Raw genomic sequence first — 56,685 nt, 5'->3', positions numbered from 1 at the left:
CCGCTCCGTCGGGGTTGGAGGAACCGAGCTCGTCCGGGCCGTTCGGTGAGTCGAGCAACCAGTACCGGGCGGAGATGCTGGAGTGCCCAGCGAACAGCGCCAGCATGCGGCACATCCCTTCACGCCCCCTCGGCCGAGGGCACGCGCCACTCGGGGCGGCGGTAGCGGTCGAGCACGAGCGGGAGGCCGGTGAACAGCAGGGTGCCGACCGCGACCAGCGCGACGTAGCCGCCGGCGCTGCCGATGGGAAGCTGGTCCGGCGGCACGAAGGCCAGGACGAGGGCGAACCCCACGGCGAGGAGGCCAGTCCCCGCGACGAGCCACATCCCCGGGGTCCCTCCAGCGATCCGGTACGCACGCGGGAGGTCGGGCTGGCTGTGCCTCAGCCGGATGGCGGCGGCGAACAGCATCATGTACATGACGATGTAGAGGCTGACGACGAGCGCGGAGATGGGGAAGGACGCCGAGCTGACGTCGTCCATCACGAGGTGGAGCACGGAGATCGCCGTCACCACCGCACCCTGCACCAGCAGGATGTTGCGCTGGGCGCCGTAGCGGTTTGTGCGGTCGAGGAACGGCGGGAGGGCACCGTCCTCCGCTGTGACGAGTAGCGCGCGGCTCGGCCCGCCGATCCACGCGAGGGCGCCGCCGAGGGCTCCTTCCCAGCACACCTGGACCGGACCGCACACGAGGTTGGGCTTGCCCGCATCGAGTCCTGCGGCGCGTCGCCTGCTGCGCCAGCGTGACCTCGCGGCCAGGCCCCCGAGCATGGCGGCCTCGCTCGAGCCGGTCGTCGAGGTGCCGACCGCCCGCTCGGCAGAGGGCGCGCACCACAGGTCGGCGAGCATCTGGACGCACCGGGCTTCCAGCTCCGCCGTATGCGGGTACTCGTCCTTGTCGACGATGTTCTTGTCCAGGGATGCTGCCATCAACTGCGCCACGGCCGGTCCGACCCACGTGGTGCAGAACGTCGCGAGGTTCATCCGCGAGGTCCCGTCCAGCATCAGCTCGTCCTGGACCATGGCATGGACGGCCTCCGGGGCGGACTCGAGGAGCTGAGAGCTGCTTGTGGGCAGGGCCTTCGCGGTGTCGGCAGCGCTACACGTCGTCGTCGAGCAGGTGGCGGGTCGCGTCGAGGGTCACGGCGACCTCCTACGCGACGCTGCCGTCGGCGCGCGCCGGCACGCGGTCGCCGTGCACCACGAGGACCGGGCATGTCGCGTGCTCGGCGCAGGCCGAGCTGACCGAGCCGAGGAGCATTCCCCGGAAGCCGCCGTGGCCACGGCTGCCGAGGACCAGCAGGCGTGCACCACGGCTCTCCGCGAGCAGGACCTCGGCAGCTCCGCCGGCACGGACCATGGCGCTCAGGCGGAGGGGCCGGTGCTCGCCGAACACCTCGTCGACCGTCGCCACCAGGGATTTCTCGGCCTCCAGGGCCGGGTCCCACGACTGGTCGGTGAACATCCCTGCCACGACCATGCCGTTGGAGGGGATGACGTCGAGCCACGCCTGTATCGCGACGACCTCGCAGTCGAGCGCCGCTCCCTCGAAGGCCGCCCAGCGCAGGGCCGCCTGTGACGACGGTGAACCGTCGACACCGACGACGATGGCGTCCTCGAACTGGTCGCGCTGGCTCATGACGGGGGCCGCTCGGTGCCGTTGCTCGCGGGCAGGCGGATCGCAGGGACCGGCGGTGCAGCAGCGCTGACCTCGGCCACCGGCACGGCGGCGTCGGCTGCTGCGGTCTCGCGGGCGAGGAAGGAGCCGAGCTCGGCGATGGTGCTCATGAGCGGGGCGGGGAAGACCACGGTGGTGTTCTTGTCGACCCCGATCTCGACGAGGCTCTGCAAGTTGCGCAGCTGGAGGGCGAGCGGGTGCGCGACCATGATGTCAGACGCCTCGCCCAGCGCCGCCGCGGCGAGGGACTCGCCCTCGGCGTTGATGATCTTCGCGCGCTTCTCCCGCTCCGCCTCGGCCTGGCGGGCCATCGCCCGCTTCATGCTGTCGGGAAGCTGGATGTCCTTGAGCTCCACCAGCGCCACCTCGACGCCCCAGGCCACGGTGGTGACGTCCAGGATCTCGCGGATGTCGAGGTTGATGCGGTCGGTCTCGGACAGCGTCTCGTCGAGGGTGTGCTGGCCGACGACCTTGCGCAGGGTCGTCTGTGCGATCTGGTCGATGGCGGCGCGGATGTTCTCGATCGCCACGACGGACTTCATGGCGTCGACCACGCGGTAGTACGCGACGGCCGAGACGTCGACGCTGACGTTGTCGCGGGTGATGATCCCCTGCGACTGGATCGGCAGCGTGATGATGCGCATTGTCACGCGGTGCAGGACGTCGACGAACGGGATGATGAGCTGGAGCCCTGGTGTGCGGACTCCGCGGACGCGACCCAGGCGGAACAGCAGGCCGAGCTCGTACTGCTTGACCACCTTCGCCGACAGTGCGATGCCGAGCAGGGTGAGCACCGCGAGCACGGCCAGGACGGTGACGGCGACGGTGACGAAGGCGTGCATGGTGGGGCTCCTCGGCGCCGGCGAGCGGCGCCTGTCCTGCCGGCGCAGCGCACCGGCTGGACCATCGTGCGCAGGTGCGCGGCGCTGCCGGCAGAGGCGAACGTCCCACCGGCCGGTGTCGGCGAGGCTGCCCGCGGAGGTGACCTTCTCCTCTGGGAGGGGCGTCCCCAGCGTGCCAGGCTGCGCCCCATGGGCCCTCCGCTCGGCACCACCGCCGCCCGTCCATGCCCACTACTGTTCGAGACGTGGACCTCACGCCCGGATCCGCCGCTCACGGGGGTCCCCGCGCTCCTGCCGACCGGGCGCTCGGGCTCGCCCTCCGCCGCTGCGCATGGGTGCAGGCGTCCCTCGAGGTCACCCGCTCGCTGCTCTCCGACGACGGCGCCGAGCCGACGCGCGTCATCGCCCGCCGGCTGCAGGAGCTCCTCGACGCCGACGCGGTGGAGGCCCTTGGCGCTGGTACGCCGGAGGCCGGGGCGCGTGGCCAGGACGACCGCCCCCTGATGGTCCTCCACCTGAGCCGCGACGGAGCAGAGCTGGCCGTGCTCGTGGCCAGCAGGCTGCCCGCACGGCCTCCCTTCGACAGCGACGACCGCGACCTCGCCGTCGCGTTCGTCGGGGAGGCGGGGGCCGCACTCGAGCTGGCCGACGCCCGCGCCTCCCGGGAGCGCGGCGCCCTGCTGGCCGACCGCGACCGGATCGCCCGCGACCTCCACGACCACGTGATGCAGCGCCTGTTCGGTGCGGGGCTCACGGTCGAGAGCATCGCCGCCGGCCTCGGGACCGACCCGCGCGCGCGCCGTCTCGCTGCCGTCGTGCACGAGATCGACGAGACGATCGCCCAGATCAGGACCTCGATCTTCCAGCTGCGTGGCCCGCTGCTCGCTCCCGTCGGTGGCACGCGCTCCCGGCTGCTCGCCGTCGCCGCCGCGGCCGCCGCGGAGCTCGGCTTCGACCCCGCTCTGCGCTTCGTGGGGCCCATCGACGCCGTCGTGCCAAGCGGGCTGGTGGACGACCTGGCGGCTGTCCTGCGGGAGGCGCTCAGCAACGTCGCGCAGCACGCCGGGGCCACGAGCGCGACCGTGAGCGTGACCGCGACCGGGAGCGAGCTCGTCGTGCTGGTCGACGACGACGGCGCTGGCCTGGGAGCCACCCAGCGTCGCAGCGGGCTGGACAACCTGCGGCGGCGCGCCGAGGCGCACGGCGGACACCTCGCGCTCGACCGACCCGCCACTGCGCCGGGACGAGACCCGGCGCCGGGCACGCGCCTCCGGTGGACGGTGCCGCTGTGACGCCGTGCGTCAGGGTGTTCGTCCTCGACGACTCCGAGATCGTGCGCCGCGGCATCCGCGACGTCCTCGAGGGGCACGAGGACATCGCCGTGGTCGGGGAGGCGCGTACCGCCGACGAGGCGCTCGTCCGCATCTCCGCCCTGCGCCCCGATGTCGCCCTGCTCGACGTGCGGCTCCCCGACGGCAGCGGGATCGAGGTGTGCCGGGAGATCCGCTCCTCGTCCCCCGCGGTGCGCTGCCTGGTGCTGACGTCGTACGACGAGGACGACGCGGTGGTCGCTGCGGTGATGGCCGGGGCCGCGGGCTACCTGCTCAAGGACGTGCGCGGTGCGGCGCTCGTCGACGCCGTCCGCGACGTGGCCGGCGGTCACGTGCTCGCCGGCCCGGGCACCGAGCGGCTGCGCGCCCGGCTGCGCACCGGGGAGGCCGAGGACGCTCGGCTCGCCTCCCTGAGCGAGCGGGAGCGCGAGGTGCTGCTGCTCATCGCGGACGGCCTGACCAACCGGCAGATCAGCGAGCGGCTGCTCCTGCGGGAGAAGACGGTCAAGAACTACGTCTCCGGGTTGTTCGCCAAGCTCGGCATGCAGCGCAGGACGCAGGCGGCCGTCTACGGGGCGCACGTCCAGGGGCTGCAGCCGCCGCGGGGGTGACCCCCCTCGTGCGCCGGGCCGAGCAGGTGCAGGCCGGCGCGGCCGGGGACTTCGACACCGACGGGTAGCGAGGTGCAACCGCCCGCGTTCCGGGAACGGAGGGGGCATGCAGCTCGACCTCATCGGCCACGTCGCCCTCATCACCGGCGCGGGCCGGGGCATCGGCAGGACCATCGCGGAGCGGCTCCTGGAGGAGCGCGCACGGGTCGTCGTCCTCGACGTCGACGAGGCGGGGCTCGCGTGGTTCGAGCCCGCCCGTGCGGCAGCAGGGACCGACGGGCTGGCCCTGGCCTGCGACGTGACGTCGACGGAGTCCGTCCGCGCCGCCGTCGCTGCGGTCCTCGACCGGTTCGGCCGGGTCGACGTCCTCGTCAACAACGCGGGGATCCTCGGCGAGGGGCTCGTCGAGGAGACGGACGATGCGACCTGGAACCGCGTCTTCGACGTCAACGTCACCGGCACGTTCCGCATATGCCAGGCGGTCCTGCCGGCCATGAAGGAGCAGCGCAGCGGGCGGATCATCAACGCGGCGTCGTTCGCGGCGATCGTGCCGAGCGTCGGGAGCGCGGCGTACGCCGCCTCGAAGGCCGCGGTCGTGCAGTTCACCCGGGTGCTGGCCGGCGAGCTCGGCCCCTGGGACGTCACGGTCAACGCGTACGCGCCGGGCATGGTCCCGACGGAGCTCAACGGCTTCACCGAGAAGGAGCAGGCCGTGCAGGACCGCCTGCTCGACACGCTGACGCTGCGCCGGTGGGGTCGGGGCGAGGAGGTCGCGGACCTCGTCTGCTTCCTGGCGAGCGACGCGGCGGGCTACATCACGGGCACGCTGGTCGACGTCAGCGGCGGGAAGCTGGCGACCCAGCTGCCGCAGCGCGCGTACGAGATCGCGGGCGGTCGGTGATGGCGGACCCGCGCGTCCTCTGGGTGACCGGGGCCGGGAGCGGCATGGGCCGGGCGAGCGCCGTCGCGGTCGCGGCCGGCCGGCGGGTCGCGCTGAGCGGGCGGCGCCGCGACCGGCTCGAGGAGGTCGCCGCCCTCGTCGAGCAGACGGGCGGGGAGGCCCTCGTCCTGCCCCTCGACGCGCGCGACCCCGCTGCCCTCGCTGATGCCCACGACGAGATCCGCTCGCGCTGGGGCGCGGTCGGTGACGTCGTGCTCTCGGCGGGCCTCAACGCCCCGCGGCGCACGTGGGCGGACCAGTCGATGACGGACGTGCAGGCGGTCCTCGACACCAACTTCAGCGCTGTCGTCCGCGCGGTCGACGCGGTGCTCCCCGACCTGCGGACGTCGCACGGCCAGGTGGTCGTCGTGTCGTCGTACGCCGCCTGGCGGTTCAGCCCGGGAGCGGGAGTCGCGTACAGCGCCAGCAAGACGGCACTCTCGGCGGTCTGCCAGACGCTCAACGCCCAGGAGGCGGCGCACGGCGTACGCGCCACCCATCTGTGCCCCGGCGACGTCGACACCGAGTTCCTCCGGCTACGACCGGCGGAGCCCGGCGCGGAGGCCCGGGCACGGATGCTGTCGCCCGACGATGTCGCGCGCGCCGTGCGGTTCGTCCTCGAGTCGCCGGCGCACGTCCGCATCGACGAGCTCGTCATCAGCCCCGTCTCGCAGGCCTGAACCGGACCAGGCCGGGTCGGGCGGCTCAGGCGAGGATGACCGAGCGGGACAGCGAGCGCGGGCGGTCGGGGTCGAGGCCGCGCCGCTTGCTCATGGCCACGGCGAAGCGCTGCGCCACGACGAGCGCGGCCTGCGGGTCGAGGTCCGCGTGCTCGACGAAGGTGGCGCCGGTGCTCGCCACCTCGTCGGCGAGACCGGTCGGGGCGCGACCGATGCTCCACACCAGGCGACCGGGCTCCGCGATGGCGATCGGGCCGTGGCGGTAGTCCATCGCGGGGTACGCCTCGGCCCAGAACTGTGCTGCCTCACGGGTCTTCAGGGCTGCCTCGTTGGCGAGGCCGATGGTCCAACCGCGACCGAGGAACGTGCACTGCTCCGCGTCGAGGAGGTCGTCGACCGGCACCTGCAGCGCGCGCTCGCCGTCCGCCGCGAGGGCCGCGACGTCGGCGCCGTCGTGGACGCGCAGGAGCGTCAGCGCGCTCGTCGCGAACCGGGTCTGCACGACGGAGCGCTCCTCGGCGAACGGCAACGCCACGGTCGTGGCAGCACCCGCCGCGGCCGGGGAGTCCGGGACGGCGGTGAGCAGCGTCGTCGGCGTCCCGTGCAGCGCCGCCAGCAGGTCCACGATCTCCGTGGTCGTGCCGGAGCGGGAGATGACGACGACTCGGTCGTACGTCCGGCCCAGCGGGTACTCCGATCCGGAGAACGCGTCCGTCACCCCGTGGCCCGCCGCCTCGCGCAGGGCGGCCCAGCTCATCGCGACGAACCAGCTGGTGCCGCAGCCGACCACGGCCACCCGCTCGCCGGGGTGCGGCAGCGCGGACCGGACGGACCGGCTGAGCTCGGCAGCCTCCCGCCAGACCTCCGGCTGGGTCTCGATCTCGGCGTCGACGAACGTCGTGGTGCTCAAGGCTGTCTCCCGGTGCTCGGTCGTGGCGAGCAGAGGGAAGATCGATCGTGCTCGCTGCACCGCCAATACGAGCAGGAGCAATCAATTTCGTCAACCGCGGTCCCCTATGATGACCATGACGAGGGAGACGGACCGTGACGGCGCAGCAGCGGCTCAACCAGGTGCTCGAGCTGGTGATCCAGCAGGGCAACGTCTCCATCGCGGAGATCTGCGAGTCGCTCGGGGTGTCGACCGCCACCGTGCGCCGGGACCTCAACACGCTGGCCGAGCAGCGCCTGGTCACGCGTACGCACGGGGGCGCGGCCGCCCTCGGCTCGGGCTACGAGCTCCCGCTGCAGTACAAGATCGCCCGGCAGGCCGAGGCGAAGAAGGCGATCGCCGCCGCCGTGGCCGAGCTCGTCTCCCCGGGCGACTCCGTGGGGCTGAACGGCGGAACCACGACCACCGAGGTCGCCCGCGTCCTGGCCCGGGCGGACCGCCTCGCCGGCTCCGGCGACGCCCCCGGCGTCACGATCGTGACCAATGCGCTCAACATCGCCTACGAGCTCTCGGTGCGCGAGCACGTGAAGATCGTCGTCACCGGGGGCGTCCCGCGACGGCAGAGCTACGAGCTGGTCGGACCGCTCGTCGGCTCCTCCCTGCGGGACTTCAGCCTCGAGCTCGCGGTGCTGGGGGTGGACGGCATCACCGCGCGCTTCGGCGCGACCACCGTGCACGAAGGCGAGGCTGAGGCCAGCCGACAGCTGGCCTCGGTCGCGCAGCGCGTCGTCGTCGCGGCGGACTCGAGCAAGCTGGGGCGCACGACGTTCGCCCGCATCTGCCCCCTCGACGCCGTGGACGTCCTCGTCACCGACGTCGATGTCGAGACCTCCGTCGCCCACGACCTCGCCGCCGCGGGCGTCGAGGTCATCGTGGCCACCCCTCGCTGACCGTCCACTGACCCCACGCGCACGGCCGCACCGAGGGCCGGGGCGCCTCCCCGCGCTGCTCACCCGCTCGCCCTCCCCTGCCCGGTGTGCCCCGGCACGGGCGGATGTTGCGGTTCGGTTTCGGGTCTAGGCGCGCAGCCGTTCCGCCGCTACTGTCGCTTCATGCTCGGTTTACCCCCTCGCGCATCAACTTCGCTCACAACTTCTGCGGGGCACTCATGACTGCGCAGACCCACACCGTCAACGACGCCCTCACCGTCGCCGTCATCGGCACGGGGCAGCGGGCCGACATCGCGCACCACGTCGCCCGGGCACGGCCCGGCGCACGCCTCGTCGCCGCGGTGGACACGGACCCCGTGGGCCGGCAGCGCGCCCGCGCGAGCTTCCCCGACGCCGCAGTGCACTCCTCGGTCCAGGAGCTGCTCGCGGCAGGTGCGCCGGACGCCGCCATCATCACGACCCCCGACGACACCCACGCGGACATCGCCGTCCAGCTGCTGCGTGCGGGCGTCGCGGTCTACCTCGAGAAGCCGCTGGCCACGACGCTCGAGGACGCCGACCGCGTCCTGGTCGCGGCCGCCGAGACCGGGGTGCCCCTCTACGTCGGGCACAACTTCCGCCACGCCGCGGTCGTGCGCCTCATGCGGGAGGTCATCGAGCGCGGCGAGATCGGCGAGGTGAAGACGATCTGGGTGCGCCACTTCGTCGGCAGCGGCGGGGACTACTACTTCAAGGACTGGCACGCGGACCGGAGCCGGACGGGCAGCCTGCTGCTGCAGAAGGCCAGCCACGACATCGACGTGGTGCACTACCTCGCCTCGGGCTGGACGAGCCGCGTGGTCGCGATGGGTGACCTCATGGTCTACGGCGCCATCACCGACCGCCGGGAGCGGCCCGGCGAGACCGTGCTCGACTGGTTCTCCGTCGACAACTGGCCGCCCCGCTCGCTGACCGGGCTGAACCCTGTCGTCGACGTCGAGGACGTCTCGATGATGCTGATGGCCCTCGACAACGGCGTGCTCGCGAGCTACCAGCAGTGCCACTTCACCCCGGACTACTGGCGGAACTACACGGTCATCGGCACGGAGGGCCGTCTCGAGAACATCGGGGACACCGCGGGCGGCGTCGTCCGCGTGTGGGACCACCGGCACGAGGCGTGGCAGGCGCAGGGAGACCGCGAGTACCCCATCAGCGGCGTCGCCACCGGCCATGCCGACGCAGACCTGCTGACGATGAGGGAGTTCCTCGACCACCTGGCCGACGGCGCCCCGACCGTCGTCTCTCCCGTGGCCGCACGCCAGGCCGTGGCGGCGGGAGCCCTCGCCGCGCAGTCGCTGCGCTCGGGCTCCGTCCCGCTCGACGTCCCCCCGCTCCCCGCCGCGGTCGCGGCGCACTTCACCCCCCACCCGCCCAGCACCAGCGCACCGCGCTGAACGAAGGGACTGCCCCCATGCACCAGGCACCACGCTCCACCTCGCCGCTGGGCCGGCCGGCCAAGGCCGTCCTCGCCGCGAGCGTCCTCGCCCTCGGTCTCGCGGCCTGCGGCGGCAGCTCGACGAGCCAGAGCACGTCGTCGAGTGCCGCCAGCGGCGCCGCCGGAGCGGCGAGTGCGTCGACGGACCTCAAGGCGACGCTCACCTACGGCCTCTGGGACCAGACGCAGGTCCCCGCGGTCCAGAAGGTGCTCGCCGGCTTCAACGCGAAGTATCCCGGCGTCAAGGTCAACGTCAACGTCACGCCGTACGCCGACTACTGGACCAAGCTGCAGACGCAGGCCTCGAGCAAGACACTGCCCGACGTCTTCTGGATGAACGGCCCGAACTTCCAGCTCTACGCCGCCAACAAGCAGCTGGCGCCCATCACCGACCAGGTGAAGAGCGGGGCGATCGACCCCACCAAGTACCCGAAGGCCCTGGACGACCTCTACACCCTCGACGGCGTGCAGTACGGCGTGCCCAAGGACTTCGACACCATCGCCATCTGGGCGAACACCGCGCTGTTCAAGGAGGCCGGGGTCGCTCTTCCCACCGGTGACTGGACCTGGCAGCAGTTCCAGGACACGGCCAAGCAGATCTCCGACAAGCTGAAGAGCAAGGGGATCTACGGCGCTGCCGCGGGCATGGACGGGCAGACGACGTACTACGACACGATCTTCCAGGCGGGCGGCACGGTCGTGGACGGGAAGAAGTCGGGCTACGACTCGGCCGCCTCCCAGCAGGGCATCCAGTTCTGGACCGACCTCATCAAGAGCGGCGCTTCCCCCAGCGTCAAGCAGCTCACCGACACGACCGCGGACCAGTGGTTCACCTCGGGCAAGCTCGCGATGTACCAGGGCGGCAGCTGGTTCAGGTCCGCCCTCACCAAGGGCCCCGTCTCCTCGAGCGTCAAGGTCCTGCCCCTGCCGATGGGCAAGCAGAAGGCGACCGTCATCCACGGCGTCGCCAACGTCGTCGCCGCCAGCAGCAAGAACAAGGAGGCCGCGCAGGCCCTGCAGGACTACTTCGCCAGCCAGGAGGCCGAGCAGACGCTCGGGAGCGCCGGGTCGGTCATCCCGGCGTACACCGGCACGCAGAGCACGTTCGCCGCGTCGATGCCGGGCGCGGACCTGCAGGTCTTCCTCGATGCGCTCGCCTACGCCAAGCCGCTGCCGGTCAGCGCGAACACCGCGGCCTGGAACGCGCTCGAGACCGACCTGCTGCCCGACGCCTTCTCCGGCGCGCGGCCGGTGGCGGACGTGACGAAGGAGCTGGCCGCCAAGATGGACACGGCGCTCGGGCATGAGTAGCCAGGTCCAGGTGCCGGGGTCGGTGGGCATCGCCCGCCGGCCCCGGCGCCGCGGCGACGGCGTCTGGCCGTGGCTGTTCATCGCGCCCCTGCTGCTGGGGATCGGGGTCTTCTACCTCTGGCCGATCGCGCAGACGGTCTACTACTCGTTCACCACGTTCGGGGTCTTCGGCGGGTCGACCTTCTCCGGCCTGGACAACTACCGCCAGCTCGTGACGGACCCCTCGCTCTACCGGTCGCTGCTGAACACCCTCCTCTACACGCTCATCGTCCTGCTCAACATCCCCATCGCGCTCTACCTCGCCAGCCTGATGAACATGCCGGGGTTGCGCTTCGCCTCGGTCTACCGCGTGATCTACTTCCTGCCGTTCGTCGCGATGCCGACGGCCGTGGCGTTCGTGTGGCGCATCATCTACAACGGCGACTTCGGCGTGCTCAACTACCTGCTGGGCCTGGTCGGCATCAACGGCCCGTACTGGATCAGCACGCCGGGAGCGGCGATCGTCGCCGTGGCCGTGGTCGGCCTGTGGTCGAACCTCGGGTTCTCCATCATCGTCCTCGGCGCGGGCCTGAAGACGATCCCCCAGGAACTGTACGAGGCGGCTCAGCTCGACGGGGCCTCGCGCTGGCGGCAGTTCCGCTCGGTCACGGTGCCCCTCCTGACGCCGACGATCGCCTTCCTCGTCATCATCACGGTGATCACGAGCCTGCAGCTGTTCGACCTGCTCTACGCGATCCTGGGCAGCACCAACCCCACGCTGTCCAAGAGCATGTCCCTCGTCTACTTCTTCTACCGCTCGGGCTTCGTCACCAACGACAAGGGCTACGCCGCGGCCATCGCGGTCGTCATCCTCTTCATCATCGGTGCGACGACGGCGGTGCAGTTCCGCCTGCAGCGGAGGTGGGTCCACGGTGGCTGACAGCGACAGCGGGGTGGCGCTCGAGCCGGCGCCCCGTCCCTCGCGCGCGACGACGGTGACGCCGCCCCCGGTGCCCGTACGCCGTCGGCGCGGCGGCCGGAACGGCTCGCACGTGCTGGCCCACGTGGTCCTCCTGAGCGGGGCGGTCATCATGGCCTTCCCGTTCGTGTGGCAGGTGATCATGTCGCTGTCCACCAACGCGGAGGTGCAGAGCGTCACGCCGCACGTGTGGCCGCACCGCCTGCAGTGGGGCAACTACCACCAGGTGTTCGAGCAGCTGCCGTTCCTGCACCAGCTGCGCACGTCCGTCGTCATCACGGTCATACGCACCGCGGCGCAGCTGCTGCTCTGCACCCTCGCCGGGTACGCGTTCGCCCGCATGCGCTTCCGCGGCCGGGGTGCCCTGCTCGGCATCGTGCTGTCGATCCTCATGGTGCCGGCGCAGGTCTACCTGCTGTCGCAGTACCAGATCGTCAAGGGCCTGGGGCTGCTCGACAGCCTGGGCGGACTGGTGCTGCCGGGGCTGTTCAGCGCGTTCGGCACGTACCTCATGCGGACGGCGTTCCTCGCCCTGCCGCAGGAGCTCGAGGAGGCGGCGCGGCTCGACGGCGCCAACCCCTTCCAGATCTTCTGGCGGGTGATGCTGCCGCTCGTGCGGCCGACGATGAGCGTGCTCGCGATCACGTCCGTGCTCTGGTCCTGGAACGAGCTGCTGTGGCCGCTGGTGGTCACGACCTACAGCGACCACATGCCGCTCTCCGCCGGACTCGCGACGCTGATCAGCGACCGGACGATCAACTACCCGGTCGTCATGGCCGCGAGCCTGCTCGCCATGGCGCCGGTGCTGGTCCTCTTCATCCTGCTCCAGCGCAGGGTGATCGACGGGCTGGCGAGCTCGGGGCTCAAGTAGGGGTTCGCCCCTAGCCGCCGCGGACGACGTGCACGCGCACCCCGAGCGCGCGCAGCCGGGCCAGCTCGCCGGGTGCCGCTGAGTCGTCGGTGACGAGGGCGTCGACCTCTGCGGTGCCGGCGATCCGGGCGCTCGTCACCCGCCCGACCTTGGACCCGTCGGCGACGATGACGATGCGGTCGGCGTGGACGACCATCTCCCGGTTGGTCCGCGCCTCCACCGCGTCATGGGTCGTCGCACCGGCGACCGCGCTGAAGCCGTCGACCCCGATGAGGGCCACCTCGAACGTCAGCCGTGCCAGCGCGCGCTCGGCCATCGGTCCGACGAGCTCGGAGGAGCTGGGGCGCAGCGAACCACCGACGAGCACGACACTCACCTGCGGGTACGCGCTCGCCCGCTGCGCCGCGGTCATCGAGTTCGTCACCACCGTGAGCCCCTCCCGCCCGCCGAGGGCCCCGGCCACCTCCGCCGTCGTGCTCCCGCCGTTGAGCGCCAGCGTGCGGCACCCCGCCGGCACCAGCGTCGCGGCGGTCTGCGCGATGCGCCGCTTCCTCTCCTCGTGGAAGGCGCTCCTCAGCGCCACCGGAACCTCCGGACTCGCCTGGTTGGCCCGCGCCCGACCGTAGGACCGCAGGACCAGCTGCTGCGATGCGAGTTCGGCGAGGTCGCGGCGTACGGTCGCCTCGGACACCCCCAGCCGGGAGGCGAGCAGGCCCGGACTGATGTCCTCGCGCGTCCGGAGCAGGTCGAGCACGGCGAGCAACCGCGTCCGGCGCGCTGCTCCCGGCACCTGCGGACGGCGCTGCGCGGGGGCTCCCACAGGCACATCCTTCCACGTGGTGGACGGCACTTCTAGCCTGCGCGGCATCGAAGAACGCGCATCGCCGCTGCGCGTTTGACGTCCGAGCCTGGTCCTCACGGACCGCTGCTACCTACGCTGCGGCCATGACCAATCCCCCACGAAACGCCCTCCGCGTCGGGGGTGCCGCCCTCGGCGTCGCCCTGCTCGCCGGGCTGTCCACTCCTGCCTACGCCGCAGGGCACGACGACCGCACGCGGGTCCTCTCGACCGTGGCGTACTCCGCCAGCGACGCCGTGATCCCCAACCCGGAGCGGGGCTGGTACCACGCCTTCGACACGCACTCGCGGGCCGACGGCTCGGGCTACGTCCCCCTCGACGAGCAGACCCTGCGCAGCTACCGGGCGTCCGGGGTGACCCAGATCCTGCGTGAGTGGTACCTCGAGAAGTACGCGACGCAGGACACCCTGGATCCGGAGCTCCTCGCGCAGGTGCAGCGCGACTTCGACACGGCCCGCCGCGCGGGAGTCTCGGTCATCGTGCGGTTCGCCTACGTCGAAGGCGGCGCCTGGCCGTACTCCCCGCCGTACGGCGACGCCCCGCTCTCCCGGGTGCTGAGCCACATCGCGCAGCTGAAGCCGCTGCTGCGCGCGAACTCCGACGTCATCGCCACGGTGCAGGAGGGCTTCATCGGGCTGTGGGGCGAGGGCTACTACACGGACTGGTTCGCCTCCGACCCTGCCGACCCCGGCACGCTGACCCAGGAGGACTGGGACAAGCGCGCGACGGTCCTGCACGCCCTGCTCGACGCGCTGCCGCCGAGCCGCACCGTGCAGGTTCGGACGATGCTGATGAAGCAGAAGATCCTCGGTGTCCCCACGGGGACCGCTGGAGCACTGACGCCGGCGCAGGCGTACGACGGCTCCGACCTCTCCCGGGTCGGCCACCACAACGACTGCCTGCTCGCGAGCCCCGACGACTACGGGACGTTCCTCTCCGACCCGCTCTCGCTCGACCAGGACTACCTCGCCGCGGACTCGCGCTACGTCCCCGTGGGCGGCGAGACCTGCAACGTCGACCCGCCGCGGTCCGAGTGGCCCAGTGCCGAGGCCGAGCTCTCGCGCTACCACTACAGCTACCTGCACGCCGACTACAACACCGACGTGCTCGACTCGTGGGGCCCGGCGGCCCTCACCGAGGTCAGCAAGAAGCTGGGCTACCGCTTCGTGCTGACGCAGAGCCAGGTGACCAAGAACCGCGCGCAGGGCGTGAAGTCGCTCTCGGTGCAGATGTCGGTCCGCAACGACGGGTGGGCGGCGCCGTACAACGAGCGGCCTGCGCGGCTGGTCCTCAAGGGCCGCAGCGGGACCTGGAGCGTGCCGTTCACCTCGGCCGACGGCACGGCCGTCGACGCGCGGAGCTGGGCCCCGGGAACGACGTCCACCGCGAGCGCGGACGTGTGCGGCGTGCCCACCGGCACGTACCACGCCTACCTCGACCTGCCCTCAGCCGACGCCTCGCTGGCGAGCAACCCCGACTACGCCGTGCAGACTGCGAACACCGGCACCTGGCAGCCGGCGACGGGGTGGAACGACCTCCAGCAGGACGTGCACGCCTCCGGCCTGCTCGCCTGCTCGGGCGCGGCTCCGGTGAAGCTGGGCTGAACCCGCGGAAGCCCTCCTGGCCGGTCCGCGTGAGCGGCCGGTCAGGAGGCTGCCGACGAGCAGGGCTAGCGCGGCGCGAGGTCCTGCGTCCCGACGACGCCCAGCAGCTCCAGCTGCTCCACGGCCGTCGTCCCCGGCACCGGGGTGAACCACAGCAGTCGCTGGCGACCGTCCTCGCTGAACAGGTTGAGGCAGGTGACGTCGACGACCCCGACCGACGGGTGGACGATCCGCTTGGTGTCCTGCCGCCGGACGGCCACCTCGTGCCGCGCCCAGTGCTCGGCGAACTCGGGACTGCGCTGCAGGAGGTCGCGCACGAGGGCGCCGGCGTCCCCGGGGTCCTGGCCGCGCCGCGCGACAGCCGCCCGGAGGTCCGCGACGAAGGTCCGCGTGTGGTGCTCGTGGTCCTCCGCGGGGTACATCGCGCGCACCGACGGGTCCACGAACCACCGGTGCACCAGGCTGGCCTGGTAGCCCGTTCCCTCGACGGGCGGTCCGAGCAGGGCGCGCGCCAGCGGGTTCTGCACGAGCGTGACGTGCAGGTCGGTGATGACCTGGGCCGGTGTCCCGGCCAGCCGGTCGAGCAGGTCCAGCAGGGCCGGGTGGACGTGCGAGGCGGGAGTGCCGGACACCGGCACCGCCCTGCCGGCCAGGTGGAACGCGTGGTCCCGCTCGTCGATGGTCAGCCGCAGGGCGCGGGCGATGGCGGCGAGCATCTGGTCGGACGGCTGGGCAGTCCCGCGCTCGAGCTCGATGTAGTAGTCGACGGAGGCCCCGGCGAGCGACGCCACCTCGTCGCGACGCAGACCTGGTACGCGGCGGCGCGGCCCCGCCGGGAGACCCACGTCAGCGGGTCGGATGCGGTCGCGCCGGGACTTGAGGAAGGCGCCGAGCTCCGCGAGGTCCATGCCGCCAGTCTCCCGCGTGCGCCCTGCGCTATCCAGGGGGCGGCGACCCCTGCGTGGACGTCCTAGCCCGGCCGGTGGTCCTCCCCCGGCAGTACCTGGTCGGCGACATCGCTGAGCACGGCCGGGACGCCCTCGTCCAGCATCCGGCGCCGGATGCGGCCGAGCAGGCGGGCCATGACGAACCCGCCAGGGCCTGTGAAGCCCGTGTGCTCATAGGTCAACCGCGTGCCGCCGGGGACGGGCTCGAGGCGGTAGACCACCTCGGTGGTCGCTCCACCTCCGCCGTCGGTCCACGTGTAGCGCAGCACCGCGGGAGGATCGACCTCGAGGACCTCGCAGTCCACGATGCCGCTCCAGCCGGGCTTCGGCCCGGCCACGAACTGGAACCGCGTGCCGACGACCGGCTGGAACCCCTCGGGCCGCGCTCCCGCTCCGGTCGCGGTCCAGCGCGGGACGAGGGCAGGGTCGGTCATCACCTGCCACACGGTGGCCACCGGGTACGGGTACTCCCGGACGATCTCGATGCTGCTCATGACGCCTCCCATGTGTTCTTACAGTGACTATAAGTTCTAGTCGCTGTAAGATGCAACCATGACGTCCCGTGGTTCCACCGTCGACTGGACCACCGCGCTCGCCGAGCCTCCCGCGGGAGCGGAGGGGGCCCGCGAGCGCAAGAAGCGCGAGACTCGCCAGCTGCTCTCCAGCACGGCTACGCAGATGTTCCTCGAGCGCGGGTTCGACGCCGTGCGCGTCACTGAGGTGGCCGCCGCCTGCGGTGTCTCGGAGAAGACGGTCTACAACTACTTCCCGACGAAGGAGTCGCTCGTCCTCGACCGCTGGGACAGCACGCGCGCGTCACTGGGGGATGCCCTGGCGGCAGGGACCTCTGTCCTGCAGGCGGTCCTCGACGTGCTGACCGCGGAGCTCGACGCCGTCGCCCGCTGGCTCTCCGAGCAGGAGGACCAGGCCGGTGCCGTCGAGGCCTTCGGCCGCTTCGGGCTCATGCTCCGCAGCACCCCCTCCCTGCGCGCCCACCAGCGCGACGCCGTCGACGGGCTCGGCTCGGTCCTCGCCGCGGCACTGGCGGAGCGCGCCGGACTCGGGCCCGCCGAACCCGAGCCGCAGATCGGCGCCCACGCCCTGCTCGGGCTGTGGCAGGTGCGGAGCACGAGCCTCGTGCGCCACCTGCCGCGTACCCGGCCAGCCCGGCTGACCGCGGCCGTGATGGACGACGTCCGTCGCGCCGCGGCCGTCCTGCACTCCGTCGACGACCTGGGCGACGAGCCTCGCGAGGCGCGTCGCTCCGTCCGGGTGCGCGTGCGCCCGCACGGCTAGCGCGCACCCGCTCCCGCACACGTGGTCAGGCTGCCACTGCCGTGAAGGCCGCCAGCCGGGCCGCGACCTCGACGGGCGCCTCGAGCGGCAGGAGGTGCCCACTGCCGGGCACGACGACGAGCTCCACGTCGGCCAGGTAGGGCACCAGGTGGTCGGCGAGGACGTGCGGGGGCTCGACCTCGTCCCGCTCTCCCGCGAGGACGAGCACAGGGACGCCGATGCGCTGGGTCTGCGCGGTGATGTCGCTCGCGATGCCGTGCAACGGCCACTCGGCGCGCGCCTGCGGGGTGCTGGCGACAGAGTCCTCGACCACCTGCGCCACCACCTGCGCGGGCAGCGGTGCGGCGGTGAGCACCGCGCCGAGGGCCCCCTCGACGGCGTCCGCCGAGTCGTACGCGTGGGAGAGAGCGTCCTGGTAGTCCGGCGTGACGTGCGCCGGAGGCTCGGCGGGGGCTGGGGCGACGAGGACCAGGCCGCGCAGGCCGGCGGGGCGTGCGGCGGCGACGAGCTGGGCCACCTTGCCACCCATGGAGTGCCCGACCAGGACGTAGTCGTCGAGCCCGACGGTCTCGACGACCCGGCGCGTGTCCTCGGCAAGCTGCTCCAGGTCGTACGGGCCGGGCAGATCGCGCGAGCGGCCCCAGCCGCGGGCGTCGATGGTGAGGGTGCTGCGGCCGGGGAGCCGGTCGACCACCGGGTCCCACGTGCGCGCCGAACCACCCCAGTAGTGCAGGAGCACGAGGGTGGGGCCGGCGCCCGGGCGGTGGTCGTACACCGGGATCTGGTACTCGGGGGTGGTGGTCATCGTGGTGTCCTCCTCGGTCCTCGTCTCGCCCTTCGTGCGTGCCACGCTAGGTTCTGCGCATCTGCTCGAGGAGACGGGAAGCGGACGTCCTCATATGGGAATCGGTCAGGCTGGTGCCGGCATCTGGCAGGTGCCGTACGCCCCGCCCGGGATCCTCCGGCTGCCGGTCGAGCTCCTGTCGTTCCGGCAGCTGCGCGCCATGGACCCGGGCGGACGACGCCGGCGCCCGCAACGGCCCGCGTTCCACGTGCTCGCGCTCGTCGAGAGCGGGTCCGGCGCGCACCGCGCCGACTTCGTGGACCACCCGCTCGGACCGAGGACCGTCGTGCACCTGCGTCCTGGCGTCGTGCACCAGTGGAGCGATGTCGATGCCGTGGACGGGCTGCTGGTCCTGTTCACCCCAGCCGCCGCCGACCTCCCTTCGGCGTACGGGCCAGCCAGCAGCACGTCCCGGGCCGACGACGCCGAGTGGAGGCTGCTGCGCGCTGCCACGGCGCACCTGCGGCGCGAGTGGGAGGCCGCGCGGACAACGCCCGCGCCGAGCGGCATCCTCGAGCACACGCTCGCCGCCCTCGTCCTGCGGGCGGACGCTCTGGGCTCCGCGGTGGCACCTGGCGAGGAGCACGCGGTGTTCCGCTCCTACCGGGAGGCCGTGGAGGAGCACTTCCGGCAGTGGCGGCAGGTCTCCGACTACGCCTCGTCGCTCGGCTGGAGCCCGAGGACCCTCTCCCGCGCGACGCGGGCCGCGGCAGGAGTCGGCGCGAAGCGCTTCCTCGACCAGCGGGTGGCGCTCGAGGCGAAGCGCCTCCTGGCCCACACGGACATGACCGTCGCGCAGTGCGCCGCCGCTCTCGGCTTCAGCCAGCCCGCCGGCTTCACGGCGTTCTTCACCGCCCACACCGGATTGGCACCGCGGCCCTGGCGCGAGCGGGAACGCGGCGACACGCAGGGGATCGACGCTCGCCTAGGGTGATCAGCACCGGGCCGACGACGGGAGGTGGCCGTGCCGCAGGGCAGACGGCCGGACGTCGGTGAGAGCGGCCGGACGGGCCGCTCGCGTGCGTACGCGCGGACGGTCGGAGCCGCGGGAGAGGCGCTCGAGTCGCTCGAGCAGGTTGCCGGCGCGCTCGTCACAGCCGTCCTGGCGCTCGTCGTGCTGCTGTGGCTGGCCATCTGCGCGGTGCTGTCGATCGTCGGCGTCGGGCTCCTCCTCCTGCCGCGCGCGCTGGCCGGCGTGCACGTCGCGGCGGACCGCGAGCGGCTGCGGCTGCGCCGGGCCGGTTCCGAGCTCCCCGACCTGCCGCCACCCCCGCCGGGTCTCCGGGACGCCCTCGCGGACCCGGGTACGCGGCGGGAGCTCCGCTGGCTCCTCGGGCATGCGACCGGCGGCCTGCTGCTCGCCGGGCTCGGGCTGCTGCTGCCGGTCTCCGCGCTGCGCGACATCACGCTCCCCCTGTGGTGGCGGGCGTTCCCCGACGGCTCGGTCACTCCCACGCTGAGCTTCTGGACGGTGCACGACGGGTGGGGAGCCCTCGCTGCCCTGCTGCTCGGCCTGGGCTGGCTGGCCCTCAGCGTCGGGCTCACGCCCGTGATGGCGCGGTGGATGGTGCGGAGGGGGCTGCGGCTGCTGTCCGCCGACCCTACGGCGGACCTCACCCTCCGGGTCGCCCAGCTGTCGGCGACCCGGGCCGCGGCCCTGGACGCGCACGCGACGGAGCTGCGCAGGATCGAGCGCGCGCTCCACGACGGCACGCAGAACCGCCTCGTGGCGGTGACCGTGCTGCTGGGCGCCGCGCGTCGGGCGGCGCAGCGGGACCCGGTCGCGGCCGACGGGATCCTCGAGAAGGCGCAGGCAGCAGCGGAGGACGCGCTCGCCGAGCTCCGCGTCGTGGCCCGCAGCATCCTCCCTCCCGTGCTCGCCGACCGCGGCCTGGAGGGGGCGCTCCACGGCCTCGCGACGACCAGCGCGGTCCCCTGCACGGTGACCGTGGACGTCGAGGGGCGGTGCGCGGCGGCGGTGGAGGCCACTGCGTACTTCGTCGTGGCGGAGGCCCTGACGAACGCCTCCCGCCACAGCGGCGCTTCGCACGTCGACGTGGAGCTGCGGCGCACGGGGGATCTGCTGCGGCTGCGGGTCATCGACGACGGCGCCGGCGGTGCCGACGAGGACGCCGGCACCGGCATCGCCGGCATGCGCCGGAGGATCGCCGCGCTGGACGGCACTCTCTCGCTCACGAGCCCGGTCGGCGGGCCCACCACCCTGGAGGTCGAGCTCCCGTGCGGATCGTGATCGCGGACGATGACGCCCTCCTGCGTGAGGGACTCGCGCTGCTGCTGCGGGCGGAGTCGCTCGAGGTCGTGGCCACGGCCGAGGCCGCCGAGCCCTTCCTCGCCGCGGTCGACGAGCACCGGCCCGACGTGGCCATCGTCGACGTGCGCATGCCGCCGACCCACACCGACGAGGGCATCGCCGCCGCCGTCGAGGCCCGGCGCCGCCAGCCGGGCCTCGCCGTGCTCGTGCTGTCGGCGTACGTCGAGCAGGCCTTCGCCCGCGAGCTGCTCGTCGGCGGAGCGGCGGGACTCGGCTACCTGCTCAAGGAGCGGGTGGGCCGCGTCGAGGCGTTCCTCTCGGCCCTGCACCGCGTCGCCTCCGGCGGCACCGCCATCGACCCCGACGTCGTGGCGCAGCTGCTCACCGCCCACCGGACCGACGACGGGCTCGCGCGGCTCACCGCGCGGGAGCTCGAGGTCCTCGACCTCATGGCCCAGGGTCTCGGCAATACCGCCATCGCCGCCACCCTCATCGTGAGCGAAGGTGCTGTGCACAAGCACATCCGCAGCATCTTCGCCAAGCTCGACCTCTCACCGACGGAGCAGGTCGACCGCCGCGTCACCGCCGTCCTGCGCTACCTCGAGCACGTCCGCAGCAGCTGAGCCCGCGTCAGCGGTGCGCCTCGAGCCAGCGGGAGATGTCGGCCACGACACTGGTGTCCGGCGGGCCGTACTTCGGGTCGAGCTTCGGCGTCCGGTTCATCGTGTGGGCCGTGCCCACGTAGGTGATGAGCGTGTGGTCCTCGACGCGGGCCGCACTGAGCGCAGCGTCGGTGACGATGGCGGCGCGTACGGGTGTCTGGATGTCGTCCTGGCCGTTGAGCAGCAGGACGGGTCCGCCGTAGCGCGGCAGTTCCTGCGCCGCTGTCGGGTACCTCGCGATGTCGGCGAGGTAGCTGCGGGTGGCCGCGTCGACGCCGGTGAGGTCCGGGTAGCGGTCCACGCCGGCGGCCTTGCGCAGCACCGGACCGACCTCCCCGTCGATGCTGATGCGGCCGTCGTGGTTGCGGTCGGTGGTCGGGTTGACGCGGCTACCCCTGAGCAGGACCGGGCGAAGGAGCGCGCGGTTCGCCCGCGACTGGCCGACGAGCCCGCCCACGGCCTCGCGGTACGTCAGGGTCCCGTCGCCGTCGACGTCGAACTGCTCGTGCAGCCGCGCGAGCTTGACCCCGAAGACCTGGAACGTGATGAGCTGCTCGACCTCGATCCCCACGACACCCATCTCGACGACGCCCGCAGGCCTCGGGATGCCGTAGGTCCCCGGGTGCGCGGCGAGGTTGCTCGCGACCTGCGTGCCCTCGCTGTGCCCCAGCAGGAAGATCTTCGAGGGGTCGACGTGCGGCGAGCGCGCGGCGAAGCGCACGACGGCCGCCGCGTCCTCCACGATCCGGCGGTACGGACGCGCTGGCGCCAGCTGTGCCGCGTCCGTGCTCAGCACCGGCCCCACCCCGGTGACGCCGCGCTTGTCGAACCGCAGCACCGCGTACCCCTTCGCGACGGCGGCCTGCGCGATGGGGACGAACGTCGAGCCCGCGCCTCCGGGCAGCGTCTGGTCGCGGTCGTTGTGACCGCTGCCGTGCAGGAGCACGAGCACCGGCAGGCGACCAGTGGCGCCGGCGGGGTAGTCGAGCTCGCCGCCCGCGGTCCAGCCCTGGCCCATCGCGATGGATACGGGCTCGCGGGTGACGCCGGCCCAGCCCGTGCCAGGGCTGGCGGACGCCGCCGGCGCAGCGGTGGCCGTCGACGAGGTGGTGGCTCCCGACGCGGCTGTCGCGCCCCCGAGGAGCGCGACCGAGACGGCGGCACCCGCTGCTACCAGGGCGTTCTTCGTGGAAGTGGTCATGACGACGACGCTAGGCAGCCGGCGCCGGCACTCCCATCCCTCTGGCTGCCCGACTCGAGGTAGCGCCAGCACCACCAGGCAGTCTCCAGGGGGCGACACCGGCGGCCGTTCCGCGCCATGCTGGGGTCATGGGTGAGGACTCCGAGGGCCGAGCCGCGACAGCGGTGGTCTCCGTCATGCTCATCGTCCCCGACGCGGACGCCGCCGTCGCGTGGTACCAGACCGCCCTCGGCGCGACCGTGCTGTGGGACCTCGGCGGTGTCGCCGGCCTCGAGCTCGGCGGCGCGGCCTTCTTCCTCCACGAAGCCGGCCCTGACAGCGCCACCGAGACCAGCCCTGACCGCGCGAGTGCCAGGAGCACGCGCGTCGAGCTGTTCGTCGACGATCCCGACGCCGTGGTCGAGAGCGCTCTGGCGGCGGGGGCGAGCACGGTGTCGCCGGTCGAGGACCACGCCGTGCCGTGGGGGACGCACCGGCAGGGCGGCTTCACCGACCCGTACGGTCACCGCTGGTCGGTGGGCGACCGTTCACCGCTGCGCGGCTCCTCCCGGTAGCGCCGCGGCTACCCCTCGAGCGCGGCGACCAGCGCCGTACGCGCGTGGTCCCGCAGCCAGCGGTGGGCGGGGTCGGCGTCGAACCGGCGGTGCCACGCGAGGACGACGGGCGCCGGCGGGAGGTCGAGCGGCAGCGTGCGCACGGTCAGCCCGAGGGCGCTGATGAGGGGGCCGCAGAGCCGCTCGGCGACGACGGCCACCGCGTCGCTGCTCGCGACCGTGGTGAGCGCCGCTCCGCTCGTGGGGAGCGCGGCGAGGACCTCGCGGCGCAGCCCCTGCGTGAGCAGAGCCTCGTCCACGGCGCCGGTGAGGTGTCCCCGGCGCGAGACGCTCAGGTGCCGGGCGGTGACGAGGCGTGCCGGGGTCAGTCTCCCGCGGCTCAGCCGGTGACCCGCGCGCATGACGAGGACGACGCGGTCCTCACCGACCACCTCCTGGCGCAGGTCCGGCCCCCTGGAGGTCCCCGCCCCGACCTCGAGGTCGACCTGCCCGCGGGCGAGACCAGGGGTGTCGGCGGGCGCCTCGCCCAGGAAGCGCACGGCGGCACGAGGAGCCTCGTCCGAGAGCGCCTGCACCAGAGCGGGGGCGAGCGCGGCGACCAGCGCGTCGTGCCCCTGCACGGTGAAGACGCGCGTGAGCGCGGCGAGGTCGACCTCCCGCACCGGGCTGAGCACGTCCCGCGCCCGGGCCACCAGGTCGCCGACCTGCTCGCGCAGCTCCACGGCGCGCGGGGTCGGGGTCATCGTCCGCCCTGTGCGCACCAGGATCTCGTCCCCCGTCGCCCTGCGCAGGCGCGCGAGCGCGCGGCTCATCGCCGGCTGGGTCAGGTGCAGGCGGTCCGCGGCGCCCTGCACGCTGCCCTCCTCCAGCAGCGCGTCGAGGGCCACGAGCAGGTTCAGGTCCACATGCGCCACAGTAATGCCTGGCATCAGAACCATGCACTGGTCGTCATGAGCGCCTCGACCTAGTGTCGGCCGCATGGCAGAGACCACGCACTCCGACGCGGAGCTGCTCCCCGAGACCGTGGCGGCCGTACGCGCCGCCGGCGACGTGCTGCGCGCGCGCTACGACCCGACCACCACCGTGCGGTACGCGTCACGCGACGAGCTCGCGGCGGCACTCGCCGACAACGACCAGGCCGCGCTCGAGGTCCTGCGCCCCAGGCTGTCCGCACTGCGGCCCGGCGCGAGCTGGGTGGAGGGCGAGCTCGACGGTGGCGCGCTCCCGGAGGGCGAGTGGTGGCTCGTCGACCCGGCCGAGGGCAACGTCAACCACCTCCACGGGCTGACCGACTGGGCGGTCACCGCCACGCTCGTCCGCGACAACCTCCCCGTCATCACCGTGGTCCACCTCCCCCTGACCGGGCAGACCGCCACCGCGGTCGCGGGCGGCGGCGCGTACCTCGACGGGCGGGCGCTGCAGGTGTCCAGCACCTCGAGTCTCGGACTCGGCATCGTGGCCACCAGCCAGGCCCGCCCAGACGAGGACCCCGACGTGGTCTCGCGCGTCGCGGCCTCCATCGCCACGATGCTGGAGGAAGCGCTGGTAGTGCGTGTGTCCGTACCGGCGACGCTCCACCTGCTCGCGGTGGCGTCCGGTCGCGTCGACGCGTTCTGGCAGTACGCCGGCGCCCGCGCCGACCTGCTGCCCGGGGCACTGCTCGTCAGCGAGTCGGGAGGACGCATCTCCGACGCAGCAGGCGGACCGTGGACGACAGGGAGCGCCAGCTTCCTCGCAGCAGCACCAGGAGTGCACTCCACAGCGGCCGAGGCACTCCAGGCTGCGGTCGGCACGCAGCGGCAGCAGGGCGGGAGCTCATGAGCACCATCGCCGTCCTCGGAAGGGGTCGCGTCGGCGGGACCCTCGCCACCGCGCTCGGCGGCGCCGGCCACCACGTGCTCAGCGCCGGCCGCGAGCCGGGGGCGGCCTCCGCGGCAGCCGGTGCTGCGAGCATCGTCATCAACGCCACTCCTGGCGCGGGTGCCCTCGACCTGCTGACCGGACTGCGCGACGAGCTGCGCGGGACGCTCCTCGTCGACGTCTCGAACGCCACGGTCGACGGTCCGGACGGGCTCCCCGGCGACCTGGTCTACCCGGGCTCGAGCCTGGCCGAGCACCTACACGATGCGCTCCCGGAGACGCAGGTGGTGAAGACGCTCAACACCATGCTCTTCCCGGTGATGGCGGCACCGGCGCTGCTCGCGCAGCCGCCGACGGCCTTCCTGTCGGGCGACGACGACGAGGCGAAGGGCGTCGTCCGCGACCTGCTCGTCGACCTCACCTGGCGGCCGGAGTGGATCCTCGACCTCGGCGGCATCCGCACCGCCCGCGCCACCGAGGCCGCGATCCTCTTCGTCCCCCACGTCATCCGCGCGCAGGGGTTCGTGCCGTTCGCCGTCTCCGTCGCGCGGTAGCCGCGCCCTTCCCGTGCTCGCCGCGTCGAGCAGAGAGGTCGGTCATGAGCGTCGTCCACCACCGCACGGTGCAGATCGACGGCCACGAGGTGTTCTACCGGGAGGCCGGGCATCCCGACGGGCCGACGATCCTGCTGCTGCACGGCTTCCCGACCAGCTCGTCCATGTTCCGGCGCCTGATAACGCTGCTTGCCCGCGACTACCACGTCATCGCACCGGACCACGTGGGCTTCGGTCGCTCCGCGGCTCCTGCGGTGACCGAGTTCGCATACTCCTTCGACGCGCTCGCGCGCATCACCTCGGGGCTGCTGGACCAGCTGGGCGTGAACCGCTACGCGATCTACGTCCAGGACTACGGCGCGCCCGTCGGCTGGCGCCTGGCGCTCGAGCACCCTGACCGCATCACGGCCATCGTCACGCAGAACGGCAACGGCTACACGGACGGTTTCGTCGAGGAGTTCTGGGCTCCGGTGTGGACGTACGCCGCGGACCCGGGCCCGGACACCGAGCCGGCCGTCCGGGCCGCGCTCGGGGTCGAGGCCATCCGCTGGCAGTACCTCCACGGCGTACCCGACCCCAGCGTGGTCGACCCCGACACCTGGGACCACGCCGCCGCGCTCGTCTCCCGGCCGGGCAACGACCAGGTGCAGCTCGCCCTCTTCCGCGACTACGCGACCAACCCTCCGCTCTACCCGCGGCTGCACGAGTTCCTGCGCACCAGCGGCGTACCCGTGCTCGCTGTCTGGGGCCGCAATGACGAGATCTTCGGTCCTGCAGGCGCTACTGCCTTCGCGCGCGATGCTGCCGATGCCGAGATCCACCTCGTGGACGGCGGCCACTTCCTGCTCGAGAGCCACCTCGACGTCGTCGCTGGCTATCTGCAGGGCTTCCTCGGCCGCGTCCTGCACTAGCCCGTCCAGCACTCGAGAAATCCCCTCCACCTCAGAGGAGTCAGTCATGCCCTACGTCAACGTCGGGACCGAGAACAGCGGCCTGGTCGAGCTGTTCTACGAGGACCACGGCGACGGCCGCCCCGTCGTGCTCATCCACGGCTACCCCCTCGACGGCCGATCGTGGGAGAAGCAGCTCCCCGCCCTGCTGCAGGCCGGCCACCGTGTCATCACCTACGACCGCCGCGGTTTCGGCCAGTCGAGCCAGCCCACCAGCGGCTACGACTACGACACCTTCGCCGCCGATCTCGACGCGCTGCTCACCCACCTCGACCTGCACGACGCGGTGCTCGTGGGGTTCTCCATGGGCACCGGCGAGGTCACCCGCTACCTCGGGCGCTACGGCTCCGCCCGCGTCAGCAAGGTGGCACTCCTCGCTGCGCTGCAGCCGTTCCTGCTGCAGACCGACGACAATCCCGCCGGCGTCGACGGGAGCGTCTTCGACGGCATCCTCGAGGCGGTCACGAAGGACAGGTACGCCTACTTCGACGAGTTCTTCACCGCCTTCTACAACACCGACGAGACCCTCGGGAGCCGGCTGAGCGAGCCCGCCCTGCGTGCGTCGTGGGCCACCGCGGCCCGCGCGTCCGCGGTCGCGTCGGTCGCGTGCGTCCCGACCTGGACCACCGACTTCCGCGCGGACGTCGCTGCCGTCGACGTCCCGACCCTCGTCCTGCACGGAACGGGCGACCGCATCCTGCCCATCGACGCCACCGCCCGGCAGCTGCGCGCGCTGCTGCCTGACGCGACGTACGTCGAGGTCGACGGCGCGCCGCACGGGCTGCTCTGGACCCACCACGTCGAGGTCACCCAGGCGCTGCTCGCCTTCCTAGCGGCCTGACGCGGTCCCAGCGCTCGTTGCGGCGAACGCCCCCTCCCCATGATCTGCATGATCACGGGGAGGGGGGCTGCCTGTGCCGGTCAGCGCTCGAACGCGCCGGCCATCGACACCTGGCGGTGCAGCACGTCGGCGATGCGTGCCTGCACGGCGTCGAGCTCGCTGATCGTCTCGCTCGTCGCGTGGATGCCCGAGGCGACCGTGCCGCTGCTGGCCTGGATCGCGGCGACCTGGTCGGCGACCCGACGGGTGGCCTCTGCGGTCTCGCGGGCCAGGTCCTTGACCTCGTTGGCGACGACCGCGAAGCCCCGGCCGACCTCGCCGGCACGCGCGGCCTCGATGGTCGCGTTGAGGGCGAGCAGGTTGGTCTGCTCGGCGATGCCGGTGATGAGCCTGATGACGTCCTCGATCGCCGCCGAGGCGGTGCTCAGCGACTCCACCTCGCTCGTCATCGCCCCGGCACGGGCGCCGGCCGTGGCCGCGACCCGCCCGGCGTCCTCAGTCGCCGCCCGCAGCTCCGCGACCGTCTCGAGCAGCAGCCGGGCGCTCTCCGCGTCCGCGTCCGCCCTGTGCAGCACCGTCAGGCGCTGCGACACGAGCTGCTGCACGTTGCGCAGCGCCGCGGCGCGCGACTGGGACAGCTCGATGGTCTCCGTGACGAAGAAGTCCATCGTCCCGATGATGCGGTCACCGTCGAGGACCGGGAAGCAGACCCCGGACTTCACCCCGGCCCGTTGGGCAGCGGGGGCGCGCACGCAGTCCGGCACCTCCGCGAGGTCGCTCACGAAGACCAGGTCGCGCGCACGCCACGCACGACCGGACAGCCCGACGCCCTCGGCGAAGGACGCGGCGAGCGTGACCTCGCGGAACTCCTCACCCGCGGTCCCCGACTCGAGCTCGAAGCGGAGGACCCCCTCGGCCTGGTCGAGGCGCCAGAACGACCCGTACGCCCAGCCGAAGGCGCTGCGGACGGACTCCAGCGCGAGCCGCAGCGCAGCCTGGGCGTTCGGCGCGTCACCGACCTGGCTCACGACGGTGGTGACCGCCTGCCGGTCGTCGAGGGTCTCCTGCAGCGCCGCAGCCCCCATCGCCTGCTTGCGGGCCATCGCCGCGATGCGCGCGATCGCCTCCCACTTGTCACTGCCGAACGCCGGGAGCGGGCGGCGGCTGTAGAACTCGATGACCCCGACGACCTCGCCGTCGTCGTACATCGGGATCACCGCGCCCTCGAGCGCGCCTGCGTCGTGCGCGGCGCGCCAGCGCAGGCAGTGCGACCCCTCCTGGGGGTCCGCGACGATGACCGGCTTGCGCCGCTGGAGCGCGGTGCCGAGCAGGCCCGCGTCGGGGCCGAGCACGCGCGCACCACCCGCGGCGGCCGCCATGGCCGGCAGCAGCTCACCGGTCTCGTACGCCAGCTCGTACTCCCCCGCCGGCGTCGGCACCCAGCGCGCGCCGTACGCCAGCCCGAGGGAGTCGACCAGCGCGTCCGTCCCCTTCACGCGGGCGTCCTGGGCGTTCACCAGCCCCGTGCTGAACGCGAGCAGCACGCGCTCGAGCGCCTCCACGTCCCGCGGGGCCGCCACCTCGACGACCTGCGCCTGCCGCTTGCGCCACATGTGCCCTCCCCTTGTTCGCTTCCCGCACTATCGGCAACGGAGGCGCTGCCGTGAGCGACGCGGGCGTACTGGTGCTCGGGAGAACAGTGCGACGGCCAGGACGACGACTCGCCCCGGGCGACCGGGGGAGGTCACCAGGGGCGAGTCGACGTCGCCCTCCGGCCGCAGCCGCCGTCGGGGAGGGCGGCGGCGCGACCGGGAGGCCGGGGCCCACCCCCGCAACGGGGGGACGAGGGGAGCGAGCCGGTTCCGACCCTAGGCCTGTCGACCGACAGACGCAGAGGATCGGCAGGGTGTCACTCCACAGGGGGTGCTGTGCACCGGACGGCCTCGGCCGACAGTCGGAGTCGGGACCGAGTGCGGTCGGTCGAGCCGTGAGCGGAGCTCCTCCCGCGCAGAGAGCGTTCTAGCCAGGACAGGGACGGCACGAGCGGCGAGCCTCCGCTCGGGGCGGTGCGACGACCTACTCCTCGTCGAGGCCCTCGAGCTCCCGAGCGAGGCGCAGGAGCGCGTCCCGGACGCGGCTCTTCGCCGTCGCCACGGGGATGCCGAGGACTCGTGCGACCGAGGAGTAGCTGTGGTTCCCGTAGAACGCCAGGACCAGAGCCTGCTTCTGGAGCTGGGTGAGCACGGTGAGCTGGGCACGGACGCGCTGCTCCATCCAACGGCGAGCGACGAGGTCCGCGACGTCGTGGTGCTCTGCGAGCAGATGGCGCGCGTCGAGCTCGTCCTGGTCGCGGCGTCGCGCAGCCTCGACCGCGCGGACGCGGTCGATGGAGCGGCGGCGGGCGATGGTCATGATCCACGAACGTGCTTGACCGGTCCGGGGCTCGAAGCGGCGGGCGTACTGCCAGACCTCGATCAGGACCTCCTGGGCCACCTCCTCGGCGAGGTGCTCGTCCTGGAGGATCAGTCCGGCGACCCTGCGGATGGGCGCGTGCATCAGTCGGTAGACCTCGGCGAAGGCTTCCGCGTCCCCGTCGCTGGCACGGACGAGCGCCAGCGCGAGCAGGGTGTCCGCTGCGCTGACGGACTCCTCGGGCGGCGGGGCTGGACTGGCCATCAGGAGGTGTTCGTACGCGGGCGGCGTCCGGATGGGGCGAAGAGGGACATCGAGGACATCTCGGCTCACGACTGCGCCCGACCCACCGCTGACCACCGGCCGCTCCTCGGCGTGGCGGCGCACCCACGCACCGCGGCTGCACCTGGTCCGTCTCACTCGGGGGAGGGGCAGACGTCCGTCCCGGCCGGTGCGAGAATCGACGTCCTCGTCAACTCGCGGAGTGGTTCTGTGCCCGTACGTCCCGTGCCCCGTCTGCCCGCCGTACGCACGTCGGTCGTCCTGGTGGCCGCGCTCGCAGCGCTGTCCTGCCCCTCGGCAGCGACGGCAAGCGCACCGGCACCTGCAGCAGCGGCCGCCTCCGCAGCACCGGTGGTGCCGTCCCCCGAGGACCTGGTCCTGGACGCCGCGGCAGGCGGCAGCGACGCCCGCCCCCGGGCAGGGGTGTCGACGCGGGCTGTGTGGCCGCGTACCGCCTTCGCCGTGGTCGAGGTCCGTGGGACGTTCTCGCGGTGGGCGGCGGGCGTGTGGTTCCAGCGGGGTCGGTGCGGCAGGCCCGAAGCGAGCCCGCAGTTCCCCAGCGCGATCGCGGCGCAGGGGCCCGTCGGGGAGGACGCCGAGGTCGAGTACGCCCAGTCCTACACGTGCGACCCGAAGGACAGCACGCTGCCTCGACACCTCGGGGACCTGCTGATCGACGCGGGGAGCGGCTTCACGCACGTCGAGCCGTTGGGGGGGCAGCCGACGAAGCCGGCCTCCCAGCACACGTACTCCTACGTGGTACCAGGACAGGGTCACCGCCTCGGCTTCCGGGTGCGTGACGTCAACGCCGCCGACAACTACGGCCAGTTGCAGCTGTTCGTGCGGTCGGCCGTCGGCGGCGACTGCCGCGCGGGCGGCTGGCGCGCGTTCTCCAGCTACTCGAGCGAGTCCCAGTGCCGGGCCGATCTCGGCGCCGGGCGAGCTCCGCTGCCCCCGGGCGCGACAGTCCGGTTCACGTCCTTCCCCAGGACTGCTCGCAGCGGCGCTGCGGTGGCGGCCCAGGCCACCGTGCGCGGCACGGCGGTACCGGTGTCCTCGGCGGTCGTCGGGCTGTGGCGCCAGCAGGGCCGTCGCTGGGTCCGGGTCGCCGCCGCCCGCCCCACTGCCGCCGGCCGAGTCACCGTCAGGTTCACCGCACGGGCCACAGCGACCTACGCATTCCGGATCGACGGCGTCCGGGCGTCCAGCTCCAGTCGCACGTTGCGGGTCGTGCACCCGCGTCGGTGAGACGAGCCGTCGTCGACGGCGGCGACGCCCGGAGCCCTGTCCGCTCCCGAGCCGGACGAGCGCACGGGCCCGTCGGCGACGGTCAGGCCCGGCGTCCCCGCAGCAGTTCCGCGTAGAGCGACTCCGTCCGGGCGACGAGGGCAGGGACGCTGTAGCGGGCGAGCAGCTCCTCCGGCACGGGTCGACGAGCGGTGCCCAGCAGCTCGTCCACCGCGTCGGCGAGGGCCCGGAGCTCCTCCTGCTCGCTCCCGGTCTCGGGCAGGTGGCGCGCGTGGGCCGGCGGCGGGCCCTCGTCGTCGATCGCCGGGCACTGGCTGTAGACCGTGGGCAACCCGTTGCCGAGCGCCTCGATGATGGAGATGCCGAACGTCTCGTCACGTGACGGGCTCACGAAGACGTCGAACGCGTTGAGGAGCCGTGGGACGTCGTTGCGCGGGCCGAGGAGGTGGAGGCGCTTGGAGATCCCGAGCTCCTCGGCGAGGGAGGTGAGACGCGCTTGGAGCGGCCCGTGCCCCGCGATGACGATGTCGATGGGAGCGGGGGAGTCCTCCGCCGCTCTCACCATGGGGGCGAGGGCGTCGAGGAGCGACTCGAAGCGCTTGACGGGGTCGAGGCGACCCACGGCCCCGACGACGCGCCCCTCGTCAGCGAGGCCGAGCTCGCGCCGCACCTCGTCGCGCACGGCGCTGTCGAAGGCGAGCGCCTCGAAGTCGACGCCGTTGTCGATCACGACGACGCGCTCCTCGGCGATGTGCCACTCGGCGATCCGCTGCGCCGTCGTCGGCGACACCGCGATCGTCCGGTGCGCGAGGGCGGCCAGGGCACGGTAGAGCGCGGCGAGCTGCGGCGTGCGTGCGCGCCCCTCGATGGTCGCGGTCATGATGGAGTGCTCGGTGGACACGATCGCGGGGACCCGGGCGAGCCGTGCTGCGAGGATCCCGAACAGCTGGCCGCTGAGCAGGTGCACGTGCACCACGTCAGCACGCTCCGCCCGGAGGAGCCGCGCCAGGCGGACGACCGCGGTGAGCTTGCGCCACCCGGTCATGCCGAGGAGGCGCACGTCGTCCCCCCGCTCGACCATGCCCTGACCGACCTGCCCGAGCAGGTAGAGGCACACCGCGGTCGCGTGGCTGGTGCCCCGCTCGACGAGGTACTCGATCTGCTTCTCCGCACCTCCCGGCGCGAGGCCGGGGACGACGTGGACGACCCGGGTCGCGCCCGCTCGAGGCGGGGTCCGCTGCGCAGGCGCAGCACCTGACCATCTCCCCCGGTCCACCTCGGCGTAGAGGCTGGCGAGGCTCCCAGCGGCGCCGTCCCAGGTCGGCAGCAGCGGCGGAGCAGATGCTGCGGTCTGTCCGGTCGAGGCCAGCACGGACGCGAGCACGTCCGCCACGTCCTCGGCACGCGCTCCCGGCGCCACGCCACGCACCAGACCGTCCTCGACGAGGTCGGCCACGCCGGCGGTGTCGGTACCGACCACGGGGACGCCGAGGGTGAGGGCCTCCATCACCGCGACCGGGTGCGCCTCGTAGTCCGAGAGCGCGGCGAAGACCGCTGACGTGGCGAGAGCGCGGGCCATGCCCTCGCGGTCGCCGGGAGGCAGGTGCCTGATCGTCACCGAGTCCTGCACGCCCAGCCGCTCTGCCAGAGCGCGCAGCTCCGCTTCGTACGGACCCGCTCCGAGGATCTCGAGGAACGCCCCTGGGATCCGCTGCTGCACCAGCGGCAGGGCTTCGATGACGCGGTGGTGGCCCTTGTACCGCTCGAGGCGCCCGCTGGAGACGATCTTGCCGGGGACGACCGCGACGCCCTCGACCGGTTCAGGCAGCGCGCCTCCGTTGCGGATGACGCGGATCCGCGTGAGCGGCAACCCCGTGGCTTCGGCGAACAGGCGCTGTTCCGAGCGGCTCACACCGACGAGCGCCGCTGCGTCCCGCAGGAGCGGGGCCAGCAGCCGCCACTGGATCCCTCGCGCAGCGTTCCGGTGGCCCGCGGAGCTGCCCCCCGTGTGGAAGGTGACGACGTACGGGATCCCGGCCCGCCGGGCTGCCGCCATCGCCAGGACCGGGACGAGGGTGTGGATGCCCTGGACGTGGACGACGTCCCAGTCGCCCTTGCGGATGAGCCTCACGAGACCGGGAGCGAAGTAGTAGTCCCGCTGCGCCGGCCACGCGCGGGTCCTGAGGACGCGGAAGCCCTCCACGCGCTCGTCGCGAGCCCGGGAGCCCGTGCGGTCCGTGGCCGCGACGGTGATGTCGAGGTCGTCGCGGGCGGCGAGCCGCTTGCTCACCTCGTGCACGTGCGTCTCGATGCCACCGAGGTCAGGGAGGTAGCGGGCGGCGACCTGGAGGACGCGCAGCGGGCGCTCGTTCATGCAGAGGGGTCCGATCGGTGAGGGGTGCAGCGCAGGACGACGACGATCGCCCTGCCCCAGGCGGGACAGGGCGATCGGCGGCACCGGTCAGACCGCGAAGTCCCTGGGGGCGCGGACCTCGCTGTCGACCTGCAGCGCCACGGGGCGGCGGATCTCCGCCTCCTCGCGGAGATCGATCACCGACTCGACGCGCTCCCGCTGCACCTGCTCGGGCAGGGCTTCGAGCGCGCTGTCCTCCGTGGTGGCGAGCTGGTCCAGGTCCTCGAGCTCCTCGACGAGCGATGCCGCGCCAAGGGGCTCCAGGTCCAGCGGCGCGGGAGCCGTGACGTTCTGCGACAGCGAGCGCAGCCGCTGGCCGTTGAGGACCTCGCGCTTCTCGATGGCGATGGTGCGCAGGACGCGCAGGCCGTCGCTCACGGCGTTCAGGTTGCTCTGACCGTGCAGCCGCTCCGACTCGAAGGAGGCCACCTCGGCGATCGTCAGCCCGGCGGTGTGGACGCGGATGTTGATCAGCGTCTCGACCTCGAAGCCGTCACCCCACTTGCGCTCGTCCGAGTCGTCGCCGATCTGCCCGGCGTCCATGTCCAGGACCGGCAGGATGCGCGTCCAGAAGGCGTTGTAGCCGTAGCAGAGGTCCCGGTAGCGCGTGCCGTGCACCGTGTTGGTGAGCGCGTTCAGCGCCCAGTTCCCCCAGGAGCGCACGCGGGTGATGTCGCTCGACCCGCCTCCGGCACTGAACCGGCTCCCCTTCGCGTAGTCCGCGCCCGCGACGAGGGCGTCGACGAAGAACGGGATCTCGCCCGGGTCCATGGAGCCGTCCGCGTCGATCATCACCGTGATGTCGCCGGTGGCGGCGTGGAAGCCGCAGGCGAGGGCGTTGCCCTTCCCCCGCCGCGTCTGCGTCACGACACGGACGTCCGGCCACAGCGCGCGCGCGACCTCGACCGTGTCGTCCACGGAACGGCCGTCCACGAGGATGATCTCGGCCACACCGGCCGGCATGTGCGCGGCGAGCCACGGGAGGTTCTTCGCCTCGTTCATCGCCGGCACCACGACGGAGACCGACGGTCCCGCCGGATCGATGTCGCGACGCTCCGCGGTCACGAGGACGCGCAGCGGCGCGCGGGTGCTGTCTGTGCCCAGCGAATGGATGTTCGGCAAGGAAACCCCCCCAAGGGTCGTGGCCTGGATGAGCCCGGCCACGCTGCCGGACGGACGACGCCCGCACTGGACGTCCGCTACGTACTGTTCGGAGGGAAGAGCCGATCGGATGGCTGTCACCCTGCCGATCACACTGAGTCACATCTTGTGACCCTGCCGGGTCGGGGTGCGCACCCCTCCGTCTGCGCACCTCTGTGGGCACGTCATCCCACGTCCTCGGCGGTTCTAACCCTCGTCCACCACACTACGTGACCTGGACCAGGGCAGTCGACCGCTGCAGGACGTGCCCTGCGCCCGATCGGGTACGGCTAGCATCGCCGAGTGACATCAGCTCCTCTGCGCCTGTTGAGCCAGACTCTCCAGGCGGTGCGAGCGGATTGCTCACGCTACGTGTACCTGCTGCGACTGGATCTTCCGGAGGAGCAGGCCCTCTCCGCGTTCCGCGGCGCCGTGCGCGCGCTGGTCATCTGCCAAGGGCTGCAGGCCTCGCTCGTCTACCGCCTCGGGCACGCCGTCATCGTGTGGGAGCCGGAGACAGGAGGGGGGCGCCTCCTGCGCCGGCTCGCGCGCGCTGCCCACTTCGTCTGCGCACGGACGATCGAGTCCACGACGGGCATCCGGATCAACGAGCGCGCCGACATCGGCCCCGGACTCCACATCGCGCACCACGGCACCACGATCATCGGCGCGGTGACCATGGGAGCGAACGCGACGATCACCCACAGCGTGACCATCGGCAGGAGCGGGCGGCGCGGAGAGCGGGCGACCCCCGTCATCGGGGACCGCGTGTGGATCGGGCCGGGAGCCGTCATCACCGGGGGCCTGCACATCGGCGACGACGTGGTCATCGGCGCGAACGCCGTCGTGACGAAGTCGCTGCCGGACGCAGCCGTGGCCTACGGTGCTCCCGCGCGCATCGCGTCCTACCGCGGCAGCTTCGACCAGGTCCTGTACGCCGGGGCCGAGGACGATCCCGGCCGGGTGCGCGCCGTCGCGCGAGCTGCCGAGCGCACGAGCTCGACCGCGGCCCAGGAGCACGGCGCTCGGTCCGAGGCCTAGCTGCTGGCCGGCTCGGGCGACGCGTCCGTCGAGGGGTCGAGGACGAGGGTCCTGAACGCGCTCGTCGAGCCGGTGCGGACCAGCCGCACGATCGTGCGCGCTGCCGGGCGCTGCACACCGACCCGCACCGGGTGTCCGGGCAGGACGCGGATGTCCCGCTGAGCGGTGGTGACGACCCGGTCGGTGACGACCTGGAGGTCGTAGGGACCTGAGGCAGCGTCACTGCTGATGACGACGGCCCAGCTCCCGCCGTCGCGGTCGAGGGCGAGCGCCAGCGGGGCCGTGTCGCTCCGCTCGGCCGCGCTCACCGCGACGGCGGCAGCGCCGGCGGCGACGGCGAGCGCGACGGCGTACGTCAGCGTCCGCGCGCTCCACCAGCGCGGCGCCTCCCGGGCCGGTCTCCCGGAGCCGGGGGCCGAGGCGCTCGCGCGGGCTGGAGCGGCGAGCAGGCCCAGCGCGACGACCGCGTAGCCCAGTGCCCACGTCGTCCTCGTGAGGCCGGCAGGGACCAGGTCGAGGACGACGCCGAGGAGGACCAGGAGGACCAGGACGCCACCGACGGCCAGGGCGAGCTCGTCGAGCCGGCCGCGGCGCCCGCGCGGGACCACCTGGAGCACGGTGCCCGCCACCGAGACCACGACCAGCGGTGCGCGTAGCGCGCCGGGGGCCCCGAGGAGCACGGCGGCGCAGGACAGCACCACCAGGAGGGCGACAGCCTGACGCTGCCGGGTCGGCGTCACCGGAGCCCGCGGACGTCGTAGATGGCGATGGCTCCGTTGTCGTAGACGCGCTGCGCTCCTGGGACCGCACTGAACTTGGTGAGCGCGGAGCACGCCACCGGCGTGGTGCGTCCGCGTCCGTCGAGCTCACCGCTCTCGTAGTAGACGCCGATGCGGGGGAGGTCCGTGCAGTCCCGGCGGTCGTCGACCACGTAGTCCAGCCGAGCCAGCCGGATGAGCTGGCGGTCCCGCGGAGTGTAGGTCGCCCCGAGCAGGACCTGGCTGGCGTCGATGTGGTCGGCCAGGTGGGTGACGCTGTACTGGCCGCCGATCGCGCCGGCGAGCAGTCGACCGACGCGGTCGGCGAGGACGCGCTGTCCAGGGGGGAGCTGCGCAGCCTCCCACTCGGCGGCGGAGACGTTCGCCCCGTCGATGCTGCGCGAGTCGGCGGAGACCAGGTAGGGGCCGGGGGTCCTGGACCAGATCGGGCCCGCGCCGAGGATGGACTGCCCCAGGAACACCTCGCTCACGACGACGAGACCGAGGAGCACCGAGGGCCAGCGGGTGAACGACCACCGGGACGCCATCCAGCCACCGACGAGGAGGCCGAGCCCGACGAAGAGGAACCCGGAGGCACGGTCCGTGACCTCCGAGGTCGCAGCGGTGACGTGCCCGGCCGGGATGAGGGGGTAGAGGGCTCCGGCGGCGCACAGCAGGACCGCGACCGCGTCCCGGGCACGGAGCCAGCGACGCCCGTGCAGGAGCGCGGGCACCAGGCTGAGGAGCACGATGCCGAGGGAGAGGACCAGGGCGAGCTGCTCCCACTGCGGCGTCTTGACCCCGCCGCCGTCCGCGAAGTAGGTGCGCGACTGCCCGGACTTCGCGAGTCCCCCGACGTCCGAGGCGGAGCTCTCGGCGATCGTCGAGAGGTAGCTCACGACCGTGTTCCCCGGACGGACGACCCAGCCCGCGACGAGGACGGCGCCGAGCACCGTCAGGAGCGCGAGGGGCACGAGCCGCGGGGAGCCCCGGCCGCGGAGCGCGAGCTCGAGCAGCGCCCAGAGCCCGATCGTCCCGACGAGGAGCATCGCGGTCAGGTGGTGGGTGACGACCACGGCGGCGAGAGCGAGGACGGGCAGGGCGAGGAGGCGGAGCGCCGGACGCCCACGGACGCCCGCCGGCTCTGCCGTCCCCCTGGGCAGGTCCAGGGAGGCCGGCGCGAGCCGCGTCACCGCGAGGTAGATCGTCAGGAGCGCGAGGGGGAGGGACAGGCTCTGGTACGAGTACTGCGAGTTGAAGAAGAGGTACTGGGGGTTGCACGTGTAGACGAGGGCCGCCACGCACGCGGTCCTGGAGGAGGACGTGATGGCCCGTACGACTCCCAGGAGGGCGAGCGTCATGGCCACGCGGGCGAGGACGAGGACCACGACGGCGGCGGGGCGGTCGCCCAGTCCGAGCAGGCTGCGGGTCCCGGAGGTCGCGATCTCGAGGCCCGGGTAGGACGCCGACGCCGGGAGCAGCGGGTTGGCTGCGAACAGGTGGTGCGTGAGGTCGATCGCCCGCAGGGTGTTCGCGTGCGCGAGCTCGTCGTGGAAGACGAACCGCGTCGGGTACAGCAGCACGCGGGTGGCGTACAGCGCGAGAGGCAGCATGACGGCGACGGCGAGCCGCTCGCGGGTCGGCGTCGGACGCCAGAGGGTGCGGGCGGCGGCGGGGACGAAGATGACGAGGAGGGCCAGCCAGTAGAGCGCGTCCGTCTGCGTCTGCGAGTCGCCGTGCCGGCCGCGGGCCGCGGCGACGGCGAGCAGCAGCAGCCCTACCGACGTGGTCAGGGCGATCTGGTGCGTACGGTCATGCACGGCGCGGCGCGACGACGCGACCCGTGCCACTGCCACAGCAGGAGCGGCGTTCATGCCTCGGTGCTTCCGCGTCGGGGGTGGGGGGCGGTCGTGCGCTGCGAGCTCCCCGCGGTCAGCTGGTGCCCCCGGCCGAGCACGCTCTGGTCATCACGCGCCCGGGACGAAGACGGCACAGTCGCACAGCGCGCAGTCGGTGCCGCGCCGCAAGTGCTCGTGCGCCACCGCCGCGTGTCCGCACGCGGCGCACGACCCGCCGGAGCGGCGGCGTGGCGTCCATCGTCCGCGCACGTGGCCGTCCTCAACTCGTCACCCGGATGCTGTCGATCACCATCTTGGCAGGGAACGGTGTGCTGCTGTCCGGCGCGCCTCCCCACGTGCCACCGACCGCGAGGTTGACGATCAGGTAGAAGGGCTTGTCGAAGGGCCACTCCTGGCCACTCCGCAGGTCGACCTCGGCAGCAGTGAAGTAGGGCCGCCCGTCGATGCTGAAGGTGATGGCGCCCGGACGCACGTCCGCTGCGTAGGTGTGGAACCCCGTGGTGAGGTCGGTGCCCGTGTCGTGGTCCGTGCCGGTGCCGCTCACGCGCTGGCCGCGCCAGCCGGTCGGGTCCTGCTGGTCGCCCAGCCCGTGCACGTTGGCGTGGACGGTGCGGGGGTCGCGCCCGAGCACCTCCATGACGTCGATCTCCCCGCTGCGCGGCCAGTCCACCTGGGGGCGGTCCGTCCCGATGGCCCAGAACGCCGGCCACAGCCCGCGGCCGGACGGCACCTGCATCCGCGCCTCGACGTGCCCGTAGGTGAAGGCGAACGCGCCCTCGGTCGTCAGCTTCGCGGAGGCGTAGTCCGTCGCGCGCCCCTCGGTGGTCGTGGGCTGGTGCAGGGCCGAGAGGACGAGGTGACCCTGGCCGTCGAGCGAGCTGGTGGACGAGTCGGCGGTGTAGGCCTCCAGCTCCCCCTCCCCCGCGGGACCGGGGTCCTGCACCCTGGTCCAGGGATCGCCGGGGGCTGCGCCCGCGCGACCGGCGAAGTCGTCGTGCAGCAGTGTCCGCGGCTTGCCCAGGCCGCCCGTCCAGGAGACCTGGACGGCGCTGGCGACGGCGAGGCCGCGCGAGGTGGGGAAGGTCAGGTGCAGCACCTTGCCCCTGACCTGCACCTCACCAGTGACGTGCCGGACCCCGCTGGCCGACGGCCCGGTCGCCAGGTCGACGTCGCGCGCGAGCGGGTCGCCGCCCGAGAGGACGTCGAAGACCCGGGCCCCGGAGCTGTCGCCGGGGATGCGGGGGGCGAGCAGGTCGACGGCGTACCGCCCCGGCGTGGGGACGGGGATCGTCCAGTCCGTGACCCCCTGCCGGTAGTGCTCGTAGAGCTGCGGACTGGCCGTCCCTGCGGGCGCGGACCCCAGCTGCTCGACGGTCCCGCCGTGCACGTCCGTCGCAGGGCTCCACACGGATCCCCTGCTGTCCGTCACCTCCTCGGTCCCGACCGTCTGGCGGAGGGTGAACCCCGCTGCGCCCGGTGCGCCGCGGTGCAGCAGCCGTACGCCGACGAGCGCTCCGGCGACGAGCGCCAGGATGACGACGAGGCCGACGAGGGCCCTGCCGCGGCGGGGGGGCCGGCTGCCGTGCGGCGGTGCGAGACCGGGCTCGAGCCGCGGGGCAGCCGTCACTGGCTGAGTCGGGCGCGGAGGTAGCCGGCGACGGTGACGCCGAGCCCGATGACCACGGCGGCGCCTCGTCGGGGATCCCGTGAGACGAGTCCGCGGAGCAACGCCGCCGGCAGCGTGCGGGTGACGTAGGCGCGCTCGGACGCCAGGGCGGCGTCGTGGGAGGAGAGGCGCCCCACCTCGACCTTGCTCCGTCCCTCCCCGTAGCAGCGGCGGACGAAGTACCGCCAGGTGGCGCGCTGGGGCGTGACCCGGTGCAGGACCTGGGCGGCCGGCTCGAGCAGCACCTCACCGTGGGGGAAGGCGGCGCGAGCACGGATGTACAGCTCGGTCTCCTCGCCACCCGCGGTGGACGCTCCGACCCGGCCCACCGAACCGGCGAACCCGCCGACCGCGTCCAGGACGGAGCGGCGCAGGCTCATGTTGGCCCCGATCGCGTTGCGGATCGGCGCCGCGGTCTGCGGCAGGCCGCGGTAGGAGCAGCCGACCACCCAGTCGAACTCGGGCGGGAACCAGCTCGGGCGGTCGGCGGGCCACCGCGGCTCGACGTGCCCACCGACGCCGATGACGGGTCCGCGCGCGTACGCGTCCGCGGTGCGCTGGCTCCAGTCCGCAGCAGCAGTGGCGTCGTCGTCGAGGAACGCGACCACGCTGCCGGTCGCCGCGGCGACGCCCGTGTCGCGCGCCCCCGACAGGCCCGGGCGCCCCGTGCTCGCCAGCACCGCGAGCGCGGGCCAACGGTCGCGGGCGCGGGCGAGCAGCCCGTCGTTGTGGTCGATGACGACGAGGAGCTGCCCGACCGGGCGGGACTGGTCGAGCACGCTCTGCACGGCCGCGACGAGGTCGTCCCACCGGTCGTCGGTGTAGGCGCAGATGACCACGCTCAGGTCGGCCGGCGCCACCGGAGCGGTCAAGTCGAGGCTGGGCTCGCGGGACTCGTCCGCGTCGACGGAAGGCAGGGACAACTCGACTCCGATCTCAGGCGGTGGTCCTCTCCCTCGAGGCACGCGACGATCTGGCACGACGACGGACACGACCGCGCCGCCCTCCAGGAGGGCGAACGCGCAGCGGGCAGGGTGTCGTTCCGCCGGCAGGTATTCGCCCCAGCTCGGCGCACGGACGGGTCCGCCGGCCTGGTCACCGTGGACGAGTCTGCCAGAACCCCCGACCGGGTCATCAGCAGCGCGAGGGATGCAGCCGATGGGGGGAACATGCGCCGCCCCTCGATGCTCGCTGCTCCCTCGGTCCGCGCGGGGAGGGCGACGGCGGCAGGGGCCTGCCTCGCCACGGTCAGCATCGCGGTCGGGAGCCTCGTGCAGGCTCCGTCAGCCGGCGCGGCGCAGGTGGCGACGCTCGAGGCCGAGGCGATGTCCTACCCGGGCGGGACGGGAGCGGTGTACGCGGACGCCAAGGCGTCCGCCGGGCGCGAGCTCATGCTCTGGTCCACCGCGAGCGCGGCCGGACGGGTGAGGCCCTCCTCCCCCGGCACCCTGGTGCTCACCGCGCGCGGACAGCTCTGCAACGGAGCCCCGCAGGTGCAGGTCCTGGTCGACGGGACGCCGGCGGCCACGATCACGGTCAGCGCGACGAGCTGGCGGGACTACCTGGTCCCCGGGCTGCGCACCGCCGCCCCGCACGCGGTCGTCGTGCGCTACGTGAACGACGCCAGGACGGCCACCTGCGACCGCAACGTGCTCCTCGACCGGGTGACAGTGGTGACCACGCCGAGCTCCGCGACGACCCCCTCGAGGCCGACGGGCGCCAGCGCCAGCCCCGGCGCGACGTCCAGCGCGCGAGCGAGTGCGACCAGCTCGAGCGCTGTCCCGCTCCCGCCCGCGACCACTGGGGCAGCGACGGCCACGCCGAGCACGACCACGCCGAGCACGACCACGCCGAGCACGACCACGCCGAGCACGACCACGCCGAGCACGACCACGCCGAGCACGACCACGGCCATGCCGAGCACGACCACGGCCACCAGCGCACCGGCCCCCGGTGCCTCCGGGGCCGCCCCCCTCGCTCCAGGCGCATGGCAGGTGAGGATGACGGCCGGGAGCACCCCCGTGACGGATGCGCTGGGCCGGACCTGGTCCCCGGCGTCGGGCCTGTCAGGAGGGGCACCCACTCCGGTCTGGGGCGGGATCGCCGGCTCGTCGAGCGAGGCGCTGTACAAGAGCGCTCGACTCGGGGTGCGCGACTGGACCGTCCGCGTCCCGGCCGCGGGCACCTACGCCGTGGACATCCTCACGACGGACGCGACGGGTGACCGACCCGGTGACCGCGTCTTCGACGTGACGGCCTCGGACGGCACTGCTGCGACGACGGCGCTGGCCACTGGCGTCGACATCGTCGGCACCGCCGGAGGGTGGTGGGCGTACCACGTCACCGGGCGGGTGGCCGTCGCGTCCGGCACGCTCGTCGTGCACTTCGTCCCCCGCCGCGGGGAGACGCTCGTGACGGCGCTCTGCGTCACCTCCGCCGGCGGGCTCGACCTCGGCCCGACCACCACGGACGACTTCACCGGGCCGGCGGGAGCAGCGCCCTCGGCCTCCTGGGTCCCCCGCGTGGGGAGCGGGCCGTGGGGCTCCGGCGAGCTCGAGGCCTACACCGCGTCGCGGTCGAACTCCGCACTGGACGGCGCAGGGCACCTCGCGATCACGGCGCGCCGCGAGTCGTGGTCCGACGCGTACGGCTCACGCGCCTACACCTCCGCCCGCCTGGAGACGAAGGGGCGCCTGACCTTCACGTACGGTCGCGTCGAGGCGCGCATGCTGGTGCCGGGCGGCGCGGGGCTCTGGCCGGCGTTCTGGAGCCTCGGGTCCGACATCGACGCCGTCGACTGGCCACGCAGCGGCGAGCTCGACGTCATGGAGTCCCTCGGCTCCCAGCCGGACACGGTGTACGGGCACCTGCACTCGCTCGGAGACGCCACCGACGCCACCGGCTGGCAGGGACAGCACGTCTCCGACATCGGGCGGGGCTTCGCGCCCGGGACCCCTGTCGCCGGCGCGTGGCACACGTACCAGATGGAGGTGACCCCGGAGTACGTCACGTTCGGCGTCGACGGCCGGCAGTACTTCACGGCGACGCGCACCGACATGCGGCCCGGTCAGGCCTGGCCGGTCGGCAAGCCGTACTACCTGGTGCTCGACCTCGCCGTCGGAGGGGACTGGGGCGGCGCCCCCGACGCGTCCACCCCGTTCCCGGCCACGATGCTCGTCGACAGCGTCACCCTGCGCCCGTGACCCCTCCGACCGCGTGACGCGGGGGGCCGCGCGGCCCAGGGCGGAGCGTGGCTCGCCTACGATGGGCACGACGGCGCGGGCGGCGCTCCTGCGCGGTCGCGACCGCATCGACGCAGCCCGCACCGGCGCGAGCAGGACGAGCCGGTGGACGGGGGACGCAGTGCGGGGCAAGCGGCGGGGATCGCGCGGGCTGGGCCGCTTCCAGGGGTTCGAGCGCATCGCCGCGGTGACCGCCACGCTCGTCGGGACGCAAGCGGTCACGAGCGTCCTCGGGCTCGTCTACTGGACCGTCGCCGCACGCGGCTTCTCCGTCCGCGCTGTCGGACTCGCCAGCGCGGCCATCTCGGCCATGCAGCTGCTCGGGTCGGTCGGCATGCTCGGGCTCGGCACCCTGCTGATCCGCGAGATGTCCCGCATCGACCAGGGCCGCCGCCGGGTCCTCGTCCGCACCAGCCTCGCGCTCGCGGCGGCCGCGAGCACCCTGCTCGGTCTGCTCCTCGCCGTCGCCGTGCACCTCCTCCCCGCTCAAGGGCTCGCCCCGGTCGGCGCCAGTCCCGCCGTCGCCGTCGCCTTCGCCGTGGGAGTCGGGCTCACCGGTCTCACGCTGGTGCTCGACCAGGCCGTCCTGTCCCTGGGTTCGGGGCTGCTGCAGCTCGAGCGCAACGTCGTCGCCAGCGCGACGAAGATCGTCTTCCTCGTCGTGCTCGCCGCCACGGGACACACCGGAGGCATGGCGATCTACCTCTCGTGGACCCTGGGGAACGCCGCTTCACTGCCGCTGGTGCTCTGGCGCACGAGGGGAGGGCGGCAGCTCGAGTCCACCAAGGGCCTGTTCGACTGGTCGATGATGCGGGACCTGCGGGGTGCAGCCGCCAGCCACCACGCCCTCAACCTGGCCCTCCAGGCGCCACCCCTGCTCCTCGGCCTGGTGGTGACCCTCGTCCTGTCCCAGACGGACAACGGCTACTTCTCCACCGTGAGGCTGGTCGCGGGGTTCGTCTTCGTCCTGCCCTACGCCATGGCCGTCGGACTGTTCGCGGCCTCGGACGCCGACGAGCGCGAGCTCCTGAGCCGCATGCGGCTCACCCTCCCGTTCGGCATCGCGGCCAGTCTCGCGGCGGACGTCGTGCTCTGGCCGATCGCCCACCCGATCCTGTCGGCGTTCGGCAGCCAGTACGCGAGCAACGGCATCACCGAGCTGCGGGTGATCGTCCTGGCGGGTGTCCCGCTCGTCGTGAAGGACCACTTCGTCGCACTGCGGCGCGTCCAGGGCAGGACGACGGAAGCGGCGGGCGTGGTCCTCGTCGGAGCAGTCCTCGAGGTGGCGGCGGCCACGGGTGGCGCGATCGTCGACGGGACGCGCGGTGTCGCGGTCGCGTGGGTCGTCGCTCTCGCCGTCGAGGCCGCCGTCCTCGCCGTCCCTCTGGCCCGCGCGCGCCGTCAGCCGCCGCTGCCGGCGGCGGCCGGCCCGGCCGCGGCCGGTCACGCCGTGGTCGACACCCTGGAGTCGGCTGACGCCGGGCTGACCGAGACGCCTCGCAGCCCCGGGGCGGCACTGCGCGACGGCCCGGGCGGAGCGGCAGCGCCCTAGCTCCGCCGCCCTCGCCGCCGGGTGGCGCGACGAGGGCGCGGTGGTCCGCACCTGGGCCCTGCCCTCGTGCGGCTGACCCGAGGACGACGAAGGCCCTGGCCAGCTCTCGCTGACCAGGGCCTTCGTCTACTGTCTCGACACAGCGTGCGCCCGAAGGGACTCGAACCCCTAACCTTCTGATCCGTAGGCAGCCTGGCGACGATCCGCCTGGTGCCAAAGTGTAGCCGCAGGGCTGTGACCTGCGGTTCCATCCGGTCGCGTGATCCGGGCAAAGGCATCGAGTACCGCCTGTCCGTGCAGATCCGCGGCGTTTCCTAGCGCACTGCCAGCGCGGCCAGCCCCTCGGGGTCGCCGTGGCGGCACTGCCTTGCCCTTCCCGAGGAGGCCGCCGTGCCCACCGCTGTCCCGCCCCTCTCGCCCTCGTCGACCGCGTCCACGTCGTGCATCTCGCTGTCGTGCGAGTCGCCGTGCTGCACTCATCCCGCCGCCGTGCGCATCACCGACCGGTACGGCGCGCACGTCCTGCTCTGCTCCTGGCACTGGGATGGCATCCAGGTCGGCGACCTTCCCCAGCTCTACAGCCACTTCGGCAGCCGGGGCATCGTGCCCATCACGATCCTGCAGTCCTACCCCCAAGGCGTCGGGGTGTGGGGCGAGTCCGGCATGAAGGCGCTGTTCGGCGCCGCCACGATCAAGGTCATCGGCTCGGGCACCGACGATCCCTCGTTCGCCGAAGACATCTCCCGCCTGGTCGGGGACGCCGACGTCGACATGGTCTCGGTGTCCTCGGGTGCCGACGGCAAGCGCTCCCGCTCCCGCTCCGTTCAGCAGCGGCGCATCCTGTCAGCCGCCGAGATCCGCGCCCTGCCCAAGGGCCGGGTCATCGTGCTGTCCACCGGGTCGAAGCCCGCGCTGCTGCACTCCGCCCCCTGGTACACGGGGACCCGGAAGGACGAGATCGCCGCGGCCCTGGCTCGCGGCAACGGCGAGATCGAGGCAGCCGCTCTGCAGGGCCGCCGAGCCAGCATCCCCGACCCGGCCTGGCTGGGGGCGGGCGCGCTGGACGGTGTCGCAGGTGCCGCGCCGGCGGCCGCGTCGTGAGCGCCGAGCCGTTCGACGACGGCACCCTGCCGCCGACGAGCCTGAGCGAGGCCGCCGAGCGGATCGTCTACCTCGAGCAGTGGCTCGGGCGCCTGGACGGCGTGGTCGCCGACGTGCAGTACCGGCAGCCGCCGGCGCCCGGGGTGCCGCCGCGCGAGCCGGTCGCCCCCGGGGACGAGTGGGTGCCGCTGTTCGGCTCGCTCGCCGAGTTCGTCCAGGGGTTCTTCGTCACCGCGTTCGCGCGGACCCTGGGGGGCCCGACCGGCATGTGGTGCGCGCAGTGGTGGGACCACGCGGAGGCGATCATGCGACTGGAGGCGCTGTGGCGGACCTTCGAGGCCGCCCGCCTCGACCCCGACAAGGGCATGGCCACCTGGTTCGCACACCACCTGGACCACCACCTCCCGATCCTGCTGTCCGGGTCCGGGCCGTTCGGCCAGTGCCGCCCCGACGAGCACCGGCCGCCGCCGGCGCTGCCCTCGCTCCCCGCGCCCGAGGGCTGGTGGGAGCCAATGACCCACACCTACCGGCAGGCCTAGCCACCCCCGGCGCGCCGCCGAGCGCCGAACCCCCCTCTCCTCGCCGCTTCCGCCCCGCACCTCTGGAGGTTCTCCGCCATGTCAGTCCCGACGTCAGGCTCCGCGCACGAGCAGCACGAGGACCCGGCCGCGCACGCGAGCGGCAAGGTCGTCCAGTGGGTCAGCGTGGCGACGATGGCCGCCGAGGCGCTCGCCCAGATCGCGGCGAACCGCTCCCGCGAGCGCGCTGCCGCCGACGAGCGGGCCGCCGCGGCGGCCCGAGCGGAGATGCAGGCCCGGCACGGGCAAGCCACCGCGGTGTGGGCACCGCTGCTCGACCCGCGGACCCGCGACAGCGTGGGCCTGGGGCAGACCGGCCACATCTGGGCGACCGCGCAGGGCTGGCGCCCCGCCCCCGACGCCGAGCGCGTGACGCAGCTGGCCGAGGACCGGCTGCGCACGCTGCGCCCCGACGTGATGGAGCGCTACGACCGACTCCGCAGCGACGGCGTCGACCCCATCGACGCGATGCGCCGCGTCGCTCCGTACTTCGACCAGCCCGCGGCGCGCGTGTGGGAGGGGCAACCGGGACCCCGGCGCGCTCCGCTCGAGCAGGACGTCGAGGACGTCGCGCTCGGCGCAGCGGTCGCCGTCGCGGCGACGGAGGAGCAGGGCCTGCCCCGGCTTGCCGCCCTCGCTGGCGGCCGCCCTTCCGCCGGGCAGCAGAGCGCCGGGGAGGGAGGAGAGTCCTCGCGGAGTGAGGGCACGTCCGCGGCGCCCGCGCTGCCGACGCTGAGCGAGGTCGCGGCCACGTCGAACGTGATGCACTACCTGCAGCTGAAGGACTACGGGATGCCGGCGCGTGACGCGCTGCACGCCTCAGTCGGGTCGGCTCTGCCGTGGGAGGCCTACGCCGGCTACGCCGAGGCCCGGCAGCGCGGCGTCCCCGCCCCCTCCGCGGTCGAGGCGCTGCGCGGCCAGCTCGGTGCCGGCCCGCGGCTGGACGCTGGCCGCGCTGACCTCCCGGAGGTCTACACCGCCGCCCTGCACGCGACCGGCTCGGCCGTGCCGAGCGCAGCGGACCGCGAGCGGGCGATTGAGGCGACCGTGGAGCACTTCATCGCGCACCCGACCAGCCCCACGGTGCGGCACGAGGACTTCGGCGACCTGTACGACCGTGCCGCCGAGCAGGCCCGCGTCAGCGCCGGGGTTGGCGGCACGCCGCTGGACGTCCCAGCGAGCGTCGAGGGCTACCGGGAGGTCGAGGGCCGGCTGCGGGCCAGCGCCGCGCACCTGCTGCAGGAGCAGCCTCCCGCGGCGACAGCGACGCTGACGCTGCCGGACCGGTCGCTCGCGGCCGCGCAGCAGGCGCAGAGCCGGGACCTCGGGGACCTCGCCACGGTCCGAGGCGAGACCGCAGCGCAGCACGGGCTCACCGCCAGGTCGCAGGCGAGCGTCCTGGACGACCCGGCGACCCCGCGCGTCGACGAGCACCAGGTGGGCGTGGCCCGCGCCGTGCCCGAGCAGACCACGGCTGCGAGCGATGCAGGGCAGAGCCGGGGCGCGCGTGCGGAGAGCGACCGTGACACCGTCCTCGCGCTCGACACCGCCAGCAAGGTCAGTCCGGTGGAGCTCGCGGCAGTCGCGTTCCCCGAGCCGATGAACGCTTCCGGCGCAGCAGCCGCCCGGGCAGGCGCGACCGGTGTCGCCGCCTCCGCCACGTCGGTGCAGCAGTCCAGCGCCGCGACCGTCGCGGCCACCGCCCACGCTGCGGCGACGCCGGTGCCGCCGCGCAGGGGCATCCGCCGGTGACGAGCATCGCCGCGAGCGTGTGCGACCTCCCCGAGCCGGAGGACGCCGCCGAGCCGCTCGCGCCGGTCACCGCACCGGCGCTGGCGGCCGCCGCGTACCCGGTTCCGCTGCTTGAGCTCGCGGCCGCACCGTCGCTCGACCCCACCGCTCCGCCCACCCCGACCCGACAAACCGGAGGTTCTGATGGCCAACCCCACGCTTCCCGTTGACGCGCTGGCTGTGCTCGCCGCGCAGCAGGAGCAGCTCGACGCGCTGCGCCGCACCGTCGAGGCGCAGCAGGAGACCATCGAGCGGTTGGTCGCGCGGGTCGGGCTCGCCCCCGCGCCGCGTGTCGCGCGGCGGTCCTGATGGCCCCGGCTCGGAGCGCCGGCCGCAAGGCCGGCGGCGCGCGCGACGAGGCCCGCGACAAGGCTCGCGACGAAGCGAGAGCCGCGAAGCTCGCGGAGCTCCACGGCAAGTTGGCCGAGCAGGTCCGGTCGCTGTCGACGGGTGAGGACTGGAAGCGCTGGCTGCAGACCGCGGCGGTGTTCCCGACGTACTCGTTCAACAACCAGCTGCTCATCGCGATGCAGCGCCCGGACGCGCGCGCTGTCGCCGGCTACGGCGCTTGGCAGAAGCTCGGGCGGCAGGTCACATACGGGGAGAGGGGCATCGCGGTGCTCGCCCCCATCATCCGCCGGGCGAAGGCCAACACAGCCGACAGCGACACCCCCACTGGCACCAGCAGCCCCGCGAGCGCGGGCTCGGCAGAGGCCGGGGACGGCGGCGAGCAGCGCCGCGGCGGCCGGGTCGTCGGCTTTCGCCAGGCCTACGTGTGGGACGTGTCCCAGACGACTGGCGAGCCGCTTCCCGAGGCCCCTCGCCCCCAGCTGCTGCAGGGCCAGGCGCCGCCCGGGCTGTGGAACGCGCTGGCGTCCCTGGCCGAGGAGCAGGGGTTCACCGTGCGGCGCGGGGAGACCGCGCCGGCGAACGGCTACACCGACTTCGGCAGCCGCGAGGTCGTCGTCCGCCCCGACGTCGACGACGCGCAGGCGGTGAAGACCCTCGCCCACGAGCTCGGCCACGTCCTGCTTCACGGCCCGGGCGGGCACGGCGGGGAGCACGGCGAGCCGGGTCGGGGTCACGGCCGCCCCGAGCAGGAGGTCGAGGCCGAGTCCGTCGCCTACCTCGTGGCCGCGGCTCACGGCCTCGACACCGACGGCTACACGTTCGCCTACGTCGCGGGCTGGGCCGCCGGGCGCGACGCCGCAGACCCCGAGCAGGTCGTCCGCGGCACCGCCCAGCGAGTCCTGTCCGCAGCTGGGACCGTCCTCGCCGCGACCCAGCCCGATCAGGCCCAGGTCGTCGGGGACGAGTTGGCCGAGCACGTTGCGGCTAGCACCGCCGCCGCTGACGATCTGCTAGCCCGCGCCGAGGGGGTGCGTGACAGCCTCGCCGACGCCCCCGCAGCCCCTCGACCGGCCGCTCGGGGCACGGCCGTCGGTCAGGGCCAGGAACCGGCCACCCCCTCGGCCACGCTCTCCGCGATGCACGCCGAGGCGCAGGCCTTCTACGTCGAACGCCTGGCCCGCGAGCTCGCCAAGCACGAGGCCGGCGGCAGGAGCGCCGCCGCGACCGCCCTGATCGAGCGCGGGCTGCCCGCGTCGACAACCGCGGCCTACGGGGTGGGCTACGCCCCCGCCACGTGGACCGCGCTGACCGACCACCTGCGCGCGAAGGGCTACACCGACCGGCAGATCCTCGACTCCGGCCTAGGACTGCGCACCAGCCGTGACACCGTCGTGGACCGCTTCCGCAACCGCATGATGTTCCCCGTCCACGCCGTGGCTGGTGCTAACGGCACCAACGGCATTAATGGGCCTCAGCGGGAGCTCACAAACGATCTCAGTGACGGCACCGGAGTGGTCATCGCCTTCATCGGCCGCTCCCTCGACGCGGACGCCGGCGAGGAGGGCGCGGCACCGAAGTACCTGAACTCCCCGGAGACTGCGCTCTACCGCAAGGGCGAGCACCTCTACGGCCTCGGCGCCCCCGCCGTCGCCGCGGCGCTCGACCGCGGGGCGGTACCGGTCGTCGTCGAGGGGCCGTGGGACGCGATGGCCGTCTCCGCTGCTGACCCTGACCGCTTCGCCGGCGTTGCCGCAGCGGGCACCGCCCTGACCGCGGCGCACGTCGCCCAGCTGGCCGCGCGGGTGCCGCTCGCCGAGCGCGGCGTCATCGTGGCGATGGACGAGGACACCGCCGGCCGACAGGCGGCCGCCGCGACGTACCCGCTGCTGCGCGCTACCGGTGCGTGGCCCACCTACGCGCCGGGCCTGCCCGGCGCCGACCCGTCCAAGCTGTCCGCCGAGTACGGGTCGGACGTGCTGCGCGCCTCCCTCTCGCTTGCCGAGACCCACCCCCTCATTGAGCGGGTGATCGAGCAACGGCTCCACGGCCGCGACCTCAGCACCGCCGAGGACACCGTCCGGGCGGCCAGCTACGTCGCTGCCGCGCTCACCGACGCCCCACCCGCCCGCGCGGCTGAGGTCATCGCGAGGGTGTCCACCTTCCACGGCCTGCGCCCCGAGGCCGTGCACACCGCCTACCGGGCCGCGCTGGAGGAGCACGAGGAAAAACGGAGCCGCGGGGGGGCGAGATGAGCCCGCGCCAGCGGGCAACTCGTTCCTGCTCGGCTCACCCGTGAGCCTCGCCGCGGCAGCCTTCCCGACCACCGCTACCGGTGCCCTTACGGGCCCTAGCGAGCATCAGCACCGCACAGTGAGCGCACCTCCGCGAGCACGACACCGCTAGGTAGCTGGGCGGGAGGTGGGGGAGAGGTCTCGGCGGTACCGGGCTGCTCCGTTGCGGTTGCAGAGGGAAGCGAATTCGGTCCGTTTTGTCGCCTAAGGTCACTGTTGGTTAGCACCAGGGCCGCGAGACGTCGTGACCGCGTTCGCCTACGGCCTGGCCCTCTCCTCAGAGCTGGTCACGCGGCGTCCTCAACCGCTCGACGGCGGGAGGCGCGGCGGTGGCGCACCGCAGGATGGGCAGGGCGTCTCATTCAGAGTCGCGAACAAGACGCAGTACGGGACGGGGGGAGGGAAGACGTGGGTCGTCAGGCAAGCTTGCCCAGGTCTCGTCCTCGCCGATCCGCGTCGGCTTCTCCTGCTGGGGGAGGAGGTCTGTGAAAAGGACGAGGGTTTCACCGAGGCCCGTGGCTGCCGGGGCGATCAGGCCGTGCCGGCCGAGCTGATGTGCGACTTGCGCGACCTGCTGGCACCTCTGATAGCCAGCGCGGTCGTACGTCGGGCACTGCAGGTCCTGCACTGCAAGACCACTGGCGGCACGGGCCGTAGCTGTCCGCAGGTCAAGCAGCCCCGTGACGCTGACCTCGCACGTCACGAGGACGCGGGGGAGGAGTCCGGCGATGAAGGTCTGGCGATCCTGTTCCGTGTCGAAGTCGAGGGGGTCGACCTGGTGACGGTAGGCCTCGACGACGACAGAATCGGTGGGGCGTACGAGGTACAGGACCGGAAAGCCGGTCTTGGTGCCCCATCGCCCGTCGCTGGCGTAGCCGTCGAGCGCTCGTGCGGCGAGCCGAACAGACGAGTGCCGCTGCCAGCGGCCGGTCTCCGACACCTCGGCCAGCTCCGCTAGGCGAGCTGCAAGGTCGAAGGCGGTCACATCCCCCTCACGATGTTGTCCACTTCCTCGATGACCTCGTCGACGCGCCCCTCACCGAGGAGCTCGATCGGCCGTCGGCCCTCGAGGTTGCGGTTGCGCGAGCGCAGCCAGATCTGGATCGCCTCGTCGCTGTAAACGTCACGCAGTTCGCCCACGACGTGTTGGACGTCGATAAGGCGGGTGGCGGCCTTGCCGCGAGGTGTCGAAGTCCCCTGGCCCCAGTTCTGGATGGTGCGGAGACTGGCTCCCACGGCGTGAGCGAGCTCGGCTTGCGTGATCACGCGGCTCGTGACGTCTTCCACGATGCGCATGTAGCTGATGTTGCCCGACGCGTCTGCGGTAGACCGCGGCATGTACTAGCTCCTTCTGGCGGGTCGATCGATCCTTCTGCACATCGTCCTGCATGTCAAGTTGCGCAGCCGACTGCGTGCTCAAGTGCATGTCGTGCTAGCGTTATGGCAGGGAACGGAAGGGGCGGGGTATGGCTCAGCTCGTTGTGCGTGCTGGTGGGGGCGATGTCGCCCTGATCGAGCGCGTGCTTACCGGCGCTCCGTCCGACCGTCCTCACCGTCTCGTGACCGACGCGCACGTCGCCCAGTCTTCGCCGCGCCTGGCGCAGGCGGCACGCGGGGCCGGCGTGCCGTTCATGGTCGATCCCCAGACGCACTACCTGCAGGACACCCAGCACGACGCTGACAGGTGGGCACAGTTGGCGTTCGCGTCGCCAGCAGCACTTACCCCCGGCGACCTGCTGGCCAAGCGTGCCGGCGAGGCTCTCGTCGCGGGAGTGCTCGAGCACCAGCTGGCCTGCGGCGCGACCGCGCTGATCGCGCCCTACGTGCACATCGAGCGCGCTGATGATGGATGGCGTGAGGCGCAGATCGCGCTGTGGCAGGCGACGGGGCGATACCTAGAGCGCCAAGGGCTGCGGCTGCCGATCCTGCCCGTCCTCGCTCTCGGCTGGCGCCTCCTCGAACGCCGGGAGTGGCCAGCAACGCTGACACCGCTGATCGCGACGCTCGAGACCAACCTCGCCGTCAACGAGATCGCGCTTGCCGCCTCGCGCGTGGCCGCAGGCGTGACGGCAGCAGACCGCCTCACCTGCATGGTCGCAGTGATCAGAGAGCTGCGCGCCCACTGGCCGGTTCTCATGTGGCAGCAGGGCGAGCTGGGCGACGCCGCCCTCGCCGCGGGCGCTGAGGGATACGAGTGCGGGATCGGCTGGCGCGAACGCTGCGACCTGGGAAGCCAGATGCGCGCGCACCGCAAACCGACCAGACGCGGCGGCTCAGCCCGGCCCGTGTACATCGGCGCCCTCAGGGCGAGCCTGCCCAAGAGCTCGGTCGAAGCCCTCCTTGCAGCCGACCCCGCTGTTGCGGCACGGCTCACCTGCCTGGACCCCACCTGCTGCCCCTCCGGTCGCCAGGCGCTTCTCACCGATGCCCGGAGCCACGCAATCGCCGCACGTCGCAGGAGCATCGAGCTGGTCATCAAGCCCGCCCAGCCCGCGTGGCGCTGGAACCACCTCGCACGCGAAGTCACGGAGGGGTTGGCCCTTGCCGACCGAGTCAACCTCCTCGCCACCTCAACACCGGGCGTCAAGCGGATCAACACGACCGCACTCCGAGCCACCCTGTCACTCGCGAACAGTCGTCGGCAGACCCTTGGCCGACGCGCCGCCTAGCACGACCGGCCTGTCGGAACAGCCCGGGAGTCGCTCTGTACCTCCTTGATCATTGCCTCACGACTGCACGCAAGGCCAGGTCTAGGAAGTGCGATCGAGCGGAGGTGAGTCGGTGGCATCGCGCGAGGAGTTGCTGCAACGGTTGAAGCAGGGCCCGATGTTTCAGCACTGGCACTGGCTGCGGTGGAACTTCGAGCAGTCCCCGGCGACGCCCTTCGCCACACTGACCTTGGACGCGCTGCTGCGCTGTGAGGCGCGCATGGAAGGCTACGCGGATGCCATGCTGAGGACGCTGGAGAGCATCGGGGGTAGGGAATACGACCCCGATGACTACGAGCGCATCAAGCAGTGGCTCGGCGAGCTCGCGGTCGTGGTCCACTTCGTGGACTGGGAGTGGCCGGTACCTGTCACTTTCAAGCGGGAGCCGGTCGCGCCCGGGTCGGGGCGAAACCCCGAGTTGATCGTGAGCAGTGAGACCTGGCGGTTTGGCGTCGAGGTCAAGACTCCGGACCTGCGGCTGCTGCGAGCAGGTGGACGTCAGGCGCAGCCGTGGCAGCTCCTCACGCGCGTCCCTGGCGGCCGGGACCTTCCGGGCGGGGTGACCTTGCCCCGTGACCTGGCGATCAAGGACTTCCTCCATAGCGCGGATGCCAAGTTCGCTGGCTTCCACGCCACTGACGCCCACTTCTACGGCGTGCTGTTCATCGTCTGGGACGACTACATCAACGAGCCGATCAGCGCCCTTCTGGGAGGACCCTCGGGGCTCTTCACGCGTGGCAACTTCGACCTTGCGTCGAGTGGCGAGCCGCACACCTATCCCAACGTCGACGCCGTCGTCGTTCTGCGCCAGCAGCACCAGCTCCAGGAGGGCATGGCCAACTGGCCGCCCATTGACGAACGGCGTCACTTCCTGGACTACGGCGACGTCGCTCGATTCCCGCCGAACGCCGTGATCCCTAACCCTTCCTCCACGCGTGAGCCTCCTGCCGCGGTGGTCGACGCGCTGCAGGCGTACCTGCCAGGCCCGACGATGGGCGCTGAGTACGTGCCCAGCGAACTCGTCATGTGGCTGGACAGTAGGGACGGCGACCGGTGAGACGGCCGTGACAGAGCGCTGCTCCGAGAGCAGGAGCAGCGGGTGCCACTCGTGCCCCCTCTGCTTGCCGGCCGCCTCACCTCCGCTCCGGACTGGCTTGCCGCGACCGTGATCAACAGGCGATCAACGTGGCCGATAACTGTTCTTATGTCACCCTGCGCTCCCCGTGTAGCCAGCCGCCGACGCCCGTCAGGCGCCCTAGGGTTGATGGACCTTGCAGAGCAGCCACGGATCTGCTGGACTTGTCTGGAGAAGATGACAAAAGGGGAGCAATGAAGCTCAGGAGTCCCGCCCTCGTGGTGCCAGGCCTCATGTCGATCGCCATCGCGTGCTGTGCTGCAGCGCCGACTGCTTCCTCAGCAAGTCAGCCCGGAGCTCCGTCAGCTCCTCCGCCTGTGAACTTGTCCGAGGGCTTGACGCTCCCTGACGGGTCTCACGTGGCCATCGCCCCACCGAGCACCCCAGGCTGCAAGCAACTCCCGCTCATCGCACAGCGCTGGGAACGGCCAGACCGCACGCAGAAGGGCATCGCCCTCCCTACGCCGGCTCCCGACAGCGCAACGGTTGCGCTCTTCCAGGACCCCAACGGGGGCCAGGTCAGCACTCCCATACCTCCGCGCGGCTGGTCCCCACAGACCGCGAGCGCCGCGGAGCTGGACTACTACGGCTACCCCTCTCGCCCATCAGACGCCCAGAGTCTCTCTGCGTGGATCACCGCCGCGAAGGCGTTCCACGGCTTCGGCAGCCCCGGGCTGTGTGAGGACACCACCTACCGGAATGCGCCGCTGCCCACCCCGCCGGCGACGTCCCCGACGGGCTCGTACAACACGTCGGTCTCTAGCTCCAATTACGCCGGTGTCTACAACGGTGCAACCAACATCAGCAAGGTGTACGCGCGCCGCGTCAACACGGGCTACAACTCAGGGACCTGTGCAAGTAACGCCGAGCATTCCGCATGGGTAGGCATCGGAGGCTTCGGCGGGAATCCCCTCATCCAAAACGGTGTTCTGGACAGGGCGGCTACCCGATCCAGGCGTTCTACGAGTACACAGGCGGCAGTTACGGCCTACCCTCGGTAGGCGCCATCGTAATCAACAACTACCCCGTCTACTCCTCCGATGTCATCAGCATGTCAACGCAGTTCTTCGCGAACGCGTCTGGCGGGTTCTTCGAGTTTGCATGGAACTCCAGCACGAGCGGATCCAGGGTCATCGATTGGACGGGCGGAAGCACCACGGCCGCGAACTACTGGCGTTCCGGGGCCTATGCCGAAGCCGTAGATGAGCGACCCGCTACCGACACCTCCGGCGCCCACCTCTACCCGCTGTTGAACTACAGCACAGCTAACTGGGACAATGCAAAGTACTACCAGGGGGGCGACACGTCGACGAGCTCCTGGCTGCGCTCCGGTAACGCTGGCTTTCTGTACGCCGTGGACGGTTCGGGCTACACGATTGAGAACGGGTCGGGCGGCTCCACCGTCGATGCGTTCAACGACACCTGGCACTACTGCGCCTGACGCTGCCCGTCGCGCGTCGCCCGGGCGAGACTTGCCGTGTCCCTCAAGGGAAGCGCCGAGGCTGCCGAGATGAGAGCAGAAGCGTTCTCAGAAGGGCCGCCGCTAGATGCTTACGAAGTTGGGGCTTCCGGGCTCGCTCATGCTGCTGATCGCCGCGATCCTGCACGCGTCGCCCCCTGGAGCAGGTGCCCGTCCGGCTAGTCCCCCGGTGACCGTTGCCTCCCCGACCTCGAGTTCCCAACGTGCGGCTCCCCCGGTCAAGAGCGACCTGGACGTCTCGATGGGGTCCAAGTACACGACTCTTCGAGTTCGCAGGGGTGAGCGCTTCACGGTGACCGCGACGCTGCAGGGACTGAGAACGGAGCCAGCGGTGGAGACCTCTGGTCGCCTACTCAAGATTGTCGACCAGGGCATCACCGCTGAGGGCACCTCATATTCGACTTTCATCGCAGTTCGAGTAGGACGAACAACTGTATTGGCGCGCGAGGTGCCCTTGGGCGACATGCCCGACCTTATCATGAAGGGCACCGTGCTCGTAATTCCCTGAGTGCTCGAAGCTAAAGGCACCTTCTTCCGGCACAACTGCGAGCAGCGCGGTAGTACCGACAACTACCAGTCGAACTCGCGCACCCTCACTGCCGCTCGCACCCCTCATGCGGCCATAGTGGCAGGCCGGTCCTCAGCGGGAACGGTGCTCC

The 56,685-nt window shown here is 72.6% G+C and carries 52 protein-coding genes and 2 pseudogenes (1 of these 54 only partly in view); 32 read left to right on the top strand and 22 right to left on the bottom strand.

The window, feature by feature from the left end:
- The 4 genes from EV189_RS04400 to EV189_RS04385 form a co-directional block, all read right to left on the bottom strand.
- On the bottom strand, positions 1-106 hold the start of the coding sequence (locus EV189_RS04400) for a class II glutamine amidotransferase (protein ID WP_165400120.1). Its footprint begins 896 nt before the window's first position; the window shows 106 of its 1,002 coding nt (coding positions 1-106); its start codon is at positions 104-106; its stop codon lies beyond the left edge, outside the window.
- A gap of 13 nt (positions 107-119) precedes the next feature.
- Positions 120-1,004: an amino acid permease gene (locus EV189_RS04395; RefSeq protein WP_231116044.1), complete on the bottom strand. Its 885-nt coding sequence runs from the start codon at positions 1,002-1,004 to the stop codon at positions 120-122.
- A gap of 148 nt (positions 1,005-1,152) precedes the next feature.
- A complete protein-coding gene (locus EV189_RS04390) occupies positions 1,153-1,638 on the bottom strand; it encodes a universal stress protein (protein ID WP_130491682.1) in 486 nt (161 codons plus the stop codon).
- Positions 1,635-2,519: a slipin family protein gene (locus tag EV189_RS04385; RefSeq protein WP_130491681.1), complete on the bottom strand. Its 885-nt coding sequence runs from the start codon at positions 2,517-2,519 to the stop codon at positions 1,635-1,637. Before EV189_RS04385 ends, EV189_RS04390 begins: the two co-directional genes overlap by 4 nt.
- A 245-nt stretch (positions 2,520-2,764) precedes the next feature.
- On the opposite strand from EV189_RS04385, the gene EV189_RS04380 reads away from it, so the two are divergent.
- The 4 genes from EV189_RS04380 (at position 2,765) to EV189_RS04365 (ending at position 6,081) form a co-directional block, all read left to right on the top strand.
- Positions 2,765-3,811, top strand: coding sequence for a sensor histidine kinase (locus tag EV189_RS04380; protein ID WP_165400119.1), 1,047 nt, complete (start codon positions 2,765-2,767; stop codon positions 3,809-3,811).
- A complete protein-coding gene (locus EV189_RS04375; protein WP_130491679.1) occupies positions 3,808-4,461 on the top strand; it encodes a response regulator in 654 nt (217 codons plus the stop codon). Before EV189_RS04380 ends, EV189_RS04375 begins: the two co-directional genes overlap by 4 nt.
- 106 nt (positions 4,462-4,567) lie before the next feature.
- On the top strand, positions 4,568-5,362 hold the full coding sequence (locus EV189_RS04370) for an SDR family NAD(P)-dependent oxidoreductase (protein WP_130491678.1): 795 nt from the start codon (positions 4,568-4,570) through the stop codon (positions 5,360-5,362).
- On the top strand, positions 5,362-6,081 hold the full coding sequence (locus EV189_RS04365) for an SDR family oxidoreductase (RefSeq protein ID WP_130491677.1): 720 nt from the start codon (positions 5,362-5,364) through the stop codon (positions 6,079-6,081). Before EV189_RS04370 ends, EV189_RS04365 begins: the two co-directional genes overlap by 1 nt.
- Positions 6,082-6,106: 25 nt before the next feature.
- Here EV189_RS04365 and EV189_RS04360 read toward each other — a convergent pair whose 3' ends face one another.
- On the bottom strand, positions 6,107-6,991 hold the full coding sequence (locus EV189_RS04360; protein WP_130491676.1) for an SIS domain-containing protein: 885 nt from the start codon (positions 6,989-6,991) through the stop codon (positions 6,107-6,109).
- Positions 6,992-7,125: 134 nt separating this feature from the next.
- On the opposite strand from EV189_RS04360, the gene EV189_RS04355 reads away from it, so the two are divergent.
- The 5 genes from EV189_RS04355 (at position 7,126) to EV189_RS04335 (ending at position 12,534) form a co-directional block, all read left to right on the top strand.
- Positions 7,126-7,920: a DeoR/GlpR family DNA-binding transcription regulator gene (locus EV189_RS04355; protein ID WP_130491675.1), complete on the top strand. Its 795-nt coding sequence runs from the start codon at positions 7,126-7,128 to the stop codon at positions 7,918-7,920.
- A gap of 218 nt (positions 7,921-8,138) precedes the next feature.
- Complete coding sequence (locus EV189_RS04350; RefSeq protein WP_130491674.1) at positions 8,139-9,353, top strand: Gfo/Idh/MocA family protein; 1,215 nt, start codon at positions 8,139-8,141, stop codon at positions 9,351-9,353.
- 17 nt (positions 9,354-9,370) lie between these two features.
- Positions 9,371-10,705: an ABC transporter substrate-binding protein gene (locus EV189_RS04345; protein WP_130491673.1), complete on the top strand. Its 1,335-nt coding sequence runs from the start codon at positions 9,371-9,373 to the stop codon at positions 10,703-10,705.
- The gene (locus tag EV189_RS04340) at positions 10,698-11,624 is read left to right on the top strand and encodes a carbohydrate ABC transporter permease (RefSeq protein WP_130491672.1); all 927 of its coding nucleotides are present in this window, start codon (positions 10,698-10,700) and stop codon (positions 11,622-11,624) included. The genes EV189_RS04345 and EV189_RS04340 overlap by 8 nt, the downstream gene beginning before the upstream one ends.
- Before the next feature lie 151 nt (positions 11,625-11,775).
- The gene (locus tag EV189_RS04335) at positions 11,776-12,534 is read left to right on the top strand and encodes a carbohydrate ABC transporter permease (protein WP_130491949.1); all 759 of its coding nucleotides are present in this window, start codon (positions 11,776-11,778) and stop codon (positions 12,532-12,534) included.
- 10 nt (positions 12,535-12,544) lie between these two features.
- Here EV189_RS04335 and EV189_RS04330 read toward each other — a convergent pair whose 3' ends face one another.
- Positions 12,545-13,354, bottom strand: a complete 810-nt coding sequence (locus EV189_RS04330; protein WP_231116042.1) for a DeoR/GlpR family DNA-binding transcription regulator — start codon at positions 13,352-13,354, stop codon at positions 12,545-12,547.
- Between the two features lie 125 nt (positions 13,355-13,479).
- Here EV189_RS04330 and EV189_RS04325 point away from each other — a divergent pair, with 125 nt between their 5' ends.
- Complete coding sequence (locus tag EV189_RS04325; RefSeq protein WP_130491670.1) at positions 13,480-14,997, top strand: DUF4832 domain-containing protein; 1,518 nt, start codon at positions 13,480-13,482, stop codon at positions 14,995-14,997.
- A gap of 65 nt (positions 14,998-15,062) precedes the next feature.
- Here EV189_RS04325 and EV189_RS04320 read toward each other — a convergent pair whose 3' ends face one another.
- Entirely contained in the window at positions 15,063-15,905 is an 843-nt protein-coding gene (locus EV189_RS04320) for a helix-turn-helix domain-containing protein (protein ID WP_130491669.1), read from the bottom strand.
- A 62-nt stretch (positions 15,906-15,967) separates the two neighbouring features.
- Positions 15,968-16,438: an SRPBCC family protein gene (locus EV189_RS04315; protein ID WP_130491668.1), complete on the bottom strand. Its 471-nt coding sequence runs from the start codon at positions 16,436-16,438 to the stop codon at positions 15,968-15,970.
- A 58-nt stretch (positions 16,439-16,496) separates the two neighbouring features.
- Between EV189_RS04315 and EV189_RS04310 the strand changes: the two genes are divergently transcribed.
- Positions 16,497-17,240 (top strand): TetR/AcrR family transcriptional regulator, encoded by a 744-nt coding sequence (locus EV189_RS04310; RefSeq protein ID WP_130491667.1) that lies wholly within the window; start codon positions 16,497-16,499, stop codon positions 17,238-17,240.
- A 25-nt stretch (positions 17,241-17,265) separates the two neighbouring features.
- Here the strand turns inward: EV189_RS04310 and EV189_RS04305 are convergent, their stop codons facing one another.
- The gene (locus EV189_RS04305) at positions 17,266-18,045 is read right to left on the bottom strand and encodes an alpha/beta fold hydrolase (protein ID WP_130491666.1); all 780 of its coding nucleotides are present in this window, start codon (positions 18,043-18,045) and stop codon (positions 17,266-17,268) included.
- 94 nt (positions 18,046-18,139) lie between these two features.
- Between EV189_RS04305 and EV189_RS04300 the strand changes: the two genes are divergently transcribed.
- From EV189_RS04300 to EV189_RS04290, 3 genes are read left to right on the top strand one after another with little or no spacing between them, the layout of a single operon-like run.
- Entirely contained in the window at positions 18,140-19,018 is an 879-nt protein-coding gene (locus EV189_RS04300; RefSeq protein ID WP_130491665.1) for a helix-turn-helix domain-containing protein, read from the top strand.
- A 30-nt stretch (positions 19,019-19,048) separates the two neighbouring features.
- Positions 19,049-20,335 (top strand): sensor histidine kinase, encoded by a 1,287-nt coding sequence (locus tag EV189_RS04295; protein ID WP_231116041.1) that lies wholly within the window; start codon positions 19,049-19,051, stop codon positions 20,333-20,335.
- Positions 20,323-20,979 (top strand): response regulator transcription factor, encoded by a 657-nt coding sequence (locus EV189_RS04290; RefSeq protein WP_130491663.1) that lies wholly within the window; start codon positions 20,323-20,325, stop codon positions 20,977-20,979. Before EV189_RS04295 ends, EV189_RS04290 begins: the two co-directional genes overlap by 13 nt.
- Before the next feature lie 7 nt (positions 20,980-20,986).
- Here the strand turns inward: EV189_RS04290 and EV189_RS04280 are convergent, their stop codons facing one another.
- On the bottom strand, positions 20,987-22,219 hold the full coding sequence (locus tag EV189_RS04280; protein WP_130491662.1) for an alpha/beta hydrolase: 1,233 nt from the start codon (positions 22,217-22,219) through the stop codon (positions 20,987-20,989).
- 128 nt (positions 22,220-22,347) lie between these two features.
- Between EV189_RS04280 and EV189_RS04275 the strand changes: the two genes are divergently transcribed.
- Positions 22,348-22,773: a VOC family protein gene (locus EV189_RS04275; RefSeq protein WP_130491661.1), complete on the top strand. Its 426-nt coding sequence runs from the start codon at positions 22,348-22,350 to the stop codon at positions 22,771-22,773.
- Positions 22,774-22,781: 8 nt separating this feature from the next.
- Here the strand turns inward: EV189_RS04275 and EV189_RS04270 are convergent, their stop codons facing one another.
- Positions 22,782-23,678, bottom strand: a complete 897-nt coding sequence (locus tag EV189_RS04270) for a LysR family transcriptional regulator (protein WP_231116039.1) — start codon at positions 23,676-23,678, stop codon at positions 22,782-22,784.
- A gap of 73 nt (positions 23,679-23,751) precedes the next feature.
- Between EV189_RS04270 and EV189_RS04265 the strand changes: the two genes are divergently transcribed.
- From EV189_RS04265 to EV189_RS04250, 4 genes are read left to right on the top strand one after another with little or no spacing between them, the layout of a single operon-like run.
- A complete protein-coding gene (locus EV189_RS04265) occupies positions 23,752-24,594 on the top strand; it encodes an inositol monophosphatase family protein (RefSeq protein WP_130491660.1) in 843 nt (280 codons plus the stop codon).
- Complete coding sequence (locus tag EV189_RS04260) at positions 24,591-25,187, top strand: NADPH-dependent F420 reductase (RefSeq protein ID WP_130491659.1); 597 nt, start codon at positions 24,591-24,593, stop codon at positions 25,185-25,187. Before EV189_RS04265 ends, EV189_RS04260 begins: the two co-directional genes overlap by 4 nt.
- A 44-nt stretch (positions 25,188-25,231) precedes the next feature.
- Positions 25,232-26,098: an alpha/beta fold hydrolase gene (locus tag EV189_RS04255; RefSeq protein ID WP_130491658.1), complete on the top strand. Its 867-nt coding sequence runs from the start codon at positions 25,232-25,234 to the stop codon at positions 26,096-26,098.
- 46 nt (positions 26,099-26,144) lie between these two features.
- On the top strand, positions 26,145-26,978 hold the full coding sequence (locus tag EV189_RS04250) for an alpha/beta fold hydrolase (RefSeq protein WP_130491657.1): 834 nt from the start codon (positions 26,145-26,147) through the stop codon (positions 26,976-26,978).
- An 80-nt stretch (positions 26,979-27,058) separates the two neighbouring features.
- On the opposite strand, the gene EV189_RS04245 is transcribed toward EV189_RS04250, so the two are convergent.
- Both EV189_RS04245 and EV189_RS04240 read right to left on the bottom strand, forming a co-directional pair.
- A complete protein-coding gene (locus tag EV189_RS04245; protein ID WP_130491656.1) occupies positions 27,059-28,591 on the bottom strand; it encodes a methyl-accepting chemotaxis protein in 1,533 nt (510 codons plus the stop codon).
- Between the two features lie 463 nt (positions 28,592-29,054).
- The gene (locus EV189_RS04240; protein WP_130491655.1) at positions 29,055-29,654 is read right to left on the bottom strand and encodes a sigma-70 family RNA polymerase sigma factor; all 600 of its coding nucleotides are present in this window, start codon (positions 29,652-29,654) and stop codon (positions 29,055-29,057) included.
- A gap of 243 nt (positions 29,655-29,897) precedes the next feature.
- On the opposite strand from EV189_RS04240, the gene EV189_RS04235 reads away from it, so the two are divergent.
- On the top strand, positions 29,898-30,920 hold the full coding sequence (locus EV189_RS04235; RefSeq protein ID WP_130491654.1) for a hypothetical protein: 1,023 nt from the start codon (positions 29,898-29,900) through the stop codon (positions 30,918-30,920).
- Positions 30,921-31,002: 82 nt separating this feature from the next.
- On the opposite strand, the gene EV189_RS04230 is transcribed toward EV189_RS04235, so the two are convergent.
- The gene (locus EV189_RS04230) at positions 31,003-33,294 is read right to left on the bottom strand and encodes a glycosyltransferase family 4 protein (protein WP_130491653.1); all 2,292 of its coding nucleotides are present in this window, start codon (positions 33,292-33,294) and stop codon (positions 31,003-31,005) included.
- A gap of 369 nt (positions 33,295-33,663) precedes the next feature.
- Positions 33,664-34,335: pseudogene (locus tag EV189_RS21100) on the bottom strand (glycosyltransferase family 2 protein); the annotation flags it as partial.
- 510 nt (positions 34,336-34,845) lie between these two features.
- On the opposite strand from EV189_RS21100, the gene EV189_RS04220 reads away from it, so the two are divergent.
- The gene (locus tag EV189_RS04220) at positions 34,846-35,514 is read left to right on the top strand and encodes a serine acetyltransferase (protein WP_130491652.1); all 669 of its coding nucleotides are present in this window, start codon (positions 34,846-34,848) and stop codon (positions 35,512-35,514) included.
- Here the strand turns inward: EV189_RS04220 and EV189_RS04215 are convergent.
- From EV189_RS04215 to EV189_RS04200, 4 genes are all read right to left on the bottom strand, one after another.
- Positions 35,511-36,194 (bottom strand): hypothetical protein, encoded by a 684-nt coding sequence (locus EV189_RS04215; protein WP_130491651.1) that lies wholly within the window; start codon positions 36,192-36,194, stop codon positions 35,511-35,513. The two genes, EV189_RS04220 and EV189_RS04215, sit on opposite strands and share 4 nt — an antisense overlap.
- A 56-nt stretch (positions 36,195-36,250) precedes the next feature.
- On the bottom strand, positions 36,251-38,128 hold the full coding sequence (locus tag EV189_RS04210; protein WP_165400118.1) for a hypothetical protein: 1,878 nt from the start codon (positions 38,126-38,128) through the stop codon (positions 36,251-36,253).
- 262 nt (positions 38,129-38,390) lie between these two features.
- The gene (locus EV189_RS04205; protein ID WP_130491649.1) at positions 38,391-39,758 is read right to left on the bottom strand and encodes a family 16 glycosylhydrolase; all 1,368 of its coding nucleotides are present in this window, start codon (positions 39,756-39,758) and stop codon (positions 38,391-38,393) included.
- Positions 39,755-40,720, bottom strand: coding sequence for a glycosyltransferase family 2 protein (locus tag EV189_RS04200; protein ID WP_231116037.1), 966 nt, complete (start codon positions 40,718-40,720; stop codon positions 39,755-39,757). The genes EV189_RS04205 and EV189_RS04200 overlap by 4 nt, the downstream gene beginning before the upstream one ends.
- Positions 40,721-40,966: 246 nt before the next feature.
- Between EV189_RS04200 and EV189_RS21095 the strand changes: the two are divergent.
- A pseudogene (locus EV189_RS21095) lies at positions 40,967-41,413 on the top strand (hypothetical protein); the annotation flags it as partial.
- Here the strand turns inward: EV189_RS21095 and EV189_RS20595 are convergent.
- Entirely contained in the window at positions 41,407-41,727 is a 321-nt protein-coding gene (locus EV189_RS20595) for a hypothetical protein (protein ID WP_231116036.1), read from the bottom strand. The pseudogene EV189_RS21095 and the gene EV189_RS20595 overlap by 7 nt on opposite strands.
- Positions 41,728-41,818: 91 nt before the next feature.
- On the opposite strand from EV189_RS20595, the gene EV189_RS20590 reads away from it, so the two are divergent.
- The 7 genes from EV189_RS20590 (at position 41,819) to EV189_RS04170 (ending at position 50,664) form a co-directional block, all read left to right on the top strand.
- The gene (locus EV189_RS20590; protein ID WP_231116035.1) at positions 41,819-43,000 is read left to right on the top strand and encodes a glycoside hydrolase family 16 protein; all 1,182 of its coding nucleotides are present in this window, start codon (positions 41,819-41,821) and stop codon (positions 42,998-43,000) included.
- A gap of 61 nt (positions 43,001-43,061) precedes the next feature.
- Positions 43,062-44,591, top strand: a complete 1,530-nt coding sequence (locus EV189_RS04190; protein WP_130491647.1) for a polysaccharide biosynthesis protein — start codon at positions 43,062-43,064, stop codon at positions 44,589-44,591.
- A 390-nt stretch (positions 44,592-44,981) separates the two neighbouring features.
- Positions 44,982-45,692, top strand: coding sequence for a TraG/TraD/VirD4 family protein (locus EV189_RS04185; protein WP_130491646.1), 711 nt, complete (start codon positions 44,982-44,984; stop codon positions 45,690-45,692).
- Entirely contained in the window at positions 45,689-46,231 is a 543-nt protein-coding gene (locus EV189_RS04180; protein ID WP_130491645.1) for a DUF4913 domain-containing protein, read from the top strand. The genes EV189_RS04185 and EV189_RS04180 overlap by 4 nt, the downstream gene beginning before the upstream one ends.
- A 78-nt stretch (positions 46,232-46,309) precedes the next feature.
- Positions 46,310-48,022 (top strand): hypothetical protein, encoded by a 1,713-nt coding sequence (locus EV189_RS04175; RefSeq protein WP_130491644.1) that lies wholly within the window; start codon positions 46,310-46,312, stop codon positions 48,020-48,022.
- Positions 48,023-48,205: 183 nt separating this feature from the next.
- The gene (locus tag EV189_RS20030) at positions 48,206-48,370 is read left to right on the top strand and encodes a hypothetical protein (RefSeq protein ID WP_165400117.1); all 165 of its coding nucleotides are present in this window, start codon (positions 48,206-48,208) and stop codon (positions 48,368-48,370) included.
- Complete coding sequence (locus EV189_RS04170; protein WP_130491643.1) at positions 48,370-50,664, top strand: toprim domain-containing protein; 2,295 nt, start codon at positions 48,370-48,372, stop codon at positions 50,662-50,664. Before EV189_RS20030 ends, EV189_RS04170 begins: the two co-directional genes overlap by 1 nt.
- Before the next feature lie 397 nt (positions 50,665-51,061).
- Here the strand turns inward: EV189_RS04170 and EV189_RS04165 are convergent, their stop codons facing one another.
- Together EV189_RS04165 and EV189_RS04160 are read right to left on the bottom strand one after the other, a co-directional pair.
- Positions 51,062-51,688, bottom strand: a complete 627-nt coding sequence (locus EV189_RS04165) for an RES family NAD+ phosphorylase (protein WP_130491642.1) — start codon at positions 51,686-51,688, stop codon at positions 51,062-51,064.
- On the bottom strand, positions 51,685-51,999 hold the full coding sequence (locus tag EV189_RS04160) for an antitoxin Xre/MbcA/ParS toxin-binding domain-containing protein (protein WP_165400116.1): 315 nt from the start codon (positions 51,997-51,999) through the stop codon (positions 51,685-51,687). Before EV189_RS04160 ends, EV189_RS04165 begins: the two co-directional genes overlap by 4 nt.
- 170 nt (positions 52,000-52,169) lie before the next feature.
- Here EV189_RS04160 and EV189_RS04155 point away from each other — a divergent pair, with 170 nt between their 5' ends.
- The 3 genes from EV189_RS04155 to EV189_RS04145 all read left to right on the top strand — a co-directional run bounded on the left by EV189_RS04155 (position 52,170) and on the right by EV189_RS04145 (position 55,987).
- A complete protein-coding gene (locus EV189_RS04155; protein WP_130491640.1) occupies positions 52,170-53,372 on the top strand; it encodes a hypothetical protein in 1,203 nt (400 codons plus the stop codon).
- A 112-nt stretch (positions 53,373-53,484) separates the two neighbouring features.
- A complete protein-coding gene (locus EV189_RS04150) occupies positions 53,485-54,468 on the top strand; it encodes a hypothetical protein (protein ID WP_130491639.1) in 984 nt (327 codons plus the stop codon).
- A 1,129-nt stretch (positions 54,469-55,597) separates the two neighbouring features.
- Positions 55,598-55,987 (top strand): hypothetical protein, encoded by a 390-nt coding sequence (locus EV189_RS04145; RefSeq protein ID WP_130491638.1) that lies wholly within the window; start codon positions 55,598-55,600, stop codon positions 55,985-55,987.
- Positions 55,988-56,685: the final 698 nt, after the last annotated feature.

Origin of the sequence: Motilibacter rhizosphaerae (assembly GCF_004216915.1) — a bacterium.
Classification (GTDB): domain Bacteria; phylum Actinomycetota; class Actinomycetes; order Motilibacterales; family Motilibacteraceae; genus Motilibacter; species Motilibacter rhizosphaerae.
The sequence above is the reverse complement of the archived record's forward strand: the minus strand, read 5'-3'. Positions and strand labels throughout refer to the sequence as shown.

Excerpts from the sequence above, each read along its gene's own strand:
- EV189_RS04335 (WP_130491949.1), top strand. The coding sequence starts at position 11,776 with ATGGCCTTCCCGTTCGTGTGGCAGGTGATCATGTCGCTGTCCACCAAC.
- EV189_RS04160 (WP_165400116.1), bottom strand. The coding sequence starts at position 51,999 with ATGCGCATCGTGGAAGACGTCACGAGCCGCGTGATCACGCAAGCCGAG.
- EV189_RS04260 (WP_130491659.1), top strand. The coding sequence starts at position 24,591 with ATGAGCACCATCGCCGTCCTCGGAAGGGGTCGCGTCGGCGGGACCCTC.
- EV189_RS04350 (WP_130491674.1), top strand. The coding sequence starts at position 8,139 with ATGACTGCGCAGACCCACACCGTCAACGACGCCCTCACCGTCGCCGTC.
- EV189_RS04315 (WP_130491668.1), bottom strand. The coding sequence starts at position 16,438 with ATGAGCAGCATCGAGATCGTCCGGGAGTACCCGTACCCGGTGGCCACC.
- EV189_RS04300 (WP_130491665.1), top strand. The coding sequence starts at position 18,140 with ATGGGAATCGGTCAGGCTGGTGCCGGCATCTGGCAGGTGCCGTACGCC.
- EV189_RS04395 (WP_231116044.1), bottom strand. The coding sequence starts at position 1,004 with ATGCTGGACGGGACCTCGCGGATGAACCTCGCGACGTTCTGCACCACG.
- EV189_RS04365 (WP_130491677.1), top strand. The coding sequence starts at position 5,362 with ATGGCGGACCCGCGCGTCCTCTGGGTGACCGGGGCCGGGAGCGGCATG.
- EV189_RS04320 (WP_130491669.1), bottom strand. The coding sequence starts at position 15,905 with ATGGACCTCGCGGAGCTCGGCGCCTTCCTCAAGTCCCGGCGCGACCGC.
- EV189_RS04310 (WP_130491667.1), top strand. The coding sequence starts at position 16,497 with ATGACGTCCCGTGGTTCCACCGTCGACTGGACCACCGCGCTCGCCGAG.
- EV189_RS04325 (WP_130491670.1), top strand. The coding sequence starts at position 13,480 with ATGACCAATCCCCCACGAAACGCCCTCCGCGTCGGGGGTGCCGCCCTC.
- EV189_RS04255 (WP_130491658.1), top strand. The coding sequence starts at position 25,232 with ATGAGCGTCGTCCACCACCGCACGGTGCAGATCGACGGCCACGAGGTG.
- EV189_RS04385 (WP_130491681.1), bottom strand. The coding sequence starts at position 2,519 with ATGCACGCCTTCGTCACCGTCGCCGTCACCGTCCTGGCCGTGCTCGCG.
- EV189_RS04390 (WP_130491682.1), bottom strand. The coding sequence starts at position 1,638 with ATGAGCCAGCGCGACCAGTTCGAGGACGCCATCGTCGTCGGTGTCGAC.
- EV189_RS04155 (WP_130491640.1), top strand. The coding sequence starts at position 52,170 with ATGGCTCAGCTCGTTGTGCGTGCTGGTGGGGGCGATGTCGCCCTGATC.
- EV189_RS04250 (WP_130491657.1), top strand. The coding sequence starts at position 26,145 with ATGCCCTACGTCAACGTCGGGACCGAGAACAGCGGCCTGGTCGAGCTG.
- EV189_RS04345 (WP_130491673.1), top strand. The coding sequence starts at position 9,371 with ATGCACCAGGCACCACGCTCCACCTCGCCGCTGGGCCGGCCGGCCAAG.
- EV189_RS04145 (WP_130491638.1), top strand. The coding sequence starts at position 55,598 with ATGTCAACGCAGTTCTTCGCGAACGCGTCTGGCGGGTTCTTCGAGTTT.
- EV189_RS04265 (WP_130491660.1), top strand. The coding sequence starts at position 23,752 with ATGGCAGAGACCACGCACTCCGACGCGGAGCTGCTCCCCGAGACCGTG.
- EV189_RS20030 (WP_165400117.1), top strand. The coding sequence starts at position 48,206 with ATGGCCAACCCCACGCTTCCCGTTGACGCGCTGGCTGTGCTCGCCGCG.
- EV189_RS04170 (WP_130491643.1), top strand. The coding sequence starts at position 48,370 with ATGGCCCCGGCTCGGAGCGCCGGCCGCAAGGCCGGCGGCGCGCGCGAC.
- EV189_RS04305 (WP_130491666.1), bottom strand. The coding sequence starts at position 18,045 with ATGACCACCACCCCCGAGTACCAGATCCCGGTGTACGACCACCGCCCG.
- EV189_RS04370 (WP_130491678.1), top strand. The coding sequence starts at position 4,568 with ATGCAGCTCGACCTCATCGGCCACGTCGCCCTCATCACCGGCGCGGGC.
- EV189_RS04175 (WP_130491644.1), top strand. The coding sequence starts at position 46,310 with ATGTCAGTCCCGACGTCAGGCTCCGCGCACGAGCAGCACGAGGACCCG.
- EV189_RS04245 (WP_130491656.1), bottom strand. The coding sequence starts at position 28,591 with ATGTGGCGCAAGCGGCAGGCGCAGGTCGTCGAGGTGGCGGCCCCGCGG.
- EV189_RS04340 (WP_130491672.1), top strand. The coding sequence starts at position 10,698 with ATGAGTAGCCAGGTCCAGGTGCCGGGGTCGGTGGGCATCGCCCGCCGG.
- EV189_RS04190 (WP_130491647.1), top strand. The coding sequence starts at position 43,062 with ATGGGCACGACGGCGCGGGCGGCGCTCCTGCGCGGTCGCGACCGCATC.
- EV189_RS04230 (WP_130491653.1), bottom strand. The coding sequence starts at position 33,294 with ATGAACGAGCGCCCGCTGCGCGTCCTCCAGGTCGCCGCCCGCTACCTC.
- EV189_RS04280 (WP_130491662.1), bottom strand. The coding sequence starts at position 22,219 with ATGACCACTTCCACGAAGAACGCCCTGGTAGCAGCGGGTGCCGCCGTC.
- EV189_RS04240 (WP_130491655.1), bottom strand. The coding sequence starts at position 29,654 with ATGGCCAGTCCAGCCCCGCCGCCCGAGGAGTCCGTCAGCGCAGCGGAC.
- EV189_RS04275 (WP_130491661.1), top strand. The coding sequence starts at position 22,348 with ATGGGTGAGGACTCCGAGGGCCGAGCCGCGACAGCGGTGGTCTCCGTC.